This window comes from uncultured Microbacterium sp. (assembly GCF_963521645.1).
Classification (GTDB): domain Bacteria; phylum Actinomycetota; class Actinomycetes; order Actinomycetales; family Microbacteriaceae; genus Microbacterium.
Map to the genome: position 1 here is coordinate 55,432 of NZ_CAUQVQ010000001.1, position 55,597 is coordinate 111,028.

A 55,597-nucleotide genomic window follows, 5' to 3' on the forward strand; every position below is an offset into this window, starting at 1 on the left:
GACGAACGTGAAAGGAGCTTTGAGATCAGGCTGCTCGAAGCAGGCCATCACACGGCGCGAATCCGCCGGCTCGTACTGCGTGTACAGATACGTGAGGTCGTCGGCCGGGTCGTGGAAGCGATGCAACCCCTCGCCTGAGCGGCTGTAGGCACCGATCGCTTCGATGCGCACGGTGTTGGACTCCCTCAGGCCGCGAACGGAGATGCGTGCGCCGTCGTACTCGACCTCGTGCTCCGCGCCGTTCACGACGACGCGGTCGACTCTTTCGCCGATGAAGTCCACCCACGTCGAGGCGGCCGTCGAGTCGAACTCGAGGGTCGTGATCGTCGGGAACCCGGTGCGCGCTCTCTCGGGTGCACCGGTCAGATCCAGTTCGACGCGGATGCTTCGCACCGAGAGTGCCGCGGATCGCGCTGCGGTCTCCTCGCGTGTGAGGTTGGCGGTGTCCATACGTCCATCCTTCCACCTGCGGGTCACCGCACCGTCTCCCGCAGGGTGTCCGTGCTCACGCTCCTCGAGCCGGCCGTTCGGCGGTGTCGCGCCCGGTTCGCCGCTCTCACGCGAGAGAGCCCACCCTCAACGCCCGAGCAGCTTGCGGATCGCGGTCTCAGGCGACACGGTGAGGTCGAGGGTTCGACCGCGTGCGTACTGCCGGAACACTCGCGGATCGATGTAGCTCCCGCGCGCCACCGCGAGAGTGTTGCCGAGTGCCGAGGCTGTGGCCTGGACCGCGAGGCGCTCGGCGCGTCGCCGCTCGTTCTTGGTCTCGAGACGACCGATGCGCGCGAGTGCGTCCGCAGCGAGGATCGTTCCGTGCAGCGTGCGGAAGTCCTTCGCGGTGAACGCGGCACCCGTGACCTTCTTGAGATAGCCGTTCACCTCTCCCGAATTCAGACGGACCCGTCGCCGCCCCTTGCGGTAGGCGAGCAGAGGCGCGCGGGGAGAACCGACGGAGAACTCCGTGAGAGCCTCGGCGAGAGGAGCATCCGTGATCTCGATGGAGGCGAGCTGACGACTCTTCGCCGGAAAGCTCAACGACACCGTGCTGCCGTCGATCCGCACGTCGTGACGACGCAGCGTGCTGAGCCCTCGGCTGCCGTTCTTGACGAGGTAGCGCTCGGAGCCGATGCGCAGGGCGGCATCGTCGAGCAGTCTGAAGGCGACGGCGAGAGCGCGCTCGCGGGTCAGGCCGTCCTGGTTGATCGCGCGAGTGACCTGGGCTCGCGCCGACGGCAGCGCTGCGGCCAGGCGAAGCGCCCTCGCGAACTTCCGCTGATCCCGCCCGGCACGCCACAGCGGGTGGTACAGGTACTGTCGCCGTCCGGCGTCGTCGGTGCCCACCGCCTGGATGTGCGCGAGCGGGTCGGCGGCGATCCACACGTCCTTCCACGCCGGCGGGATGACGAGATCGCGGATCCGCTCCCGGTCCGCCTCGGCCACCGGCTGGTCTGCCGCATCGAGATAGCGGAATCCCGATCCGGATCGGATGCGACGGATCCCCGGTTCCTCCCCGGGGACCACTCGTGTCAGTGCCATCGTCGTCTCTCTCCGGCGCTCCTGCCCACTGGGAAGCGTCCGTGCACGAGCATGCTGCGCTCGGGCGATTCGGAGAAGGGCATGGCGTGCGAGCGAGCTCACCTGCTATGCGGGCTGCGTGCTCAGCCGAGGGCCGGCTTCGGCTCGCCGCCGGTGGACGCGTACTCCGTCCCGTCGGCGCGACGTTCGACCAGCTGGTAGTCGACCAGGTATCGGCGAAGCACGGCGACATCGTCGGAATAGGCGTCGAGCCTGCCGTTGACCTCGACCTCGGTGAGGATCTCGCCGTCGGCGAAGACGCGTCGCGCCACCCACGCGAGCAATTCCCCCCGCTCGTCGGGATTGGCGGGGTACTGCCGGATCCGTGTGCCGTCCAGGAACCGCTCGATTCCCTGCTTCTTGGGCACAGCCGCAGACGCGATGACCGCTCGGAAGACGTCGGGAACGAACGCGTGCGTATCCGCGTCGACGAGACCACTGCGCACGACGGCATCGATCACCCGCCGCCGCCGCGACGGCGACATGTCGCCGGTGGCGGAGTCGAGAGTGCTGCCGAGCATCAGCTCGGCGGCGACTCGCCGCGTCTCCGCATTCGCCAGGATCGCGATCAGCGACCGCCACTCGTTCGAACTCGTCATCCCCGGCAACTCCCTCATCGCGGTCACAGACACCCTCGTCACTGACACTCGCGGCGTCCGTCGAGCCGTTCGACGGCGAACACGCTCCGGACACAAGAAAGCCCGCGGAAATCCGCGGGCTTCTACTTGCTGGGGTACCTGGACTCGAACCAAGAATAACGGAACCAGAAACCGTCGTGTTGCCAATTACACCATACCCCAAGGGCGAAACCGGAGCCTCGCACCGAGAGTCAAGCTTACCGGAGCCTCGGCCGTATCGCCAAAACGCCCCGCGCTCTCCGGGCGCGTCGCCCCGCCGCTCCGCCGGCTCAGTTCGCGAGGAACTCCGACAGTGCGCGAAGTCGACGAAGCGACTCGTCCTTGCCCAGCAGCTCCATGGACTCGAAGAGCGGCGGCGAGATGCGACGGCCCGTGATCGCCACACGCGGCGGCCCGTAGGCGACGCGGGGCTTCAGCTCGAGCTTCTCGACGAGGGCGCCGGCAAGAGCCTCCTGGATGTTCGCCGGCGTGAACTCGGTCACCGGCTCGAGGGCCGCGACGCATGCGTCGAGCACGTCGGCGGCGTTCGCCGGCAGGCCCTTGAGCGCATCGGCGTCGTAGGAGACCTCGTCGGTGAAGAGGAATCCGACCATCCCCGGCACCTCGCCCAGCAGCTGCACGCGCTCGTGCACGAGCGGCGCGACGCGGAAGGCCATCACCAGCTGGTCGTGCGTCGGCTCATCGAACAGGCCCGCGGCGGCGAGGTACGGGATCGTCCGCTCCGCGAAGTCCTTCTCCTCCAGCGCACGGATGTGGTCGCCGTTGATCGACTCGGCCTTCTTCTGGTCGAAACGGGCAGGGTTCGGGTTCACATTCACGATGTCGAACGCCGCGGTGAACTCCTCGAGCGAGAACACGTCGCGATCGGGACCGATCGACCAGCCGAGGAGGGCCAGGTAGTTCAGCAGGCCCTCATGGATGAAACCGCGATCGCGGTGCAGGAACAGATCGGCCTGCGGGTCGCGCTTGGAGAGCTTCTTGTTGCCGGTCTCCCCCAGCACGAGCGGCATGTGCGCGAAGCGCGGCACGAAGGTCGTGACCCCCGCTTCGATCAGCGCCGCGTAGAGAGCGAGCTGACGGGCGGTCGAGGGCATCAGGTCCTCTCCGCGGAGCACGTGCGTGATCCCCATCAGCGCATCGTCGACAGGGTTCACGAAGGTGTACAGCGGGATGCCGTTGGGGCGCACGACGACGAAGTCGGGGAAGGAGCCGGCGGGGAAGGTCACCTCGCCGCGGATGAGATCGACGTAGGTGAGATCCTCGTCGGGCACGCGCAGGCGCAGGGCCGGCCGGCGCCCCTCCGCGCGGAATGCCTCGCGCTGCTCATCCGTGAGGTCTCGATCGAAGTTGTCGTATCCGAGCTGCTTCGCACGCCCCGCGGCCTCGTTGCGCGCATCGATCTCCTCCGCCGTCGAGTAGCTCTCGTACAGAGACCCGGAGGCGATCAGCTTGTCGATCACGCCGCGATAGATGTCGTGACGCTCGGACTGCCGATACGGCGCGTGCGGGCCGCCGACCTCGACACCCTCATCCCAGTCGATCTTGAGCCACGTGAGAGCGTCGACGAGCTGTCGGAAGCTCTCCTCGCTGTCGCGTGCGGCGTCGGTGTCCTCGATGCGGAACACCATCTTCCCGCCCGTGTGACGGGCATAGGCCCAGTTGAACAGCGCGGTGCGGACCATGCCGACGTGCGGCAGTCCGGTCGGCGAGGGGCAGAAGCGGACGCGGACGTCGGCGCCACTGGCGGTCGTGGTGAGGGGGTGCGGAGTAGCCATATCCCTCCGATTCTAGTTGTCGCCGCGCTCGCGCCCCATCGTCGGCGTCGGCGTCGTCATCGGCGTCGCTCCGTGTCGGGATCCCGTCACAGCGGGTCATGGACGCTCACCTCGGGTAACAACCGCCTGCTCCGCACCGGCTGGCTCATATCGTGGCGGCAATCCTCACATCGGCGGGCCCACACCAGCGGAAGGCACGAACATGACATTCACGGATACGACGGTGACAGGACTCGACGATCGGTGGCGGAACGCCGACCGACCCCGGACGAGTGCCGAGTGGCTCGACAGGGCTCAGCAGGTCGCCGACATCCTCGCGGTCGACGCTGTCGAGCGCGACCGCGCGAACGCGACTCCTCATGCCGAGGTGCGACTGCTGAAGGACTCCGGGTTGGTCACCCTGCTCGGCCCGACCGCCCACGGCGGCGCCGGCGAGACCTGGGAGACCGCATACAGGATCATCCGCACCGTCGCGCGCGGCGACGGGTCGATCGGCCAGGTGCTCGGTTACCACTACCTCTGGGCGTGGGCGGCGCGACTCGTCGCGACGGACGAGCAGATCACCGCTGTCGAGGAGCTGTACACGTCGAACAACTTCCTCTTCGGAGGCGCCGTCAACCCGCGCGATTCCGATCTGACGATCAGGGAGGACGGTGACGACCTCGTCTTCTCCGGTCGCAAATCCTTCTCGACGGGAGGTCAGATCTCAGACCTCACGGTGCTCGAGGGAGTCCTCGACGGCACCGACACCCACATCTTCGCGATCGTCCCCACCGCACAGGAGGGCATCGTCTTCGGAGGCGATTGGGACAGCCTCGGCCAGCGGCTCACCGAGTCGGGGTCCGTCGAGATCCGCGATGTGCGGGTGCCCTGGGCATCCGCGGCCGGATTCGTCGAACGGGAGTTCACGCCCCTCGTCTACAACACTCTGAACGTTCCGACGATTCAGCTCGTCTTCGCCAACTTCTATCTCGGCATCGCTCAGGGCGCCCTCGAGACCGCATCCGCGTACACGAGGACGACCACCCGGGCATGGCCGTACGGCGGCGACGACAAGGAGCGTGCGACCGAGGAGTGGTACGTGCTCGATGGCTACGGCGACCTGGCATCCAGGCTGTGGGCGGATGAGGCCCTGCTCGACGCCGTCGGCGCAGAGATCAGCGCAGTGCTGCATGCGCCCCGGGAGGAGCTCACGGCCCGCCGCCGAGGCGAGATCGCCGTGCGGATCGCTGCGGGCAAGCTGCGGATCGTCGACGACGGACTGCAGATCGCGACCAAGGTGTTCGAGCTCACGGGCGCCCGCGCATCGGCGAGCTCCGTGGGCCTCGACATCTTCTGGCGCAATCTCCGGACCCACAGCCTGCACGACCCCATCCCCTACAAGAAGCGCGAAGTGGGTGCGTACGTACTGCTCAACGACGTGCCGGAACCGACCTGGTACACCTGATCGCGCGGCGACGCCGCGGGTGTCGCCTCTGCGCTGCGGTGCAAGAGGCGACACCCGCGCCGACGTCACTTCTTCGCCACTCCGAGCGGTGAGAGCACCACGATCGCACCCACCAGGACAGAGGCGGCGATCCCGAGTCCGGCGTACTCGAAATTCGACAGGATCACGCCGGCGAGCACCGCGCCGGCGGCGGCCGACAGACTCATCAGCGAGTCGCTGCGCCCCTGTCGGCGCGTGCGCAGTTCGGGGGCACTCGACTCGGTCAGCAGCGCCGCCCCTGCGACCGTCGCCGCGCTCCATCCCAGGCCGAGCAGGATGAGCGCCACCATCACGCCCCACTCCCGGTCGTTCGCGAACACGGCGAAGGCGAGCGCGCCGCCCGAGAGCAACTGCCCCAGCAGAACGACGCGCAACCGGCCCCAACGGTCCGCCAGGATCCCGAAGAGCGGGGACAGCGCGTACATGCCTCCGACGTGCAGGGCGATGGTGATTCCCACGAGCGCGGACACGTCGGCCGGCGTGGGGGCCATGCCATGTTCTCCGTGGGCCATGTGAGCGAGGTGCACGGGGGTCATCGCCATCACCGACGCCATCACGACGTGCGATCCGGCGACGGCGAACATGGCGTACCGAGCGACGACCGGACGGTCGACGAACACCTCCCCGGTCGCGGCGGCAGCCGCTCTGGCGAGCTTCTGCGCCGCGAGGAGCGGGTCGGGACGCAGCGCCACCAGGTAGAGCACGAGAGCGGCGGATTGAGCGACGAACGAGAAGACGTAGGACCCCGTCTGCGGCGGCATTCCGAGGTACGCACCGATGATCTCTCCGGGGCCGAGCAGCAGCGGACCCGCGACCCCTCCGATCGTCGTCGCCCACACCACGATCGACAGATCGCGTCCCCGGTGTCTCGGAGCCGCGAGATCGGTGGCGGCGAACCGTGACTGCAGGTTGCCGGCGTTGCCCGCGCCGATCATGAGAATGCCGACCAGGAGCAGCGGGAACACGCGCAGCGATGCCGCGAGGATCACGACGGCGATGCCGGTCAGCGCGAAGAGGTTGCCGAGTGTGAGTGCACGGCGTCGTCCGACTCGCGCGGCCAGGCGCGCGAGCGGGATCGCGCACAGCGCAGCACCCAGCGTGACCGACGCCGTCGCGAGCCCCGAGAGCGCGTCGCTGCCCGACAGATCGGCGGCGAGCAGAGCGCCGAGAGAGACCGTCGCCCCGAATGCGATGCCGCCCAGCACCTGACCGACGGAGAGCACCCACACGGTCCTCCGCTGCACAGACGCCTGCTGCGACGCCGTGAGGGCGTCGACGGTCATGACGCGCGCACGGCGTCGCGCACGGTGTTGCGCAGGATACCCAGTCCGGTGATCTCGACCTCGACGGTGTCGCCGGCGACGAGGGCGCCGACGCCCGCAGGCGTGCCCGTGAGGATGACGTCGCCGGGCAGCAGCGTGAACGCCTCCGAGGCGTGTTCGATGATGGTCTCGACCGAGTGGATCATGTCGGACAGCGGCGCGCTCTGCCGCACCTCACCGTTGACGCGAGTCTCGATGGTGGCGGCCGACGGGTCGAAGTCCGTGCTGATCGTCGGACCGAGGGGGCAGAACGTGTCGAAGCCCTTCGCGCGCGCCCACTGGCCGTCCTTGCGCTGCAGGTCTCGTGCGGTGACGTCGTTGGCGATCGTGTAGCCGAGCACGTGATCGAGGGCATCCTCGGCCTTCACGTTCTTCGCGACCCTGCCGATCACGACGGCGAGTTCGCCCTCGTGCTCGATCTGCTCCGAGATCGCGGGGCGCACGATCGCATCCCCCGGGCCGATCACGGCGGTGTTGGGCTTGAGGAACAGCAGCGGCTCCTCGGGGGCGTCTCCGCCCATCTCGGCGGCATGATCGTGATAGTTCTTGCCGACGCACACGATCTTCGAGCGCGGGATCACCGGCGCGAGGATCACCGCATCCGCGATCGGCACTCGGTCACCCGTGGGCTCGTATCCGGCGAAGAGCGGATCGCCCGAGAGGACGACCAGGTCGGTGTCATCGACGATCCCGAAGAGGATGGCGTCGTCGTGGCTGAATCGTGCGATCTTCATCCCCTCAGCCTAGCCAGCGAGCCGAACGAGAAGACCCCGCCGGGCCGGAGGCGCAGCGGGGTCTCGTCGAGCGTCGCGCTCAGGCGTCCAGACGCAGCAGCCAGCCATGCTTGTCTTCCCGGCGTCCGTACTGGATGTCCGTCAGCTCCTCGCGCAGCGAGAGCGCGAGCTCGCCGAGCGGCTGCGGCTCGTCGAAGCCCTCCCCGACGAGCGCGCCGATCGGGGTCACGACGGCCGCCGTGCCGCAGGCGAACACCTCGACGATGTCTCCCGAAGCCACGCCTTCGCGCCACTCGTCGATCGAGATCGGACGCTTCTCGACCGTGTAGCCGCGGTCCTCCGCCAGCTGCAGGAGCGAGTCGCGCGTGATGCCCTCGAGGATGCTGTCGGACTCAGGGGTGACGATCCGGCCGTCCTTGAAGACGAACACCACGTTCATGCCGCCGAGCTCCTCGACGTCGCGGTTCTCGTTCAGGAACACCACCTGGTCGCAGCCCTTCTCGGCCGCGAGAGCCTGCGGCAGCAGGCTCGACGCATAGTTGCCGCCGGTCTTCGCCTTGCCCGTGCCACCGCGTCCGGCACGCGAATGCTCTTCGGACAGCCAGATGCGCACCGGCTTGACGCCGCCGGAGAAGTACGCACCGGCCGGGCTCGCGATCACGTAATAGGCGACCTTCTGCGCGGCGCGCACACCGAGGAATGCCTCCTTGGCGAACATGAAGGGTCGCAGGTAGAGGCTCTGGTCCTCCCCCGACGGGACCCAGCGGCCGTCGACCGCGATCAGCTCGCGCAGCGACTGGATGAAGTACTCGGTCGGGAGCTCGGGCAGTGCGAGCCGTCGAGCGCTGGCCTGCATGCGCGCGGCGTTGCGATCGGGGCGGAACGTGTGGATCGATCCGTCCGCGTGCCGGTAGGCCTTGATGCCTTCGAAGATCTCCTGGGCGTAGTGCAGCACCGATGCGGCCGGGTCGAGCGGGATCGGCCCGTAGGGCTGCACGCGCGGCCGGTGCCACCCTCCCTTGACCGACCAGCAGATGTCGACCATGTGATCCGTGAAGACCACGCCGAAGCCGGGGTTCGCGTGCACCTCTGCGACGCGCGCCGGCGACGCCGCAGTCAGGTTCTTGGTCACCGCGAACTCCAGCGGAGCCGCGGAGGTCTCTGCATCGATCGTCGTCATGTCGTCATTCCGTTCCTTGTGGGTGGGCGCATCATCGCGCCGTTTCAGCCTACGCCTGCCGCTCAGAGCCGCGCGGCGATCGCGGAGCCGATCTCCGCTGTCGTGCGTGCGCCCGAGCGGGCGGCGATGTCGGCCTCGACGGCGGCGCTCACTCGAGCTGATTCCGTGGGGAGACCGAGATGGTCGAGCAGCAGGGCGATCGACAGGATCGCGGCGGTCGGATCGGCCTTCTGCTGCCCCGCGATGTCCGGCGCCGAGCCGTGGACGGGCTCGAACATCGACGGGAAGGTGCCGTCGGGATTGATGTTGCCCGAGGCCGCGAGTCCGATGCCGCCGGTGACGGCTCCCGCGAGGTCTGTCAGGATGTCGCCGAACAGGTTGTCGGTGACGATCACGTCGAAGCGAGAGGGGTCGGTGACGAGGAAGATCGTCGCCGCATCGACGTGCAGGTAGTCTACCGCCACGTCCGGGTGCTCTGCCGCGACCTCGTTCACGACCCGTTGCCAGATCGCTCCGGCGTACACCAGCACGTTGGTCTTGTGCACGAGGGTGACCTTCTTGTGCCGACGTTCGGCGAGATCGAAGGCGTAGCGCACGACGCGCTCGACGCCGAAGGCCGTGTTCACCGAGGTCTCGTTCGCGACCTCGTGCGGCGTGCCCGTGCGGATCGCACCGCCGTTGCCGACGTACGGACCCTCGGTGCCCTCTCGGACGACGACGAAGTCGATCTCGCCCGGGTTCGCGAGCGGGCCGGCGGCACCGGTGAACAGCTTCGACGGACGAAGGTTCACGTAGTGGTCGAGAGTGAAGCGAAGCCTCAGCAGCAGCCCTCGCTCGATGTTCGCGTCCTTGAGGCGTGGGTCGCCGGGCGTCCCCCCGACCGCACCGAGCAGGATCGCATCGTGTTCGGAGATCGCCTGCAGGTCATCGTCCGTGAGGGTGTCGCCGGTCTCCAGGAACCGCGCGGCGCCGAGCGAGAAGCGCGTCTTGTCGAACGTCACGTCACTGGATGCGGTGACGGCGTCGAGCACCTTCTCGGCCTCGGCGACGACCTCTGGGCCGATTCCGTCACCGGGGATGACGGCCAGCTTCACGACACGCGACATGACACTCCTTGCATCGGGATGGACCGGCCGCCGCTCGGAGGCATGCCGAGCGGGCCGGTCCCCCCAGCGTACTGGTCAGTGCGAGGGGCTCGTACGCAGCGTGACGGCGGCGATCGCCCCGGCGAGGACGACGAGCCCTGCGCCGATGAGCGACGTCACGAGCACGCCGGATCCGAACGCGGCGGATGCCGCGCCCCACAGCGCGTCGCCGAGCTCGGCGGGGAGCTCCTGCGCCGCCGTGTAGGCGCCGGCGAGAGTCTCCTTCGCGGCGTGCGCCGCCTCCGCAGGGATGCCGGCAGGGATCGCCAGCGCCCCGCGGTAGAACGCGGTGATCAGTCCGCCGAGGACGGCGGTGCCGAGCACGGCCCCCAGCTCGTACGCCGTCTCGGACACAGCACTGGCCGCGCCGGCCTTCTCGGCCGGTGCGCTGGAGAGGATCAGCTCGTTCGAGATCGTCTCCGCCGCCCCGATGCCGATTCCCAGCACCACGAAGGCGAGGATGAGGGGCGCGACGCCGTGATCGGCCGTCGTGAAGGCGACGAGGAGATATCCGGTCACGGAGAACGCGAGACCGGCGGGAACGAGCACGTGCGGACGGACCCGTCTCGAGATCGGTACCACCGAGAGCCCGGCGACGATCATCGCGAGCATTCCGGGCACGAGCGCGGCGCCGGCGATCATCGGCGACAGACCCAGGACCAGCTGCAGGTGCTGGGAGACGAAGTAGAGGAACCCCACGAGCGCGACGACGCTGAGCAGGTTGACGAGGATCGCTCCGGAGAACGACCCTCTGCGGAACAGCGCCATGTCGAGCATCGGGATGTCGGAACGCAGCTGACGCCGCACGAAGAGGCAGCCCATCACGATGCCGAGCAGAGCCCAGCCCCCGACGGTCACGCTGGGTCCGTCGACCGCGAGCGACTTGATCGCGTACACGACAGGGATCATCGCGGCCATCGACAGGACGATGCTGACGATGTCGATGCGGCCCGGGTGGGGATCGCGGCTCTCCGGCACGAGCAAGGGTGCCGCGACCAGCAGGGGGATCAGGACGGGCACGGCGATGAGGAACACCGATCCCCAGTCGAAGTGCTCGAGCAGGAAACCGCCCACGATCGGCCCGAGCGCCGAGCCCGCGGAGAACGCGGATGCCCAGACCGCGATGGCGAGACGACGCTGGTCGCGGTTCGTGAAGATCGAGCGCAGCAGTGACAGCGTCGACGGCATCAGCATCGCGCCGAACAGGCCCAGGAGCGCTCTGGCGGCGATCAGCAGTCCGGCGGTGGGCGCGAAAGCAGCGAGAGCCGAGACTGCGGCGAAGCCGGTGGCGCCGATCAGCAGCATCCGGCGCCGTCCGAAGCGGTCCCCCAGCGTGCCCATCGTGACGAGCAGTCCTGCCAGAACCAGCGGGTAGACGTCGATGATCCACAGCTGCTCCGCCCCGGTCGGCGACAGCGCCATCGATATCTCGGGCAGCGCGAAGCTCAGCACCGTGTTGTCGACCGACACCAGGAGCACGGGAAGCATGAGTACGACGAGCGCGGCCCAGCCGCGTGCTCCGACGCGGGGGGAATCCGTCTCCGTCGTCGGGACCGACGCAGTGCGGGTCATGGAACACCTCTCAGGATCTCGACGGCCTGATTACTAAACCGTCCGGATGGTATAGTAACAGAATCGATACGCGTCCGCGCTACTGTGATCGAGACGAACAGAGGACCCCCGATGCCCAGACCTCCCCTCGCGCGCGAACGCGTTCTCGACGCCTTCGAATCGATCGTGATCGACGAGGGGGTGCGCGCGGCCACACTCGACGCGACGGCCAAGGGCGCCGGCGTCTCGAAGGGCGGCCTCCTCTACCATTTCGCCTCGAAGGAGGAGCTCGCGGCAGGCTTGATCGACCGCCTGGACGCGCTCACCACTCTCGATCTCGAGCGGATGACGGGGGCGGAAGAGGGTCCGGTCGCCTACTACGTGCGCACCTCGGTCATGGAGGACGACGCGCTAGACCGTGCGCTCATCGCCGCGACCCGTCTCGCTCAGGGCGGCTCGGCCCCCGCTGCCGACGCACTGCGGCGGAACCGGGACCGATGGGCCGACGCGATCCGCCCCCACGTGCGCGACGCCGCGAGCCTCGATCTCGTGATGCTGCTGAGCGACGGCCTGTATTTCAACAACTCGCTCGATGTGCACGGGCCCGAACGCCTCGTGCCTCGCAGCGACGAACTCGCGGACCTGATCTCGCTCGTGCTGCGGGCGACCGCTCCCTGAGAAGATCCCCACGAACGAGAGCGGGAGGGGCCGCCGTTCGGCCGCCCCTCCCGCTCTCGTCGAGGGGATCTCCCCGCTCAGACCTCGGTGATCTCGATCTGACGGAAGAGGTCGGCGTCGATCGCCGAGCTCACCTCGTCGAGAAGCTCATCCGAGACCGGGGAGTCGAGCGTCACGACGCTGAGCGCCTGATCGCCGGCGCCGAGACGCGAGATCTGCATACCCGCGATGTTCACGCCCGCCTCGCCGAACTTCTGACCGTAGACGGCGACGATTCCGGGGCGGTCGGTGTAGAGCATCACGACGTGGTGCTTCTCGATGGGCAGCTCGAGGGCGTGTCCATTGATGCCGACCAGCTTCTCCGCCTGCTTGGGCCCCGTGAGGGTGCCTGAGACCGAGAGCTGCGAGCCGTCGGAGAGCGCGCCGCTGAGGGTGATCACGTTGCGGTACTCGTCGCTGACGTCGTCCTTGAGCAGACGCACCGCGATGCCGCGCTGCTCGGCGAGCAGCGGTGCGTTCACGTACGACACCGTCTCGCTGACGATGTTCGTGAACACGCCCTTGAGCGCTGCGAGCTTGAGGACACTGACGTCGTAGTCGTTCAGCTCGCCGTGCACCTCGACGTCGAGGCTCGTGAGCGGCGACGTGGCGAGCGCGGCGAAGATCTGGCCGAGCTTCTCGACGAGCGAGATGCCGGGGCGCACGTACGGGTCGATCACACCGCCGGCGACGTTGACGGCGTCCGGCACGAGGTCGCCGCCGAGCGCGAGACGGACGGAGCGAGCGACCGACACACCGGCCTTCTCCTGCGCCTCCTCGGTGCTGGCGCCCAGGTGCGGCGTGACGACGACGTTCGGGAGGTCGAGCAGTCGGCGAGCCGTGCCGCCCTCGGCCGGGGGCTCGGACGTGAACACGTCGAGTCCTGCACCCGCGATCTCACCCGCGACGAGCGCGTCGTGAAGAGCCTCTTCGTCGATGAGCCCGCCACGAGCGACGTTGACGACGAACGCCGTCGGCTTCATGGCCGAGAACTGCTCGGCACCGATCATGCCGGTCGTCTCCGGCGTCTTCGGCATGTGGATCGTGAGGAAGTCCGACTCTGCGACGAGCTCGTCGAGCGACAGGAGCTGCACTCCGAGCTGCTGAGCACGTGCGGAGGTGACGTACGGGTCGTACGCGACGACGCGCATGTCGAACGCCGCGAGACGCGCGGCGACGAGAGCGCCGATGCGACCGAGACCGATGATGCCGACGGTCTTCTCGAACAGCTCGGCACCCGTGAACGAACTGCGCTTCCACTGCCCTGCGGCGAGAGACGCATGCGCGGCAGGGATACGGCGGGCGAGGCTGAGGATGTGTCCGACGGTGAGCTCGGCGGCGGAGACGATGTTCGAGGTCGGTGCGTTGACGACCATGACACCGGCGGTCGTGGCGGCCTTGATGTCGACGTTGTCGAGACCGACGCCGGCTCGCGCGACGACCTTGAGCTTCGGCGCGTGCGCCAGCGCCTCCTCATCGATCCGGGTCGCCGAGCGGATCAGCACGGCATCGGCGTCGGCGAGCGACGAGAAGAGCGCCTCGCGATCGGTGCCGTCGACGGTGCGGACGTCGAAGTCGGGGCCGAGGGCCTCGATCGTGGCGGGAGAGAGAACTTCGGCGAGGAGCACGACGGGCTTCGGCACAGGGATCCTTCGGGGCAGCGCGACAGGGGGCCGATGCGCCGCACACCGTGGGGGCGCGATCACTTCAACTGTACCCGAGCGCTCTCGCTGCTCCGTGCCGTGTGACGCCGCCGGTCACGGCGAGACGGTCACGAGGTCCGACATGTTGAGGATGCTGTAGCCGATCAGGCTGAGCCAGAACACCGCCACGACGCCGAGACCCGCCAGGAGCACGAGCCCGAGTTCGCCCGAGTTGCGGCGTCTGCCGATCGCATAGGCGAACACGAACACGATCGCGGGGAACACGACGCCGAACAGCAGCGTCACCCAGCCGACAGCGGTCAGACCGTTCTGCGCCATCGTGATCAGGTGCGCCACCGCGTTCCAGATCGCATAGGCGTAGAACAGCCCGGCCGTTCCGAGAACCAGCGCGCTGAGCCACCGCGGCGACCCCGCGTTCGCCGTCGACTCCGCGTCGATCCGGCTCATGATCCGATCACCCCCACCGTCACGAACGGCCAAGGCACGAGCAGGACGACTCCGACGAGCAGCAGAGCGATGCGGGTCCATCCCGCCCGCCCTCTGGTCAGCACCCACACGGCGAGGAACCACAGCGCGGGAGCAGCAACGGCGAGGATGAACCACGGCACGTACATCGCGTCTGCGACGATCAGATTCGCGAGAGGCTTGAGCCGGAGCCCGCCGACGACCCATCCGATGCTGTACAGGAGGTACACGCCTCCGACGACTCCCAGCGTGAGGAGCAGTGCGGCGCCGAGCGGTGCGGCCTCTTCCCCGTCCGGCGCGTCGACGCCGTCGCCCGCCTCGACGTGTCCCACTCCCTCGCTCCCCCGGCCGACGGCGTTCCAGCCGTCCGGGAGCGCTGCATCATGGGAGCGGACTCCGGAGCCGGGTGCCTCGTTCGCGGAGCCTTTCGGTGCGCGCAGCGTCGACTCTGCGCCGTCGTCTCCGTCCCATGACAGGGCCTCGTCGGAATCGGAAGTCATGTCTCCAGCGTATGACACCGTGTCCACTATGCTCGGGGCATCTGGGCCAGCAGGCCCCCTCCGGAAGGACAGCCAGTGGCCGAGCAGAACAAGAAGGTCGACCAGAGCACACCGGGCGGAAGCGGGGAACCGGCCGCCGGATGGACGCCCACGCCCGCAGCGAGATCGAAGGCGACGAGCTTCCGGTGGATCGCCGTCGCACTGTGGGTGCTGGCGATCACCGCCGAAGCGGTCTCGATCTTCTGGCTGCTCCGTCAACGCGTGTACGTCGGCGAAGACGGCACGCTCGTACGCGATCCCGACACGGGGCTCCTCGAGGAACAGGGAGTCACGGCTCAGTTCCCGCAGTGGGCGTTCATCACGCTCCTCGTTCTGCTCGTCGTCATCGCGGCGTTCGCCATCACCGGGTCGATCCTGTGGAAGAAGGCGAACCGGCTCGATCCCGCACGCAGGTCGGAGACGCTCCGATTCTTCGTGCAGAACCAGCTCGGCGCGATCATCGCGATCGTCGCGTTCCTCCCCCTCATCATCCTGATCTTCCTGAATAAGGACATGGACAAGGGACAGAAGGCCACCGCCGGGATCGTCGGCATCGTGCTCGCGGTGGTCGCGACCGTGGTCGGCGTCGATTTCAGCCCGCCCTCCGTCGAGCAGTACACGGCAGATCAGTCGGCCGTGATCCAGCTGCTCGGCAAGGACGAGGTCGTGTGGGTCGACGGCGGGGCCGTCTACCATGTGTGCGACGAAGTCTCCGACATCCAGACCGGCAGCGAGAAGCGCACCGGTACGACAGCTGAAGCCGTCGAAGCCGGCAAGATCCGCCTCACCCTGAAGTTCGCCTCCGAGCTGCGCGCCTGCGGCCTCGCCGTGCCCGAGAACGCCGACGACATCGAGGCCGCGCTGCGTGAGATCCAGGGCGGAGCAGTCGACACGCTGCTCCCCGCGCCGGTGTGGGCCGACCCCGCCGACGCGCCGATCGAGGTCGAGGACGCGACCCCGTCCGAGTGACTCCCGCGCGTACGACGACGGGCCCGGTGCGATGTGCACCGGGCCCGTCGTGTCGAGCGTCGTCGGATCAGCGCGCAGCGCTGCCGTCGACGTAGTCCTCGTCCTGCTGCTTCCATGCGAAGAGCGAACGCAGCTCCTTGCCGGTGGCCTCGATGGGGTGAGTCTCCTCCTTGGCACGCAGCGCGAGGAACTCCTCGGCTCCGTTGTCCTGGTCATCGATGAAGCGCTTGGCGAAGTTGCCGTTCTGGATGTCGGCGAGGATCGCCTTCATCGACTCCTTGACCTCGGGGGTCACGACGCGCGGGCCCGAGACGTAGTCGCCGTACTCCGCCGTGTCGGAGACCGACCAGCGCTGCTTGGCGATGCCGCCCTCCCACATGAGGTCGACGATCAGCTTCAGCTCGTGCAGGACCTCGAAGTACGCGATCTGCGGCTGGTACCCCGCCTCGGTCAGGGTCTCGAAGCCGGCCTGCACGAGGTGGCTGACGCCACCGCACAGCACGGCCTGCTCGCCGAAGAGGTCGGTCTCGGTCTCTTCCGTGAAGGTCGTCTTGATGACGCCCGCACGCGTTCCGCCGATGGCCTTCGCGTACGAGAGAGCGGTCGCCCAGGCGTTGCCCGATGCGTCGCGCTCGACGGCGATGATGTCGGGGATGCCGCGACCCGCGACGAACTCACGACGGACGGTGTGACCGGGTGCCTTCGGAGCGACGAGGATCACGTCGACGCCCTCGGGGGCGTCGATGTAGCCGAAGCGGATGTTGAAGCCGTGCGCGAAGGCGAGCGTCTTGCCCTCGGTGAGGTTCGGTGCGATGGACTCGCTGTAGATCGTGCGCTGGTGCTGGTCCGGCGCCAGGATCATGATGAGGTCGGCCCACTGCGTCGCGTCAGCGACGGACTTGACCGCGAATCCGGCCTCCTCCGCCTTCGGCGCCGACTTCGACCCCTCCTTGAGGGCGATCGCGACCTCGACACCCGAGTCGCGAAGGTTCTGCGCGTGCGCGTGACCCTGCGAGCCGTAGCCGACGATGGCGACCTTCTTGCCCTGGATGATCGACAGATCGGCGTCTGCGTCGTAGAAGATCTCGGTGCTCACTGGTTTCTCTCCTTGATTGATGCGTTTCGTCTCGCTTCGCTCGCTCAACGAACGGCGAAGATTTTTCTGGATGATCAGCCGCGCAGGACGCGCTCGGTGATGCTCTTGCCGCCGCGACCGATGGCCAGAAGACCCGACTGGGCGATCTCCTTGATGCCGAACGGCTCGAGTGCGCGCAGCATGGCGTCGACCTTGCCCCGGTCCCCGGTGACCTCGATCACGAGCGCGTCGGACGCGTAGTCGACCACGGAGGCGCGGAACAGGTTGGCGACCTCGATCACGTTCGACCGCGTGGCGTTGTCGGTGCGCACCTTCACGAGCATGTGCTCGCGCTGCACCGACGTCGGGAAGTCGAGCTCGACGATCTTGATGACATTGATCAGCTTGTTCAGCTGCTTGGTCACCTGCTCGAGGGGCAGGTCCTCGAGGTCGACGACCACCGTGATGCGAGAGATGCCCGGCACCTCGGTCACACCCACCGCGAGCGAGTCGATGTTGAAGCCGCGACGGGCGAACAGGCCCGCGACTCGGGTCAGCAGTCCGGGAGTGTTCTCCACCAGGAGGCTCAGCACGTGAGTCGACATGGTCAGTCCTCCTCGTCGAATGCGGGCGCGTGCTCGCGGGCGTACTGGACGTAGCTGTTGCTCACGCCCTGGGGAACCATGGGCCACACCATGGAATCCGCGCTGACGACGAAGTCGATGACGACGGGGCGGTCGTTCGTCTCGAGGGCGAGCGCGATCGCAGCATCCACTTCGTCCTCCGTCTCGACGCGGATGGCGAGGCAGCCGTAGGCCTCCGCCAACTTCACGAAGTCGGGGATGCGCACGGTTCCGTGCCCCGTGTTCAGGTCCGTGTTCGAGTGGCGTCCGTCGTAGAACAGCGTCTGCCACTGACGCACCATGCCCAGTGACGAGTTGTTGATGATCGCGACCTTGATCGGGATGTTGTTGATCGCGCAGGTGGCGAGCTCCTGATTGGTCATCTGGAAGCAGCCGTCGCCGTCGATCGCCCACACCACACGGTGAGGCTCGGCGACCTTCGCTCCCATGGCCGCGGGCACGGAGTATCCCATGGTGCCCGCTCCCCCGGAGTTCAGCCAGGCGTTGGGGCGCTCGTACTTGATGAACTGAGCCGCCCACATCTGGTGCTGGCCGACGCCGGCAGCGTAGATGCCCTCGGGGCCGGTGAGCTCACCGATCCGCTGGATCACATGCTGAGGCGCGAGCAGCCCGTCCGTGGTGGGCGCGAATCCGAGAGGGAACTCGGTACGCAGGCCGTCGAGATACGACCACCACTCCTCGGTGTCGGGAGCGGAAGCGCCGATCGCGCCGCGGAAGGCCGATTCGAGATCGACCAGCACGTCGCGCACATCACCGACGATCGGCACGTCCGCCGTGCGGATCTTGGAGATCTCGGCCGGGTCGATGTCGACGTGCACGACCTTCGCGTTCGGGGCGAACAGCGCGGCCTTGCCTGTCACGCGGTCGTCGAACCTCGCTCCGAGCGAGACGATGAGGTCGGCCTCCTGCAGCGCCAGCACGGCGGGAACCGTGCCGTGCATGCCGGGCATGCCGAGGTGCTGCTGGTGCGAGTCGGGGAAGGCGCCGCGCGCCATCAGTGTCGTCACGACCGGCGCGTTGGTGGTCTCGGCCAGCGCGAGCAGCTCGGCCGAGGCACGACCGCGGATCACTCCGCCGCCGACGTAGAGAACCGGCTTCTTGGCGCTCGCCAGCAGTGCGGCGGCCGCCTGGATCTGCTTTCCGTGCGCCTTCGTGACCGGACGGTACCCCGGCAGATCGATCTTCGCCGGCCAGATGAAGGGAGCCATGGCCTGCTGGGCGTCCTTCGTGATGTCCACGAGCACCGGTCCCGGGCGTCCCGTCGAGGCGATCTCGTACGCCGCGGCGATCGCACCCGGGATCTCGGATGCGTCCTTCACGAGGAAGGAGTGCTTCGTGATGGGCATCGTGATGCCGACGATGTCGGCCTCCTGGAAGGCGTCGGTGCCCATCAGCGTCGAGAACACCTGCCCGGTGATCGCGAGCAGCGGCACCGAATCCATGTACGCGTCGGCGATCGCCGTGACCAGGTTGGTCGCACCGGGACCCGATGTCGCGATGCACACTCCGACCTTGCCCGACGACGACGCGTAGCCTTCGGCGGCGTGTCCGGCGCCCTGCTCGTGACGGACCAGGATGTGTCGGAGCTCCGACGCATCCATGAGCGGGTCGTACACAGGGAGGATCGCTCCGCCCGGGAGTCCGAAGACGTCCTTGACGCCGAGGAGCTCGAGGGTGCGGACGACAGCCTCGGCGCCGGAGATCTCCGGCGCGGCGGACTTGGGTGCGGGTGGCCTCGGCACGGCCGAGGCGGTGTCGGCAGTCATGACACTCCTTCTGATGGTCTGTTGGCGACGTCGGCGGCCCGGGGGCCGGAAGCGACGCGGATCAGCCGGTCGTCGCGCCCTCGGCGGCGGACCGCACGAGACGCGAGTACTTGGCAAGAACGCCACGGGTATAGCGCGGGGGTAGCGGCTCCCAGCCAGAGCGGCGGGAGGCGAGCTCCGTCTCGTCGACGAGTAGGTCGAGAGAGCGAGCTGCGATATCGACCCGTATCAGATCACCATCGCGCACGAAGGCGATGGGACCTGCGTCCACCGCTTCGGGTGCTATGTGGCCGATGCACAGGCCGGTTGTGCCGCCTGAGAATCGTCCGTCAGTCAAGAGTAGTACATCTTTTCCGAGCCCCGCGCCCTTGATGGCCGCGGTGATCGCGAGCATCTCTCGCATGCCCGGCCCACCCTTGGGGCCTTCGTAGCGGATCACGATGACGGTGTTCTTGTCGATCTCGCCGTTCGCGACGGCGTCCATCGCCGCACGCTCGCGCTCGAACACGCGCGCGGTGCCTTCGAACACCGCGGCGTCGAAGCCCGCGGTCTTGACGACGGCTCCCTCCGGGGCGAGCGATCCGTGCAGGATCGTCAGGCCGCCGGTCGCGTGGATCGGGTTGTCGAAGGTGTGGATGACCTCGCCGTCGATCGGCATCGGGTCGAGGTCCGCGAGGTTCTCCGCGAGCGTCTTGCCGGTCACGGTCAGCGCGTCGCCGTGCAGCAGACCCTCGTCGAGCATCGCTTTCATGATGACCGGGATGCCTCCGTGGCGGTCGACGTCGTTCATGACGTACTTCCCGAAGGGCTTCATGTCCGCCACGTGCGGCACCTTGTCGCCGATGCGGTTGAAGTCGTGGAGGCTCAGATCCACCTCGGCTTCGCGAGCGATCGCGAGGAGGTGCAGCACGACGTTGGTCGAGCCGCCGAGCGCCATCGCGAGGGCGATCGCGTTCTCGAACGCCTCCTTGGTGAGGATGTCGCGGGTCGTGATGCCCTGACGGAGCAGATTCACGACGGCCTCGCCCGAGCGGTGGGCGAAGTAGTCGCGACGACGATCGGCCGCGGGCGGAGCCGCGGAGCCGGGCAGGCTGAGACCGAGGGCCTCTGCCACGGACGCCATCGTGTTGGCGGTGTACATGCCACCGCAGGCGCCTTCGCCGGGAGCGATCGCGCATTCGATGCGCTTGAGGTCCTCCTCGCTCATGAGACCCGCGCGGCAGGCGCCGACGGCCTCGAACGAATCGATGATCGTGACGTCCTTCTCGGTGCCGTCCGACAGCTTCACCCATCCGGGTGCGATCGAGCCCGCGTAGAGGAACACGCTCGACAGGTCGAGACGCGCGCTGGCCATCAGCATGCCGGGGATCGACTTGTCGCATCCTGCGAGCAGCACCGAGCCGTCGAGACGCTCGGCCATCATGACCGTCTCGACCGAGTCGGCGATGACCTCTCGCGACACGAGCGAGAAGTGCATGCCCTCATGGCCCATCGAGATGCCGTCGGAGACGGAGATCGTGCCGAACTGCAGCGGGTAGCCTCCACCCGAGTGCACGCCCTCCTTCGCACCCTGGGCGAGCCGGTCGAGGCTCAGGTTGCACGGAGTGATCTCGTTCCAGCTCGACGCGATGCCGATCTGCGGCTTGTCCCAGTCGGCGTCGCCCATGCCGACGGCACGGAGCATGCCTCGGGAGGTCGTCGCCTCGATGCCGTCGGTGACGACGCGGCTGCGGGGTTTGATGTCGATGGGCGCGCTGGTGGAGGGATCATGCGAGGACATGACGGAAGTCTATTCCCGCCGGGAGGTGCGCTCGTCCGCCAGCGCCTCCAGAAGCAGCGCGATCTCTTGTGGATTCTCCACACGAAGCTCGGCTGCGGTCTCCCCCGGTCCCACGCGCACGCCCAGATCGTCGCCCGTCAGCACGCGCATCGCGTCTTCGTCGGTGACGTCATCGCCCGCGAAGAGGATGGCGGTCGCATCGAAGTGCTCGCGCAGAGCAGTCATCGCGGCGTCCTTGCCCTCGCTCCGAGACGAGAACTCCAGCACGCGGTGCCCCGAACGCCGCCGCCAGTGCGGGAACCGCGCCGCGACGAGCGCGTCGATCTCGCCGAACACCGCGGTCTCCACCTCCGGGGTGGCCGTGCGGGTGTGCACTCCCATCCCGAACGTCTTGGGCTCGAGTTCGGCGCCCTCGTAGCGATCGATGATCGGGCGCGCGGCCTCCCACAGCTCTTCGCGGGATCCTTCCGCGGTCCCCGCCTCGTCCGTCACGGCGTCGCCGACCCCGGGGTACCAGTACTGGGCGCCGTGCGAGCCGGCCAGAGCGATCAGCGAGTCGTCGGTGTGCTCGGTGATGACCCTCAGATCGTGCATGCTGCGGCCGGACACGTACGCCATGACCGTGTCCGGGATCGACGCCAGGCGCGCGACCTGCACGGCGACCTCGGGAAGCGCACGCGCGGCCATCGGGTCGGGCACGAGAGGCGACGCCGTGCCGTCGAAGTCCAGCGCGATGACGAGTCTTGGGGTGGCGGCGATGCGGCTCAGCGCCGGGTCTGCGGATCCGGGGGTCCAGCTGCGGGTCACGAAGGTCTCCAATCGAGGCGGCGTCCTCCCAGTATGACCCGGCCGATCAGCGTCCGCGGACCTCCGCGAGCGCACGCAGGAACGACGACGACCACGCGTTCACGTCGTTCTCGAGCACGCGGCGCCGCAGCGAACGCATGCGCTTGCCCTGCTCGGCGGGCGTCATCGTCACAGCCGTCATGATCGCGTCCTTCAACCCGGCGATGTCGTGCGGGTTGACCCGCACCGCCTGCCGCAGCTCGTCCGCGGCACCCGTGAACTCGCTCAGCACGAGGACACCGCGATTGTCTGCGCGGGTCGCGACATACTCCTTCGCGACGAGGTTCATGCCATCGCGGAGCGCCGTCACGAGCATCACATCGGCCGCGAGGTAGAGCGCGACCATCTCCTCGCGCGGATACCCCTGATGCAGATAGCGGATCGCCGTGTGACCCATGGTGTCGTGATCGCCGTTGATGCGTCCGACCGCGAGCTCGATCTCGTCGCGCAGGTGCACGTACGCATCGACCCGCTCTCGACTCGGGCTCGCCACCTGCACGAACGTGACGTCGTCGACGCTCAGGAGACCGTCTTCGAGGAGCTCGCCATACGCCTTGATCCGGTGACGGATCCCCTTCGTGTAGTCGAGCCGGTCGACTCCGAGGAGGATCTTCTTGGGATTGCCGAGGCTCTCCCTGATCTCGGCGGCACGTGCCCGCACGTCGGGCCGAGCCGCGAGCTCGAGGTACGGCGTGGTGTCGATCGAGATCGGGAACGCTCTCGCGACCGCGGTGCGCGAGCCTCCGTCGGCCGTCGGGATCGTGACAGCCGATCCTCTGACCTCGTGCCGCAGTCGCCGGCGGACGGCGGTCAGGAAGTAGGTGGCGTCCTGCGCACGCTGGAATCCGATCACATCGGCCCCGAGGAGCCCCGTGAGCACCTGATCGCGCCAGGGCAGCTGGGCGTAGAGCCCGTGGGCCGGGAACGGGATGTGGTGGAAGTAGCCGATCGTGACGTCCGGGCGGAGCTCGCGGATCATCTGCGGCACCAGCTGCAGCTGGTAATCGTGCACCCAGACCGTGCCGTCCTGTGCAGCCACGTCGGCAGCGGCCTGCGCGAACCTGCGGTTGACCCGGACATACGCGTCCCACCACTCACGGTGATACTGCGGCGGCGCGATGACGTCGTGGTACAGCGGCCAGATCGTGTCGTTCGCGAAACCCTCGTAGTAGTCGGCGACCTCATCGGTGCTGAGGGGCACCGGCACCAGGTCGATCCCGTTGATCTCGAACGGCTCCAGCTCGACGTCCGGCTGGCCCGGCCATCCGACCCATGCGCCGTGGGCGCTGCGCATCATCGGCTCGAGGGCCGCCACGAGACCGCCCGGAGATGTCCGCCACTCGTCCTCGCCGTCGGGACCCACCACCCGGTCGACCGGGAGGCGGTTGGCGACGACGACGAAATCTGCGGCTGGCATGGAGCTCCTTGGCACTGCGAAGGCGATGGACCTCAGACTGCTGGGGTCTGTTCCGAGAGTACGCGAGACGCGGTCGCACTCAATCGCCAGTTGACAAGGCCCGCCGCGAAGGCTATCCCTGCGGCGATGATCGGAAGAAGCAGCGCGGCGCCGGTGCCCGCGTTCTCCGCGAGCTCTCCCGCCACCGCAGCGCCGAGCGACTGTCCGACCACGATGCCCGAACCGAGCATCGTCATGACCGTCGCAGAGCGTCCGAGCGGGCTTCGGGCCGCGCCGAAGCTGTATTGAGTCACGAGCGTCGGTCCGATGCCGACCCCCATGATCGCCAGCGCGAGCATCATCATCGCTGGCGTGTCGACGAACAGCAGGAGCGTGCTCCCGGCGAGCAGGATGCCGGCGAAGACCAGCCACCGCGCTCGGAGCGTGAACGCCGCCGGAAGCCAGGCGACTCCGAGAGCCAGGATCGCGGATCCCACGCCCATGACGCCGTAGAGCAGACCGGCCTGCTCAGGAGCGCCGCGGTCGGCCATGAACGAGGTGAGCGAGGTGAGCATGGTGCCGAAGAACATGCCGACGCCGAGGATCCCGAGGACGATGACGAGCAGTCGCGGTCGGAAAAGCTCGGACGCCGCCGACGGCGCGCGCCCGTCACTGTCCCGGTGCACCGACACGGCCCGTGCGCTGGGGTGCAGCGCGAACGCACCGACGAACACGACGGTGAGCACGGCCGCACCGACGAGCGGTGCCCACGGCGAAAATGCCGAGGCGAGGATGCCGACGATGAACGGCCCGAAGACGAACACGGTCTCGTCCGCCGCCGACTCGTAGGCCATGGTCCCGGAGGTCGTCCGCGCCCGAACCGCCTCGGGCATCCGGTCGGCGATCAGTGTGACGAGTCGGGATCGCGACAGGGGCGCCACCTGCGGAGCCGTGGCGCCGATGCCGATCGCGGCGATCAGCACCAGCGCATCGGCCGCATCGGCGTACACGACGACGGTGAAGAGCAGCAGCATCGCTCCGTTCGCGATCGCCAGTATCAGGAGCACGGTGCGCTGACCGAAACGATCGGCCGCCGCCCCCAGCAGCGGGCCGAAACAGGCTGTGCCCAGCCCGACCGCCGCCGACGTGAGGCCGCCGAGTGAGAGCGAGCCGCGCGCCGAGACGACGACGGTCAGCACACCCACCACCATCATGGCGAAGGGCAGTCTCGCGATGAACGCGATCACGAAATACGGGAGCCCCGCCGTGCGGAGCAGGCTCGGAGTGGGCGACGTCTGCGACGAGGTCGCGGTGGGCGCCGAAGAAGATACGTGTGTCATGGCTCTCGCGCGCCCGAGGACGCGGGGTCGGGTGCCGCCGCTGTCCGCCGGAGGACCGGCGGCCGGTAGATACACGGGGTGCGGACGCGGCCGAACCGCGACTCCCCCACCCTATCGCAGGCTCCTGCGAATGGGCCGGGCATCGGATCGGTGCGTGCCAGACTCCTCCGTTGCTGTCAAGGCACGGCACGGCCGCCGCCGGTGAGGGTAGCGTGAGGGCATGAACTACCTCTCGGGTACCGGACTCATCGGCGCGATCATGACCGGGGCCACCCTGCTCCGCGGCTCCCGTGACACCAAGATCACGTGGCGCTCGGCGCTCGCGTGGGTGAGCTGGGCCATCAGCCTCGCACTCGCGATCGGCGCGGTGATCGACACGCGTCGTGCCAGGAAGGGACTCCCGGTGTCACCTGATTCGCCCGTGTACGCGAAGCAGCAGAAGGAGTTCCACAAGAAGGCGAAGAAGAACCCGCGGGACGTCGACCTCTCGAAGCGCTGATGCGGACGCGGCTCACCGTGTGAGGATCAGCGCCTCGCCCTGACCTCCACCTCCGCAGAGCCCCACGGCTGCAGTGCCTGATCCTCGACGCGCCAGTTCGTGTGCCATGTGCACCACCAGGCGCGTCCCCGATGCTCCGATCGGGTGACCTATCGCGATCCCGCCGCCGTGGATGTTGACGATATCGCCGGATAGGCCGAGTTCGACCTGCGACCGCGCCACGACCGCTCCGAATGCCTCGTTGATCTCGACCAGATCGAGGTCGGCCGGCAGGATGCCCTGCTTGGCACACGCGCGCTCGATGGCGCGGGCCGGCTGAGCCTGCAGCGAGTTGTCGGGTCCGGCCGTCTGACCGCTCGCCCCTACGGTGACCAGGACGCTCCACCCGGCGGACGCCGCCCTGCCGCGCGTCGTCACGACGACGGCCGACGCTCCGTCGGAGATCTGCGACGAGTTGCCCGCGGTGATCGATCCGCCTTCCGCGAAGGCGGCACGCAGGCCGCTCAGCGACTCGATCGTGGTGTCGGGACGGATGCCTTCGTCCGCCGACACGACGAGGGGTTCTCCGCGACGCTGCGCGACGGACACGGGAACGATCTCGTCGTCGAACACGCCTCGCGCCTGCGCATCGGCGGCGCGCTGGTGGGACAGCGCCGCGACCTCGTCCTGCGCGGCACGGGTCACCGCGTAACGGGCGTTGTGGCGCTCCGTCGACGCCCCCATGCTCTCGCGGTCGTAGGCGTCGGTCAGCCCGTCGTAGGCCATGTGATCGAGCACCTCGACGCTGCCGTAGGTCCACCCCTCGCGCGACCCCATGAGGAGATGCGGTGCGCGGGTCATCGACTCCATCCCGCCCGCCACCACGACCTCCGCGTCGCCCGTGCGGATCATGCGGGCCGCGTCGATCACGGCGGTGAGGCCCGAGAGGCACACCTTGTTGATCGAGTGCGCCGGCACACTCCATCCGATGCCCGCCCCGATGGCGGCCTGGCGCGCCGCATTCTGACCGGATCCGGCCGCGAGCACCTGACCCATGATGACGGCGTCGACCTCGGTCGCGTCAACGTGCCCCTGCTCGAGCGCCCCGCGGATCGCGAAGGATCCCAGTTGCGGTGCGGTGAAGCCGGACAGCTGCCCCTTGAGTCGGCCCTGTGGGGTGCGCGCTGCCGCGACGATGACGATGTCGTCGGCATCCGAAAGCGTGGTGTCGGTCATCAGGGGATCCTTCCGTCGTTCATTCATCAGTGCTCGGGACGGTCAAGACCGTCCCCGTCGCGGCTACCACTTCTTCCACCGAGACCCCGGGAGCGGTCTCGACGAGCACCAGCCCCGCATCCGTGACGTCGATCACCGCGAGGTCGGTGATGATGCGATCGACGACCCTCCGGCCGGTGAGCGGAAGCGAGCATTCATCCACGATCTTCGCGGAGCCGTCCTTCGCGACGTGTTCCATCAGGACGATGACGCGTCGTGCTCCGTGCACGAGGTCCATGGCCCCTCCCGGCCCCTTGACCATCTTGCCCGGGATCATCCAGTTGGCGAGGTCGCCCTGCGCCGACACCTGCATCGCTCCCAGGATCGCGGCATCGATCTTCCCCGCGCGGATCATGCCGAAGCTCAGCGCCGAATCGAAGAACGCCGCACCCGGCAGCACCGTGACTGTCTCCTTGCCGGCGTTGATGAGGTCGGGGTCCACATCCGACTCCCGGGGGTAAGGACCCACGCCCAGGATCCCGTTCTCGGACTGCAGCACCACGGTCACCGACGCGGGCACATGATTCGGCACGAGCGTCGGCAGCCCGATCCCGAGATTCACATACGAGCCGTCCTGCAGTTCTGCGGCTGCTCGGGCCGCCATCTCGTCGCGTGTGAGCGCCATCTCAGGCCCCTTCCACGGCGACCGTGCGCCGCTCGATGCGTTTGGTGATGTCGGAGCCGACCTCGATGATGCGGTGCACGTACACACCCGGCAGGTGGATGCGGTCGGGATCGAGCTCGCCCGGGTCGACGAGATGTTCCACCTGCGCGATGCACACGCGGCCCGCCATGGCTGCCAGCGGGTTGAAGTTGCGCGCCGCCTTGTTGAAGATCAGGTTGCCGTGTCGGTCGCCCGCGAGGGCATGGACCAGGGCGAAGTCGGTGGTGATCGCCTCCTCGAGCACGAACTCGTGCGGAGTCCCGTCGATGTCGAACGAGCGCACTTCCTTCTCGGGCGACGCGAGCGCGATCGTGCCGTCCGAGTGGTAGCGGCGCGGAAGCCCGCCCTCTGCGACCTGCGTGCCCACACCGGTCTGTGTGAAGAACGCGGCGATGCCCGATCCCCCTGCCCGGAGCTTTTCGGCCAGGGTTCCTTGAGGGGTGAGTTCGAGTTCGAGCTCACCCGACAGGAACCGACGCTCGAACTCCTTGTTCTCCCCCACGTACGACGACGTCATCTTGCGGATCCGTCCCGCACCGAGGAGGACTCCCAGACCCCAGTCGTCGACGCCGCAGTTGTTGCTCACGACGCTGAGGTCGGTCGTCCCTTGTGCCAGGATCGCCTCGATCAGCGCTATCGGGTTGCCGGAGAGTCCGAATCCCCCCACCGCGAGCGATGCTCCGTCTTGGATGTCCGCCACGGCTTCCGCGGCGGATGCTCTCTGCTTGTCGATCACGCATGCTCCTTCGAAAACGTGCCTGGGTACAGGATCGCCCCTGCGGAGCGCCCGGCGCGAGCCCACTCTTGCGATGTGGACCGATCCGGCATTAGCGTCCACATCATGGAACATGAGTCGCGAGCGGTCCCCGGAGCTCAGGCGATCGCCCGCGCAGCGGCGCTGCTGCGTCTCGTCACCGCGAGCGGTGCCGGCGGAGCCGCTCTGCACGAGCTCGCCCGGTCGTCCGGTCTCACCCGGTCCACGACCCACCGCCTCCTGTCAGCTCTGCGAGCGGAGGGGCTCGTCGATCGCGATGAGGCGTCGACGAAGTGGATGCCCGGCCCCGAGCTCTATCTGATGGGCAGCGTCGCAGCAGCGCGGTACGACGTCACGGGGCTCGCGCGCGACATCGTCCGATCGCTCGCGGTCAAGACCGAGGAGAGCGCGTTCCTCTCGGTGCGTCGCGCAGACGAGACCGTGTGCCTCGTGCGAGAAGAAGGGGCTTTTCCGATTCGGTCGTTCGTACTCAGCGAGGGGATCCGCTTCCCCCTCGGAGTCGCGAGCGCCGGGCTCGCCATCCTCGCCTTCCTCCCTGACCACGATGTGGACGCCTACTTCGATCGCCACCCGCGGCTGGAGCAGGAGTGGGGGGCGCCGCACGGAGCCGCCCCGTTGCGCGCTCGCCTCGCCGAGACGAAGGAACGGGGCTACGCCGTCAATCCGGGTCTGATCGTCGAGGGCAGCTGGGGGCTCGGCGCCGCCGTCTTCGACCGCTCGGGTCGTCCGGAATGGGCGTTGAGCCTGACGGGCGTGGGGTTCCGATTCGGGCCCGACCGGCTCCCCGAACTCGGCCGCACGCTTCTCGCGCACGCGCACCAATTGTCTGCACGGATCGCCGGCGTGCGCCGATAATCACTCGGCGCGCATCGCTGCAGAACGGTACATACCAAAAGGTATATACTTGATGGTATGAACCGTATCGATGTGATTCCCTCCCTCGTGCTCTCGGGGTACGCGCTGGGTCGGATCGCCGCGCAGGACGCCGGCAACGACGCCCCCGCCGCACAGTGGCGAGTTCTCAGCCTGCTCGAGCTCGCCGGCCCTCAGCGGGTCGGAGAACTCGCGACCGCAGCCCGCACCACTCAGCCCGGGATGACCAGGCTGATCGGCACTCTGGAGCGCGAGGGCTTGGTGCGGCGATCCCCGGTGCCCGAGGACTCCCGCGCCATCGCAGTCCACATCACAGCCGCCGGTTCCGACGCTCTGAACGCTTGGCGTGCGGAGTTCCGCGACACTCTCGCTCCGCGCTTCGCCGGTCTCGACGACGACGACTGGAGCGTCCTCACCCGCGCCGCCGAGATCCTGGCGGCGCACACCACCAACGACTCGACAGGAGTGAACCGGTGACGAGCACCACTACATCCATCTGGAAGCAACCCGCTCAGGTCTGGGCGGTCGCATTCGCATGCGTCGTCGCGTTCATGGGAATCGGATTGGTCGACCCCATCCTCCCCGCGATCGCGGAGTCCCTGCAGGCCAGCCCCGTCGAGACCGAGCTGCTGTTCACGAGCTACCTCGCCGTGACGGGTCTCGCGATGCTGGTGACGAGCTGGATCTCGAGTCGCATCGGCGCGAAGAAGACCCTTCTGATCGGGCTCGCGCTGATCGTCGTGTTCGCCTTCCTCTGCGCCGTGAGCGGCAGCGTCGATGCGGTCATCGGATTCCGCGCGGGCTGGGGTCTCGGCAACGCGCTCTTCATCTCGACGGCACTGGCCACCATCGTCGGCGCCGCGTCGGGCGGCAGCGCAGCGGCGATCGTCCTCTACGAGGCTGCGCTCGGACTCGGCATCGCCATCGGCCCCCTGCTCGGGGGGATCCTGGGCGAGCAGAGCTGGCGCGCGCCGTTCTTCGGCGTGGTCGCGCTCATGGCGATCGCCTTCCTCGCGGTTCTGGTGCTGCTCCGCGGCCCGGAGGGGAAGCGCACTCCGATCCCGTTCTCCGCTCCGTTCGTGGCACTCCGGCGACCTGCACTGGCGGTTCTCGCCGTCGCGGCGTTCTTCTACAACATCGGCTTCTTCATCCTCCTGGCCTTCTCGCCGTTCCCGCTGGGCTTCGGTGCCATGGGGATCGGATTCACCTTCTTCGGGTGGGGCGTCGCACTCGCGATCACGAGCGTGTGGGCCGCTCCCCTGCTGATGCGCCGGATGTCGCGCACCCGCGTCATCCTGACGGTCCTCCCCCTCCTCGCGATCGATCTCATCGTCGCCGGCGTCCTCGTCGAATCCGCGGCCGCCCTGGTGACCTGCATCGTCGTCGGCGGTCTCCTGCTCGGGATCATGAACACCGTGCTCACCGAGGCAGTCATGGAGGCGACCGATCTCCCGCGTTCCGTGGCCTCCTCCGCCTACTCCTCCGTGCGCTTCCTCGGCGGGGCCGTGGCGCCCCCGCTGGCCGCGGCCCTCTGGCACGCATTCAGCGCGACAGTGCCGTATCTCGTCGCCGCAGGTGCGATCCTCATCGCAGCCGCCGTGATCTTCCTCGGCCGATCGACGCTGGCGCACATCGACGATGAGCCCGCAGATGCCACCGTCGAGGATGCTGAGGCCATCCTGCTCGGCGATGCCGCGTGAGGGAGGGGTACGCCGGGGATGCCCCGGGGCGCTGGGCTTCGCTACGGTGATGCGATGACCTCGCTCCCCGAACGCAGCCTTCTCGTGAAGCAGCACCTCGACGAGGCCGGCATCCGTGCCGACATCGTCGTCCTCCCCGAATCGGCGCGAACCGCGGCCGACGCCGCGGCAGCGATCGGCTGCGAGATCTCGGCGATCGCCAACAGCCTGGTCTTCCTCGCCGACGGGAATCCGGTGCTGGTGATGACGAGCGGCGGACACCGCGCCGATCTGGGGACTCTGGCCCGCAGCATCGGGGCGGACGAGGTGAGCATGGCGCCCGCGGCGGTCGTCCGTGAGTGGACGGGACAGGCGATCGGCGGGGTCGCGCCCGTGGGGCACCCCGCACCCCTGCCGACCTACATCGACGAGACCCTGCGATCGCACGATCGGATCTGGGCGGCCGCCGGACATCCGCACACCGTCATGCCCCTGACCTTCGATTCGCTTCAGGCGCTGACCCGCGGCATCGTCATCCCCGTCGCCTGACCGGAGACTCCCCCCATCGGAGAGACGAGGTCACCGGGGAGATGACGAAGGCCCGAGCCTACGCACCTCGGACGTCGCATACGCCATGACGTGAGCCGCGTCGAACGCGTCCTGACCGCATCCCGACTGCCGCACGGGCGGCATCGTCGCCGACCCCAGCCTGAGAAGCAGAAAAGCCCCGATGACTGGCGAGAGTCATCAGGGCTTATCCGTGCACCCCCTGGGACTTGAACCCAGAACCCACTGATTAAGAGTCAGTTGCTCTGCCGATTGAGCTAGAGGTGCGTGGCCCGGGAAACCCCCGGCCGAGGAATAACATTACCAGCCGATCATGCCGAGGCGAAATCGGGGCGGGCGATACGTGCGCGCCGCGCGTGTCGCCCCATGTCGCGCACACCGAGGCACCGGATTCCGGACGGTTATCCTGAAGTGGTGACCGCTTCCCCGCACTCCGCCGATTTCAGCCGCGACCTCGAGCTGGCGCTCAGGCTCGCAGACGCCGCCGACGAGCAGTCGCTGCCGCGCTTCGACAGCGCAGATCTCCAGATCTCCACGAAGGCGGACCGATCGCACGTCACGGACGCCGATCTGGCGACCGAGCGCGCGATCCGGGCGATCCTCACCGACGAGCGTCCGCGCGACGGCATCCTGGGTGAAGAGTTCGGCACCGAAGGCACCGCCGAGCGACAGTGGATCATCGATCCGATCGATGGGACCGCGAACTTCCTTCGCGGCGTGCCGCTGTGGGGCACGATGATCGCGCTCGCGATCGACGGTGTACCGCAGGTGGGCGTGGTCAGCATGCCGGCGCTCGGACGGCGATGGTGGGCGTCGTCGGGAGCGGGCGCTTGGACCGCGACCGACGCTGGACCACGTCGCGTGCAGACGTCTGCCGTCTCATCGTTGGACGACGCGAGCGTCAGCTTCCAGAGCATCACGCAGTGGGCCGAGGCCGGACGACTCCCCCAGCTCCTGACCTTGGCCGATCGAGTGTGGCGAGATCGTGCATACGGCGACATCTACGCGTACATGCTGCTCGCCGAAGGGCGGCTCGACATGGTCGCCGAGTTCGGAGTCAAGGAGTATGACATCGCAGCCGCCGTCCCGATCGTGCGCGAGGCAGGGGGACGCATGACCGGCTTCGACGGCGCAGAGACGATCTCCGACCTGTCGGCACTGGCGAGCAACGGCACTCTGCACGACGCGTTCCTCGAGCTGCTGCACGACTGATCACCAGGACGAAGGCATCGATGACTCCCCGCATCGCCTCAGCCCTCAGTGGCATCCTGCTCGGAGTTGTCGCACTCACCGGCTGCTCCGTCGCCGCACCTGAGCCCGACTCCGCGTCTCCGGCTCCACGACCCTCTGCGACGACATCCGCAGAACCCGTCACCTCACCGTCTCCGTCACCCTCTGCGAGTCCGGCACTGCCCACCTGCGACGCGATGATCTCCGAGGGCACTGTCGAGGCGTTCACAGACCTGGGGTGGACGTTCGAGGAGAAGGAGTTCGTCATCGGCGACGTGACGATGTCCGAGGGGCTGCTGTGCTTCTGGGCCGACTACTCCGTCGCGTCCGACCACGGGCAGCTGTACGGATGGTCGGAGATCACCCCGGAGGATGCCACCCGTGCGCAGTCATCCCTCCTGTCACAGGGCTGGACCCGCGAGGATGGCCCCGAGGGCATCTACATCACGGAGGATCCGCAGTTCTCCATGGGCACCGACGAGGCCGGGTACGGCATGACGTATCTGTTCGGCGACGGCTGGGTCAAGGTCGCCGACACCAGAGAGGGTCTCATCCTGATCGACTGGGCCGGCTGAGCGCCCGTCGCCGCCTTCGAGACGAGCGGCGGTAGGGTCGCAGTCATGACAGGAGAGCCCTCGCTGCTGCAGGTCGCGTCCGAGCTGTACTCCGGGCCGCTCGACGAGTTCATCCCGGAAAGGAAGAAGCGCGCCCGTGAGATCGGGGCGACGAATCCGTCCTTGGCCTCCGACATCAACGCTCTGCGCAAGCCATCGCTCGCCGCCTGGGTCGTCAACGTGTTCGCGAGCGAACGAGCCGAGCAGCTCGCCGAAGCGCTCGAACTGGCCCGACAGCTGCGCGAAGCGCAGGACGATCTCGACGCCGCAACCCTCAGCCAGCTCGGCCGCGAACGCCGCGCCCTCACCGCGCGTCTCGCATCGATGGCTGCCGAGCTCGCAACGAGTCGAGGCGAGCGAGTCACTGCAGCCACGCGAGAGTCGGTGAACCAGACTCTTGCCGCCGCATTCTTCGATGCCACGGCGGCGGCCGCCGTCTCGTCAGGGCGGCTCGTCCGTGCCCTGGAGCCTCAAGGCACGTTCTCCGATGCCATGGCAGAGACCCTCGTCGGCGGGGGCACGCCCGCCGCGCCCGCGACGGAGAGCCGTTCGAACGACGAGGTCGCAGCCCGTCGACGACGTCGCGACGCCGAACGCGAGTTGCGCGACGCCCGGCGGACGCGAGACCAGGCAGCCGAAGATGCGGCGCACGCCGAGCGCGAGCTCCGCGAGACGGCACGCGCCTCGGAGACCCTCGCAGCACGCGCAGCGGCACTCGAGAAGGAGCTCGAGGCGGTGAGGCGCGACATTGACCGCACTCGACGAGAACACGAGCGCACCACGGTAGCGCAGCATGACGCCGCAGCCCGGCTCACCGACGCCGATGAGGCACTGAAGCAGGCAGAAGACGCGCTCGAGCGTCTGCGCTGACCTCCCAGGCCCAGCGGAGGACGGTGCGGCTGCCCGCCCACATCTAACCCGTCGGCAGCTGTCATCGCAAGGCTCTGGTTCTTGCGAAACCACCCGAGCTACCGTCCCAATGGCCACGAAGACTGGCTACGGGCCGACGTCGTCCCCAGCGATGTCGGCAGGTGCCCCGCACGGTCCCCAGCCTGCGGGGCACCATCTCTTTCACACTCCACCGACTGTGAAGCGAGCAGCTCATGAATCGATCAGAACCACTCGTCCAATCCGTGTCAGGCAAGATCCATGTCGCCACGTGCGACCGCGTGGTCCAAGATGGAAGCTTCCGTGACCGCAGGTCACCTTCACCGACGGAATCATGCGAACCATCGCGCCGTCAGAACTCCTCGAGCTTGTGGCAGAACGCCCGTAGGCGCGACCGCAGGACGTCCGGGAACGAGTCACCCCAACACGAACAAGGCCCGCCCCCTGGTGATCCCAGGGGGCGGGCCTTGTTGCTCGTGACAGCGACCTGGTGGAGCTGGGGGGAATCGAACCCCCGTCCAACGCTGAGTCTCCACGCCTTCTCCGGGCGCAGTCTGTGCAGACGTTCTGCTCGGCTCCGACCTTTGTCACAGACACCTAAGTCGACGAGCCCAGCCTGGGAAGAGTCCCACGTGACGTCCAGACGCCATCACGCAGCAAGATTCCTAAATGACGCCAGGATCCGTACCGGAATCACATACGGCCTGACGGACTATCGGGCTCGCTTATGCAGCGAGGGCGAAGTCGTTGCGCTTGGTTTCGGCAACTATTTTTTTGCAGAGAGCGTTTACGAGATAACTCTGCATCCTCGGCCCGCTTCTCGTGGATTCACAGGCGCTGTCGAAACCGATCAGCCCCGTGGTCCTTCTCTCGAAGGAGCCGCTGTCACACTATGGATTTTTCACACCGGGAACCAGAAGTACCCGAGCATCACAGACTACAACGTTCGCGGCGCCTGCGCCATTCCACGGGCGGCCGGGCCCTCGCGTAGAGTCGCTCCATGAGCGAAGTCACCGTCACCGTCCGCGGCGAGCACGAGGCGCGCGTCGCCCCCGAACGCGTGATCATCCGGGTCAGTGTGCGCGCAGATGGCGCCGAGCGCGCGGCCGTGGTCGATCAGGTCATGCAGCTCGCCCAGCCCGTGCGCGACAGCATCGCCGCACGTCGGGATGACGGCTCCGTCGTCGAGTGGACGAGTAGACAACTCTCGGTTCGCGCCGAGCGCCCGTGGAACAACGAGGGCGTGCGCCTGGAGCCGGTGTACTACGCCAGCATCGATCTCACCGCGACCTTCACCGAGGCCTCCGAGCTCTCACTGTGGGTGAGCGACATCTCGACCTGGGAGGGAGTGGAGGTGGGTTGGGTCGACTGGCATCTCACCACCGAGACGCGTCTGCGCATCGAACGTGCCGTCGCGGCCGAGGCGGTCGCCGTGGCCGTCACCCGTGCGCAGGCGTACGCCACCGCTCTCGGACTCGGCAACGTCGAACCCGTCGAGATCGCCGATTCCGGGCTCATCAGCCCCGGTGGCGCTCAGCCTTTCACCGGCGCGGCCAAGATGCGCGGGGCGATGACGCAGCAGGCAGACGCGGGAGCGCCGTCGATGGAGTACGAACCCGACGAGATCGTCGTCTCAGCCACAGTGGAGGCGCGTTTCCGCGCTCGCTGAGGCTGAGGTTCACGCCTCGACGGCGAAGGGTGCCAGGTCGGCGGCGAGCCGTTCAGACACGCGCGCATGCACGACGGTGCCGTCTTCGCTGTGATCGACGGACAGCAGCATCCCGGTCTCATGGATCGCCGCAACCAGATCGCCGCGATCGTAGGGGACGACCGCGTGCACCTCGACCGCCGGCTGAGGAAGAGCCTCCTCGATCGCCGCCCGGAGCTGCTCGATGCCCTCGCCCGATCTCGACGAGACGAAGTGGGCCTTGGGCTCGAGGCCTTGCAGCACCAGTCGCTCGTCGTCGGCGATCAGATCGGCCTTGTTGAACACCACCAGCTCTGGCATGTCGCGGACGCCGACGTCGCCCAGCACGTCTCTGACGGTCTGCAGCTGGCCGGCCGGGTCGGGGTGTGATCCGTCGACGACGTGCACCACGACGTCCGCGTCGCCGACCTCCTCCAGAGTCGAGCGGAAGGCTTCGACGAGCTGGTGGGGCAGATTGCGGACGAAGCCGACCGTGTCGGTGAGCGTGTAGACGCGACCATCTGCGGTCTCCGTCCGGCGCACCGTCGCGTCGAGCGTCGCGAACAGCGCGTTCTCCACCAGCACGCCCGCGCTTGTGAGCGCGTTCAGCAGGCTGGACTTGCCGGCGTTCGTGTACCCCGCGATCGCGACGGAGGGAATCGTGTTGCGTCGGCGCTCGGCGCGCTTGGCCTCTCGCGCCGGACCGAAGTCGCGGATCTGACGGCGCAGCAGGGCCATCTTGGTGCGGATGCGACGGCGGTCGAGTTCGATCTTGGTCTCACCCGGGCCACGCGAGCCCATACCCGCCCCGCCCGCACCGACCTGACCACCGGCCTGGCGGCTCATCGAATCGCCCCAACCGCGCAGACGCGGAAGAAGGTATTCGAGCTGTGCGAGTTCGACCTGGGCCTTGCCCTCACGGCTCTTGGCATGCTGGCTGAAGATGTCGAGGATCACCGTCGTGCGGTCGATGACCTTCACCTTGACGACGTCCTCGAGCGCACGACGCTGGCTGGGGGCGAGCTCGGTGTCCGCGATGACCGTATCCGCTCCCGTCGCGGCGACGATGTCCTTGAGCTCCTGCGCCTTGCCGCGTCCGATGTAGGTTGCGGCGTCGGGGTGCGGCCTCCGCTGCAGCACTCCGTCGAGCACGACAGCCCCTGCGGTCTCTGCCAGTGCGGCGAGCTCGCGCAGGGAGTTCTCGGCGTCGTCCTGGGCACCCTGCGGGTAGACCCCGACGAGCACGACATTCTCGAGACGCAGCTGGCGATACTCGACCTCGGTGACGTCCTCGAGTTCGGTCGACAGACCGCCGACACGTCGCAGAGCGTGTCGGTCCTCGAGATCCCACTGGTCACCGTCTGACGAGGCATGCGACGCGGTGGACGAATCCTGAAGCGCTTGGGCTGCTCCGAACACACGGGGTTCCGTGCGCTTCTCGGCGTTGGCGAGCACGCGCTCGACTGCGCCGTCGTCAGTGGTGGGTGTGGTGCTGTCCGTCATCCGGTCCTTGTCTCTGGGTTTTGTTGCGAGCCTTAACCTTAGCCCGCACTGTCCGCTACGCTCACGGTATGGGGTCCGATCACTACTTCACTGCGGCCCCGGCAAGCCCCGAGAACCTGCGCTCACTCCGTGTGAGTCTCGCAGGCCGTGAGCTGGACGTCACGACTGCTGGCGGCGTCTTCAGCCCGGATCGGCTGGATGCCGGTACTGCCGTCCTACTCGCCAACATGCCGCCTGTCCCGCCGGGAGGCAATCTTCTCGACCTCGGCAGCGGATGGGGTCCCATCACGCTGACCATGGCACTCGCCGCTCCGCACGCCACGGTGTGGGCGGTCGACGTCAACGAGCGGGCCCTCGACCTGGTCCGCAGGAATGCGAAGGCGTTGGGCCTCACCAATGTCAACGCCTCACTGCCCGGCGATGTTCCCGAGAGTGTGTCTTTCCGCACCATCCGCTCCAACCCGCCGATCCGTGTCGGCAAGAGCGAGCTGCACGGTCTCCTCGAGAAATGGGTGCCTCGGCTCGACGAGCGCAGCGACGCGTGGCTCGTGGTGCAGCGGAATCTCGGAGCGGACTCACTGCAGCGGTGGCTCGCAGCGACGTTCCAGCCGGGCTTCAGCGTGCACCGCACCGCGACGGCGAAGGGCTACCGGGTGTTGAAGGTTCGCAAGCACGGGTCACCGCCCACGGAGCCGATCGCGCTGGCCGGACTGGATTCCTGATCCAGGTCGCTCCCCCGGGCCGGTCGAAGCGAACGGCCTGATCGCGCGAATCCCGACGCCTCGTCAGAGCAGATCGACCTCGCCGCTGAACACCAGCTGCGCAGGACCCGAGAGGGCGACATGCTCGCCGTCTTCGGCGGGGAACATGCGGACGCCGAGCGTGCCACCGGGAACCTCGACCCGCCAGTGGTTCGGCGCCTGCTCCCCCGCCCAGTGCCGTACGGCGAGTGCGGTCGCAGCGACGCCGGTGCCGCAGCTGAGAGTCTCGCCCACTCCTCGTTCCGATACCCGCATCCTCACGTGACCGACCCCATCGCGCACGAGGGGCTCGCCGGGCACGACGAACTCGACGTTCGCGCCGTCAGGCAGCCGCGGATCGAGTTCGGGCGCGCGGTGCAGTTCGAGGGATGCCAGTTCGGCATCGGACGCGAGAGCCACGACCACGTGGGGATTGCCGACGTCGATTCCGAGGCCAGGTCGGGTGACCGCCAAGCCCTCCGCCGTCACGAGAGGGTCTTGGCCGGAGAGCTTCCACGCCCCGAGATCGACCTGATACCCGGTCTCGCTGCGCGTGACGTCGCGGACTCCTGCCCGCGTGCCGATCGGCAGGGTCGATCCGGGCTCGATCGTCGCGAGCCCGGAGCGGACGAGATAGTGCGCGAACACACGGATGCCGTTGCCGCACATCTCGGCGATCGAACCGTCGGCGTTTCGATAGTCCATGAACCACTCCGCATCCGGCTCCTCGTCGAGCGCGGCCCGGCCCTCGGTGATCGCAGCGGACCGGACCACCCTGAGGATGCCGTCGGCACCGATCCCGAAGTGGCGGTCGCACAGCACGGCGACCTGCTCAGCCGTCAGATCGAGGGTGCCGTCGGGGTCCGCGATGATGACGAAGTCGTTGCCCGTGCCGTGACCCTTGGTGAATGCGACCATGCGAACAGTCTAGGGATTCGCATCGATCGGCGATGACGAGCGGTGTGGCGGTGGTCGCACCGTGAGCTGCCCGGCGTCAGCCCGCGGCCGCCTGCTGACTGTGCGCGGCCGGCTTGACCACCCGATAGCGTCCGCACATGAAGTTGCGGTTGCGAGCGACCTCGATGAGCTCGAGGTCTAGGGCGCGCGGGAGGAGCGGTGCCCCCTCTCCGAGTGTCACGGGCGCGAACTGCACCCACACCTCGTCGAGCAGACCGGCATCGGCGAACTGCCCGGCGAGATCGCCCCCGCCGACGACCCAGAGGTTCTTGTCTCCTGCGGCCTCGAGCATCTCATCGTGCAGCGCTGCTACGGAGCCCTGCACACGGCGGACATCACCGTCGGTCGGCAGTTCGATCTCGCGGTGTGTGAAGACCCAGGTGGGCTGCGCGTACCCCCATCGACCGCCCTCGTGTCGCATCACCCATTCGAAGGTCGATGCTCCCATCGCCAGCGCCCCGACCTCCTTCTCGAAGGCGGGATAGGCCATCGGCCCGTCTTGGTCGATCTCCTGCGTCAGCAACCAGTCCAGCGAGTGCTCCATCGTCGCGATGAAGCCGTCGAGGCTGGATGCGGTGTAGTAGTGAGTCGCCATGCTCCGAGCGTCTCATCGACCACCGACATCTCACGACGGCACGATCCGCTCGGCCGCCGTCAGGATTCGAGTACGTCTCGCGCTCGTGCGGGAGCATCGTGCCACACGAGTTCGGCATAGCGCTTGAACCACGAGACCTGCCGCCGTGCGTAGCGACGGGTGAGCGCCTGCGTCTCCGCGATGGCTTCCTCGCGCGTGAGCCGCCCTTCGAGCTGCCCCAGCGCCTGTGCATAGCCGATGGCACGCCGGGCTGTCACGCCGCGCTCGAGTCCGCGCGCACGGAGGGCGTCGACCTCCGCGATGAGCCCCGTCTCCCACATGCGCTCGACCCTGGTGTCGAGGCGCTCGACGAGCGCTGCGCGATCGAGTCGGACGCCGATGATCCGAGTGTCCGAGCACCACAGCTCGGGACGATCGGGCAATGCCGCTCCGTGCGTCGATCCGCCCTGCTCGAGGACCTCAAGAGCGCGGATGATCCGCCGCCCGTTGCGCGGGTCCACCCGCGAGGCCGTCTGGGGATCCTGCGCCTGCAAGCGCCGCAACAGCGCACCGACACCCTCCGACTCGAGCTCATGCTCGAGTCGCGAGCGGATCGCGGCGTCGCGGGGAGGAAAGGAGAAGTCGTAGACGACGCTGGAGACGTAGAGACCCGAACCTCCCACGAGGATCGCATCCCCGCCCCGCGCGTGGATGGCGTCGATCGCCTCTCTCGCGAGCGGCTGATACCAGGCCACTGCGGCCTCTTCGTCGACGTCCCGGACATCGAACAGGTGGTGAGGAATACCGCGTCGCTCGGACTCCGGGACCTTCGCCGTACCGATGTCCATGCCCCGGTAGAGCTGCATGGCATCGGCGTTGACGATCTCAGCCGGGTTGCCGCGCTCGCGCAGCATCTCTGCCAGATCGAGGGCGAGATCGCTCTTACCCGTCCCGGTGGCTCCGACCACCGCCCACAGCCGCCGCGACGGTGGGTGTGTCACACGCCCACGCGAAGCGTCGGAAGCCCAAGCGAGACAGCTCGCGGCGCGCCGTCTGCATCGTTCGTCGCCGGCACGGCGCACGACTCGGCCTGGCTGCGATCCCATGCGTCTCCGCCGCGCGTGCGACGGATGCGCAGCGGGGCGCCCGTCGGGTCGTCGGCGAGAAGGTGGAAAGGAGCCGCGTGCGAGATGGTCACGACGACGGCGTCGCCGGGCCGCGGCAACGCCGATCCCGGGGTGACCTCGAAGTGCACCAACCGATTGTCCTGCGCCCGACCCGTCAGCCTGTGGGTCTCGGCGTCCTTCTTGCCTTCACCGGTCGAGACGAGGACTTCGACTTCGCGACCGATCTGCTTGTGGTTCTCCTCGAGCGAGATGCGCTCCTGCAGCGCGAGCAGGCGGTTGTAGCGTTCCTGGACGACTGCCTTGGGAACCTGTTCCTCCATGGTCGCCGCCGGTGTTCCCTCGCGAATGGAGTACTGGAACGTGAAGGCGCTGGCGAACCTGGCCTTCTCGACGACCCTCATCGTGTCCTCGAAATCCTCGTCGGTCTCTCCGGGGAATCCGACGATGATGTCCGTCGTGATCGCCGCGTGCGGGATCCTCTCCCGGACACGATCGAGGATGCCGAGGAACCTCTCGCTCCGATAGGAGCGGCGCATCGCCTTGAGGATGCGATCGCTCCCCGATTGCAACGGCATGTGCAGCTGCGGCATGACATTCGGGGTCTCGGCCATGGCGTCGATGACGTCGTCCGTGAAAGCGGCCGGGTGCGGGCTCGTGAACCTGACGCGTTCGAGCCCCTCGATCTCCCCCACTGCGCGGAGCAGCTTGCCGAACGCCTGCCGATCGCCGAACTCGACGCCGTAGGAGTTGACGTTCTGACCCAGCAGCGTCACCTCGATGGCACCGTCGTCGACGAGCAGCCGGATCTCGTTCAGAATGTCGCCCGGGCGGCGGTCCTTCTCCTTGCCGCGAAGACTCGGCACGATGCAGAACGTGCACGTGTTGTTGCAGCCCACCGAGATGGAGACCCATCCGCTGTGCGCCGAATCGCGTTTCGTCGGGAGCGTGGAGGGGAACACCTCGAGCGATTCGAAGATCTCGAGCTCCGCCTCGCCGTTGTGACGCGCGCGCTCGAGCAGACCGGGAAGGGAACCCATGTTGTGGGTGCCGAACACGACGTCGACCCACGGGGCCTTGTCGAGCACCGCCTGCTTGTCCATCTGCGCGAGGCAGCCGCCCACCGCGATCTGCATGCCGTCCTTGCGACGCTTCACCGATGCCAGCTGCCCGAGCGTGCCGTAGAGCTTGCCTGCCGCATTGTCACGTACAGCGCAGGTATTGATGATCACGACGTCGGCCTCGTCGCCGTCGGTCGCGCGGACGTAGCCGGCACTCTCGAGCGACCCCGACAGCCGCTCTGAATCGTGGACGTTCATCTGGCAGCCGAACGTGCGCACCTCATAGGAGCGCTGACGTCCACCTGGCTCGATTGCTGCTGGCGACGATGCGATGATCGTCGGTTCACTGCGCGGGATAGTCATGATGATCCCATTGTACGAGCGAGCACGGTCGCGACCACCGCGTGCCGAGGGTGTCAATCCGAATCGACGAACCGCACTCCCGATGCCGCGCCACCGTGAGAGACCTCGCTCAGCGCGGTCTTCGCGGCCGACATCGCGATCGCCCCGTTGTACCCGCGCCGCGCGAGTTGCCCCACGAGGCGTCGAAGGGCTGTGTCGTGGTCGAGCCGTGCGAGCGACTTCGCCTTGCCGCGCGCGAAGTCCAGAGCACGCGAAGCGTCGTCGTCGGGGAGCTCCGAGAGGGCGGCGTCGATCACGTCACGGGCCACGCCTCGCTGCGCCAGAGCACGCGACAGAGCGACTCTCCCTTGCCCTTTGCGTTCGACACCTGCAGAGATCAGCTGTTCGGCGAGCACGCGGTCGTCGAGGTACCCACGTCGACGGAAATCCTCGAGTACATCTTCGATCTGTTCGGAGGCGAGACGGTGACCGTCTCGCTCGAACCCTCGGAGAACGAGGCGGGCTTCGGAGATCGACAGCGACCGGGTACGCAGCTTCCGAACGAGGATCTCTTCTGCGGAGCCCCGGAGCTCTGCCGCATCCGGCATATGCGCGGCATCGACGACGAGCTCATCGACCGGCGCTATCGCGCGCAGTCGGGGCGCTGTTCGTCCTCCGCCGCGAGCAGGGTGCCGATCACTCGGCGATCCGTCGGCCCGGTCGAGGTGACGACGATCACGCTGAGCACCGTCTTCACCGCTGGCGTCTTCGTCGCCCGATCCGGAACCCCACCGTGTGAGGTCGGCACCGCTCGCAGACGTGCCCTTCATCGGAGCCACGGTGGGCGTCGATCGTCGAGACGACGATCCGCTCGCAGGTGACACGGTGGCTCCGAAGAGCGGGATGACGGGAGCGAGCCGCTCGGACTCGCCCCCGTCTTCACGATCGGCCATGATCAGGCCGGGCGACGCTCTGCGAGCTCGTCCGCAGGCGCCTCGACGGCACCGCCGATCCCGAGCTTCTGCTTAATCTGCGTCTCGATCGCCAACGCGACGTCAGGGTTCTTGAGCAGGAACGACCGAGCGTTCTCCTTGCCCTGACCCAGCTGGTCACCGTCGTAGGTGTACCAGGAGCCCGACTTCTTCACGATGCCGTGCTCGACGCCGAAATCGATCAGACTGCCCTCGCGAGAGATGCCGACACCATAGAGGATGTCGAACTCGGCCTGCTTAAACGGCGGCGCCATCTTGTTCTTGACGACCTTGACCCTGGTGCGGTTACCCACTGCATCCGTACCGTCCTTCAGAGTCTCGATGCGACGGATGTCCATGCGGACCGAGGCGTAGAACTTCAGTGCCTTGCCGCCCGCGGTGGTCTCCGGAGATCCGAAGAACACGCCGATCTTCTCTCGCAGCTGGTTGATGAAGATCATCGTGGTGTTGGTCTGGTTGAGCCCACCGGTGAGCTTCCTGAGCGCCTGTGACATCAGTCGGGCCTGCAGACCCACGTGGGAATCTCCCATCTCGCCCTCGATCTCGGCCCGCGGCACGAGAGCCGCGACCGAGTCGATCACGATGAGATCGATCGCGCCGGAGCGCACGAGCATGTCCGCGATCTCGAGCGCCTGCTCACCCGTGTCGGGCTGTGAGACGAGAAGAGCGTCGATGTCGACGCCGAGCTTCGCAGCGTAATCGGGGTCGAGCGCGTGCTCGGCATCGATGAAGGCGGCGATGCCGCCGGCACGCTGAGCATTCGCGATCGCGTGCAGCGTGAGCGTGGTCTTACCGGAAGATTCAGGGCCGTAGATCTCGACGATTCGGCCGCGCGGAAGGCCTCCGACGCCCAGTGCGACGTCGAGCGCGATGGAGCCGGTCGGGATGACGGCGACGGGTGCACGCTCGTCGCTGCCCAGTCGCATGACCGAGCCCTTTCCGAACTGACGATCGATCTGGGCGAGTGCGGTCTCGAGGGACTTCTCGCGGTCAGCGGGTGATGGCATGACGTGCTCCTTATGCTCGCGTGGGGCCGCCTGTAGGCTGTCGCGGTCCTCCCGGTTGGGCGGAACTCTCCGACAAGGCGTATAGCTCTTCGGCTTGTCTTCACCGTACGAGGAGCCTCCGACATTGCATCGCAGACCCCCACGGAACGGGGATGACTAAACCTCTGAACCACTTGTGCAGAAGACTACGCCCGCTTCGAACAGATATTCGACGACACGCCGACACTCTGCACCGGATCGTGCGACGAGTCAGCGGCGTCGCGGCTCGAGACGCCCGGCACCATGCCGTCGCTCGAGGGGCACTTCTGCCTCGACGCACAGCGCGAGCCAGATGTCACGCGGCTGGACACCGGCGTCGAGCGCCTCTTCGGCGGTGCGCCCGCCGAGTGGGGTCAGCACGAGATCGCTGACGAGCGAGGAACCGCGCGAACCGAACTCCGCATCGACCGCGCGAAGGAACTCACTTCGACGCATCGGAACGAACGGCCGTTCTCAATGCAGCGAGAGCTCGGGCTCGACTGATGCGACGAGATCGTCGGGAACGACGTCGGGGAACACCTGGATCCCCTCGAGGACCGAGATGCGGTCGCCGACCTCACGCATGATCGTGGAGATGGGGACGTCGAGAGCGTCGGCCACCGAGGCGAGGATCTCGCTCGAGGCCTCCTTCTGTCCGCGCTCGACCTCGCTGAGGTATCCGAGCGCGACCGAGGCCTTGCTGGCGACCTGGCGGAGAGTGCGTCCCTTCTGCAGGCGGAAGTCTCTCAACACGTCGCCGATTTCCTGTCGTACGAGAATCATCGGAACCTCCTCCCAGATCGCTCTCTCGGGGTCTCCCCCGGTCGAATCGCCAGTCTAGTCGTACTGACCTTCACAGAACCTACCTTTTCACGCTGTGCTTTCGGTGTGAGCACGAAGAGATAAACCACGCGATGGCGACGCCTATTCCCGTGCGGAGCGGTCGAGCAGAGCCAGCACCGCATCCGTCGCCTGAGCCCTGATCTCGTCGCGACTCCCCCGGAAGACGAAAGATCGGGACCGAGTCGACGTCGGTGTCGCCACGGCGACGTGCACCGTGCCGACGGGCTGTCCATCCGGAGAATCCGGTCCTGCGATCCCCGTGGTGGCTATTCCGACGTCCGCTGGTCGGCCCGCGACACTGACGGCCGCGCGCACGCCCTCCGCCATCTGACGTGCGACCTCCGGCTGCACGGGTCCGCCGGCATCCAGCAAGACCTCGTCGACACCGAGCAGAGTGTGCTTGACCGGAGTCGCGTACGCCACCACTGCGCCGCGAAGCACCGCAGAAGCGCCCGGGACGGCCACGAGCGCCGCCGAGACCGAGCCTCCCGTGAGCGACTCGGCCACGCCCAGCGTCCACCCGCGTTCCGCGAGCGCCGCCAGGCATTCGGAAGCGACCGTCACCGGTGGCGCGCTCCTCGTACCTGCGCGATGATGTAGTCGATGCCGCTCGCCACCGTGAGGATGAGCGCGAGCACCATCAGAATCGCCGTGATCACGACCCACGGCCCGAGGCCGATGACCACATGCAGCGGGAGCACGGCCCAGGACAGGGCGACGGCCTGGACCGCCGTCTTGATCTTGCCCATCCATGCTGCGGCGACGACGTGCTCTTTCGCCACCACCAGGCGGTGGACGGTGATCCCCCACTCCCGCACGAGGATGATGACCACGATCCACCAGTTCAGTTCCCCGAGCACCGCGAGTCCGATGAACCCTGCGCCGGTCAGCAGCTTGTCGGCGATCGGATCCCAGAGCTTGCCGAAATCGCTGACGATCTCATAGCGGCGCGCGAGATAGCCGTCGACCCAATCGGTGGAGATCGAGACGATGAACAGGATCGCAGCGATCCAGCGCACGACGATATCGGTGAGACCGTATGTGCCGCCGAGGAGGAGCAGCACGAAGAACACCACGGCGAGTGGGATCCGCGCCACCGTGATCGCGTTGGGCAACTGCCGCGGAATCGACATCAGTCGCGCCCCGTCAATCCCCAGGCGTCGTCGTCGCTCTCGCCCTCCACCACCGGCAGGCCGTCGAACTGGGATTCCACGGGGTCGTGCGCGGGCGCACTCGGGGCCGGCGCTGCCTGGCCGGAGGACGGCGCGGGCGCTGCAGGTGCGTCGTCACCGCGAAGCTTGGCCATGACTTGCGGGAGCTGCTCGACGGTCGCGAGCACGTCGCGCGCCTTCGACCCCTCGGAGGGTCCCACGATCTCGCGCGATTCGAGGAGATCCATCAGACGCCCCGCCTTCGCGAAGCCGACGCGCAGCTTCCGCTGCAGCATCGACGTGGATCCGAACTGCGACGAGATGATGAGCTCGGCCGCTGCCAGGAGAAGCTCCAGGTCGTCGCCGATGTCCTCGTCGACCTCCTTCTTCTTGGTCGGCTCGAGCGCCTCCGCCACATCCGGGCGGTAGTCGGGCCGCGCCTGGCGGGTCACATGCTTGACGACGGCGTCGATCTCCTTCTCATCGACCCACGCGCCCTGCAGTCGGAACGGCTTCGAAGAGCCCATGGGAGAGAAGAGCGCATCTCCCTGACCGATCAGCTTGTCCGCACCGGGGCTGTCGAGGATCACTCGGCTGTCGGTGACGCTGGTCACCGCGAAGGCCAGACGCGAAGGGACGTTGGCCTTGATGAGCCCGGTGACCACGTCGACGCTGGGTCGCTGTGTGGCCAGCACCAGGTGGATGCCCGAGGCGCGAGCGAGCTGCGTGATGCGCACGATCGAGTCCTCGACGTCGCGTGGGGCGACCATCATGAGGTCCGCGAGCTCATCGACGACGACGAGCAGATAGGGATACGGCTTCAGCACGCGTTCGCTGCCGACGGGCACCTCGACCTCCCCCGCGCGCACGGCGCGGTTGAAGTCATCGATGTGACGGAACCCGAACGACGCGAGGTCGTCGTATCGCATGTCCATCTCCTTCACGACCCACTGGAGAGCCTCGGCGGCCTTCTTGGGGTTCGTGATGATGGGGGTGATCAGGTGCGGGACCCCGGCGTAGCTGGTGAGCTCGACGCGCTTCGGGTCGATCAGCACCATGCGGACGTCGGACGGGCGCGCACGCATCAGAAGACTCGTGATCATCGAGTTCACGAAACTCGACTTTCCCGAGCCGGTGGATCCCGCGACCAGGAGGTGCGGCATCTTGGCGAGGTTCGCGGTGACGAAGTTCCCGCCCACGTCCTTGCCGACACCGATCGTCAGCGGATGGGTGTTCTTCAGCGCGGCCTGGGAACGGAGCACGTCGCCGAGCGCGACCGTCTCGCGATCGGTGTTGGGTATCTCGATGCCGATCGCGCTCTTTCCCGGAATCGGCGACAGGATGCGCACGTCGTTCGACGCGACGGCATAGGCGAAGTTGTTGCTCAGCTGGAGGATCTTCTCGACCTTGACTCCGTGACCGACCTCGACCTCGTACTGCGTGACCGTCGGCCCGCGGGAGAAGCCCGTGACCTTGGCGTCGACGTTGAACTGCGACAGGACACTCGTGATCTGCTCGACGATCCGGTCGTTGGCCTCCGAGCGCGCCACGGACGGCGGCCCCTCGGCCAGCACGCCCGGGGAGGGCAGGATGTAGGGCGTGACGGGCGCCTGCGGCCCCCTCTCCCCCGGACCGTCGGTGCCGAAGCCGTCGAGGCCGGGCAGTTCGGGCATCTCGCCCGTGTCCGACTCGTCATCCAACAGCGCCGTGGTCTGCTGCTCCGCGAGAGCGTCGGTCACGGAGCGGACGTCTGACAGCACCTCGGTCGCGGCGTCGGAAGCCACGGCGGGATTGACGAGGGTCACAGCCTGGTCGTACGCAGGCGTCGCACCCGTCGTGTTGAGAAGCGCGGTGATGTCGTCGGAGCCGAGAGTCCCCTCGTCGGGGTCCTCCTCACGCCCCGTCTTGTTGCGTCGCCACCACGGCAGCACATCGGGATCGTCGACCTTGTCGGCCTCGTCGATCGATGCGCTCTCTTTCGCGGGCTTCTCGATGCGTTCCGCGTCGAACATCCAGGCATACAGATCACCGAGTCGCTGCCCGATGCGGTTGGGCGGCGTCTTCGTGAGGATGAGAAGGCTCAGGATCGCCAGCAGCGACAGAACGATGTAGGCGGGGATCGTCGTGAGGTAGCTCAACGGTTGCCCGATGATCCAGCCGGACAGCCCACCGGCCGCGCTCAGGGCCACCATTCCCTGCTGCGGCTGCGGGAGCCCTCCCGCGATGTGGCAGAAGCCGGCGAGGGTGACCATCAGCAGTCCGAACCCGATGCCGATCCGCCCGTTGTCGTGGACCGAGGAGGGGTGTCGGAACAGCCACCCGGCGAGGAACAGCAGCAGCACCGGGAAGATGAAGGCCATACGACCGATCAGGAGGCCCACGGAGTAGGCGCTGATGTTGGTCGCGACCTCGTTGCCGATGAAGAACCACTCGTTGACGGCACCGGCGACAGCCAGGAGGACCAACAGCAGAGGGAAGCCGTCACGTCGGTCGTCCCGGTCGAGGGTCTCGGGCCCGAAAGCGCGGAACATCCCGCCCACGGCGTGCGCGATGCCGGTCCAGGCGCGGACGATCATCGGCGGCCTGTCGACCTCGTCGATGTACTTCTTCGGGGCAGCCTGAGCCTTGGGTGCGGTCTGGCGCTTCGGCCGTGGCGCGGCGCTGTCGGATGCGCGCGCTGATTTCGTGGTGCTCCTGGCCATACTCTCACGTTACGTCCAGCTGCCGACAAAAGCCCGCAATGACGCGGTCTTCCCGCCTGCTTGCCCGCACACGCCCGACCATCGATCAGGCCAGCCGATGCACCATCGTGTCCCGACCGGAGTCTGCCGCCACGACGACGAACCCCTCCGAGCGGTAGAGGCCGCGAGCGAAATTGTCCTGCTCGACGCTGAGGCTGATCCGCGGATGTCCCTGCTCACCGGCGTGCACGAGGAGATGTCGCAGCAGAGTACGACCGACACCGTGCGCGCGCCAGATGGGTCGGACGCCGATGATGAGCTCGGGCACGGCGGTTCCGACGAACCCGAAGCCGGGGTCATCCTGCGGCAGCATCCGATACCACGCCGCTCCGATCGACTGCCCGTCCGAATCGACCGCCACGAATCCCGCATCCGCCGGACGCATCCACCCCGAGAGGTACCTGCGGTGCTCGACCGATGTCAGGATCTCATGCCGCGCACGCGCACCCCCGGTGCGCCAGTTCGCGGCCTCGACCACCATCTCGCCGAGGAAGGTGCCGTCCGACTGACCGGCCGGCCTGATCGAGAACGCATCCGTCATCCCCTGAGGGTAGAGGGCACGCGTTTCGCACGCATGACGGCGGGCTGTGAGATCAGCAGCCCACCGATGCCTCAGGCCTCGATGACGAGCGGCACGATCATCGGGCGACGCCGCAGCTTCTGGTTGACCCAGCGGCCGATCGTCCTGCGGATCACCTGCGACAACGCGTGCGTGTCGCGCACACCGTTGCCCGATGCCTCTTTGAGGGCCGCGACGATCTTCGGGGTGACGTCGTCGAAGACGGAGTCGTCCTCCGCGATTCCGCGTGCGTGGATCTCGGGGCCGGAGATGATCCGTCCGGTCTGCGCGTCGACCACGACGATCACCGAGACGAATCCCTCCTCCGCCAGGATCCGCCGGTCCTTGAGGTCGGCGTCGGTGATCGCTCCGACCGTGGAGCCGTCGACGTACACGAAGCCGAGGTCGAGCTGTCCGACCACGCGGGCGTCGCCGTCCTTGAGATCGATCACCGTGCCGTTCGAGGCGATGATGGTCCGGTCGGCGTCGATGCCGGTGTCCTGAGCCAGCTTGGCGTTCGCGATCAGATGACGGTACTCGCCGTGCACCGGCAGCACGTTCTTCGGCCGCAGAATGTTGTAGCAGTAGATCAGCTCACCGGCGGCGGCGTGCCCGGAGACGTGCACCTTCGCGTTCGCCTTGTGCACGACGTTCGCGCCGAGCTTGGTGAGGCCGTCGATGACCCGGTAGACGGCGTTCTCGTTGCCGGGGATGAGGCTCGAGGCGAGGATCACCGTGTCGCCGGGACCGGGCTCGATCGCGTGGTCGAGATTGGCCATGCGGCTCAGCACCGCCATCGGCTCTCCCTGCGAGCCGGTCGACATGTAGACGATCTTGTCGTCGGGCAGATCGCGGGCCTTTTTGTAGTCGATGAGAAGACCGGCGGGGACCTTGAGATAGCCCAGGTCCTCCGCGATCGTCATGTTGCGCAGCATGCTGCGACCGAGCAGCGCGACACGTCGTCCGTGCGCGTGCGCGGCATCGAGGACCTGCTGCACTCGGTGAACGTGACTGGAGAAGCTCGCGACGATGACGCGGCGAGGGGCCTTGCCGATCACCTGATCCAGGACGGGTCCGATCGATCGCTCGGTCGGCGTGAAGCCCGGGACATCGGCGTTCGTGGAGTCGACGAGGAACAGGTCGACGCCCTCCTCGCCGAGGCGCGCGAAGGCGCGGAGATCCGTGATGCGTCCATCGAGCGGCAGCTGGTCCATCTTGAAGTCGCCCGTCGCCAGCACGAGGCCCGCGGAGGTGCGGATCGCGACGGCGAGAGCATCCGGGATCGAGTGGTTGACCGCGACGAACTCGAGGTCGAACGGTCCGACCTGTTCGCGCTGTCCTTCCTTCACGGTGAGCGTGAAGGGCCGGATGCGGTGCTCCTTGAGCTTCGCCTCGACGAGGGCGAGCGTGAGGCCGGACCCGATCACAGGGATGTCGCTCTTCAGGCGCAGCAGGTACGGGACAGCGCCGATGTGATCCTCGTGACCGTGAGTGAGGACGACTCCGACGATGTCGTCGAGTCGCCCCTTGATCGGCTCGAAGTCGGGGAGGATCAGGTCGACACCCGGCTGGTGCTCCTCGGGGAAGAGCACGCCGCAGTCGACGATGAGGATCTTCCCGTCGAACTCGAAGATCGTCATGTTGCGCCCGATCTCGCCGAGGCCGCCGAGCGGGGTCACCCGCAGCGTTCCGTCTTCGAGGGCTGCGGGTTCTGCGAGCGGGATGGACATGGTGTCTCCTCAGTCGGACACTCCACGCGTCCGGTCGTTCGATTGTGACGCGGCGCACCGCGCGCGGTGTCAGCGAGTCGTGCCGTGCACCTTCGGCAGTGCGCCGCCCGCGGCCGCGTTGCGGTCGGGGCGGAAGTTCGAGAAATCGGCGCCGGCGAGATCCTTCACGAGGTCGAGCTCGTCCTCGATGAGGGCGGCCTCCCACTCCTCCGGACCGACGAGTGGCAGACGCACGCGCGGGCTCGAGATGCGGCCGAGCCCGTGCAGGATGTACTTGGCCGCCACCGTTCCGGGAACATGGGTCATGACCGCACGCACGAGCGGCTCCAGGCGTCGATGCTCGGCCGTGGCCGTCGCGAGGTCGCCGCGATTCACCGCATCGATGATGGTGCGGTACGGCGTGGCGGTGATGTTCGCGGTGACGCCGATCAGGCCGGTGGCGCCGATCGCGAGATGCGGGAGCGCATTGGCGTCGTCGCCGGAGAAGTACATCAGATCGGTCTGATTGAGCACGCGGCTCACCTCGGAGAAGTCGCCCTTGGCGTCTTTCACCGCGAGGATGTTGGGGTGCTTGGCCAAGCGCAGGATGGTTTCGTACTTGATGGGCACGCCGGTGCGGCCGGGGATGTCGTACAGGATCACGGGCAGGTCGGTGGCATCCGCGACGAGACGGAAGTGGGTCAGGATGCCCGCCTGGGTCGGCTTGTTGTAGTACGGCGTGACGATCATGATGCCGTCGGCGCCGGCCTTCTCGCTGGCCTTGTACAGCTCGATGGCGTGAGCGGTCTCGTTGGATCCGCCTCCGGTGATGATCTTCGCGCGGCCGGCCGACACGGACTTGCCGATCTCGACGAGCTTGAGCTTCTCGGGGTCCGTCAGGGTGGAGGTCTCGCCGGTCGTTCCCGTCACGACGATTCCGTCAGCACCGGCGGTGATGACATCGTCGATGTGCTTCTCGACGGCGGGCCAATCGACTTCACCGTCGGCCGTCATCGGAGTGACGAGCGCGACGAGGACCTGTCCGAAAGGGTTGCCCGAGTGCGTCATGCCCTCCAGCGTATCGGTTCGGCTGCCGCTCACGCAGACGAGGCGAGGCGGATGACGCCGCCACGAGCGTTCGTCGGTCGCATGCAGCGCCCCAGGAGCGACGGCTCGCCCTCGTCGGCCTCTCTCGAGAGATCCGCATAGGCTCTCCTCCATGGCATGGGTGACACGCGAGTCGTCGACGGTGTACGCGAACCGGTGGATCGAGGTGCGAGAGGACGCGGTCACCGGACCCGCGGGCGAGGGGATCTACGGCGTCGTGACCATGCAGCATCCGGCGGTCTTCGTGGTGGCGCTCGATCACGAGGATCGCGTCTGCCTCGTCACACTGGAGCGCTACACCACGGGCCTCTCGATCGAGGTGCCGGCAGGCGGAAGCGACGGTGAGGATCCGCTCGTGGCCGCGCGACGCGAGCTGCTGGAGGAGACCGGGTTCGTCGCCGAGGACTGGACGCTCCTGGGAACCATGAACGCCCTGAACGGCATCGCCCGTGCTCCTGAGCACGTGTTCCTCGCTCGCTCGCTGACTCCCGGTGATGACTCCGCTCACTCCCGCGCCGAGGAGGGGATCGACGCCGTCACCTGGGTGGCGCTGTCCGATGTGCTGGAGATGATCGCCGACGGCCGCATCACGGATGGTGAGACCGTGGCGGCGATCACCTATGCCGGAATCCATCTGGGCCGATTCCGCTGACTCGAGAGGGCGCGCTCCCGTCGGAGTCCGTCCGGGATCGACTCAGACGCGACCGCGACGAGCGACCCGAGAGGTCAGCGCGCTCGGCAGAACGCTCGCGATCGCCACGATCGCCTTGTAGCGCAGTGACGGGATCGAGACCGCTCGCCCCCGCGCCGCATCCCGGAGCCCCTCTCGCACGACATCGCTCGCGTCGAGCCACATGAAGTTCGGGACGCCCTCGTCCCCCTGCGCGAGACCCATCCGCTCGTGGAAGGTGGTGTGCGTGAAGCCGGGACAGACAGCGGTCACAGTGACTCGGTCGGGGGCGTACTCGGCGTTCGCCCAGCGGCTGAACCCGATGAGCCAGCTCTTGCAGGCCGAGTAGGTGGAACGGGAGATGAACCCCGCGACCGAGGCGACGTTGATGATGCGTCCGCCGCGACCTCGCATGGATCCGAGCGCGGCGTGCATGAGACGCATCGACGCCTCGACGTGGACACGGAGGTGCCGCACCTCGTCGTCGATGTCGTTGTCGGCGAACTGCAGCGGCAGGCCGAAGCCGGCGTTGTTGATCAGCAGGTCGATGGGGTCGGAAGCGTCACGAACGCGCTCGGCGACGCGCTCCACATCCGGCGTGAGGGAGAGGTCCGCGACGAGGATCTCGACCGCGACGCCGTGCTCGCGGCGGAGGTCCGCGGCGACGCTCTCGAGAGCGTCCGCCGAGCGGGCGACGAGCACGAGGTCGGCGCGGCGTCGTGCGAGCTGGTGGGCGAACTCCACGCCGAGGCCGGCACTGGCTCCGGTGATGAGAGCGGTGGGCATCAGCGCTCGTAACCCAGGAAACGGTAGCGGACACCCGAACGCGATGTCTGCCATGCCCCCTCGTCGACCATCCGCCATCCCGCGGTGGACGGGGCGTGCGCGTCTCCGTCGACGTCGAGATCCAGCTCCGTGACCTCGAGACGGTCGGCGTCGGCGATCACGAGCCTGAAGATCTCCGCCCCTCCGATGATCCACACCTTGTCTCTGCCGCGCACCGCCTCGACGACGGAAGCGGCCCGCTGGGCCCCGTCGGCGCGCCAGTCCTGCTGGCGGGTGATCACGATGTTGTCCCGCCCGGGAAGCGGACGGAAGCGCTCGGGCAGGGAATCCCAGGTCTTCCTTCCCATGATCACGGGGGATCCCGAAGTGACGTCCTTGAAGTGCGCGAGATCCTCGGGCACATGCCAGGGCATGCCTCCTTCGGCTCCGATCACCCCGTCATGTGCTTCGGCCCAGATCAGGCCCACCCAGGTCATACCGCGACCGCCGCCCGGATCGGAGCGTGGTGCTGGTAGTTCTCGACGACGAAGTCGTCGTACGTGTACTCGAACACCGAATCAGGGGTCCTCGCGAACCGGAGCGTCGGGTACGGGTATGCCTCGCGCGTCAACTGCTCGCGCACCTGGTCGACGTGGTTGTCGTAGATGTGGCAGTCACCGCCGGTCCAGACGAAGTCGCCGGGCTCGAGCCCCACCTGCTGCGCGACCATCAGCGTCAGCAGTGCGTAGGAGGCGATGTTGAAAGGAACGCCGAGGAACAGATCCGCGCTGCGCTGATAGAGCTGGCACGAGAGCTTCCCGTCGGCGACGTAGAACTGGAACAGTGCATGACACGGAGCGAGCGCCATGTCGGGGATGTCGGCGGGATTCCATGCCGACACGATCAGACGGCGCGAATCCGGAGAGGTGCGGATCTGCTCGATCACGTCACTCAGCTGGTCGATGCTCGTACCGTCAGGGGTCGGCCACGACCGCCACTGCACGCCGTAGACGGGGCCGAGGTCACCCGAGGCATCGGCCCACTCGTCCCAGATGGTGACGCCGTTGTCCTGCAGCCACTTGACGTTGGAGTCGCCCCGGAGGAACCAGAGCAGCTCGTATGCGATCGACTTGAAGTGCACCCGCTTCGTGGTGACGAGGGGGAAGCCCTTCGACAGGTCGAAGCGGATCTGGCGCCCGAAGACGCTCGTAGTCCCCGTGCCGGTGCGATCCGACTTGTGAGTGCCGGTCTCCAGCACATCGCGGAGCAGGTCTTCATACGGCGTCGGGACGGCTGCGCTCATGCCTGCCAGACTACCCGTCTCTGAGCCCTGCGAGCCGGATCGTCACTGTTCGACACATCGGCCCCTGTGCACTCGAGAGGACCGTATCCTCGATGCATGTCGCCCGCAATCGCCCTCGCCGTGGTCGTCGCGCTCCTCGTGATCGCCGCCGCCATCGGCATCGTGCTGCGGCTTCTCGACGGGAGGCGGCGAGCGGGGGGCCACCTCCGCTTCGATCCGGCCGACGCGGACTCCGATCGACTCGGCTCACGCGCCACGCTCGTGCAGTTCAGCACGCAGATGTGCGCGCGATGCCCCCAGGTGCGAAGGATGCTGTCGACCTTCGTCGCCGACGCCGACGGCCTGGATCACCTCGAGGTCGACCTCACGCATCGGCCCGACCTCTCGACGCGGTACAGGGTCGTGCAGACGCCGACGACTTTCGTCGTGGACGGCTCCGGCGCGGTACGCGCACGGTTCCACGGCGTCCCGCATCGCCACGCACTCACCGAAGCACTCGCCGCCGTCTGAGGCGGGAACGACTGGAGCAGAGATGACCACTCCTGCAGGTATCGATCCCCGTGGACCGCGCTTCGCCGCGACGATCACGACAGTGCTGCTGCTCGTCGCGACCTTCCTCGGCCTCGTCGGCGTCTCGACCGCGCGGACGGACAGCGGCATCGCGGCCATCGGCGCCGCCACGCTCGTCCAGCGGGCACTCGACCCCGGGTTCGTGCTCGCCGTCGCGATCGCCGCACTGTTCCTGTGGAGCGTGGTCTCTCCGACGACGGCGCCGTGGGGCGTCGTGTTCCGTCGGTTCGTTCGGCCCCGACTCGCGCCGCCCACTGAGCTCGAAGACCCTCGTCCTCCGCGCTTCGCGCAGGGCGTCGGTCTCTTCGTCGTCACGATCGGCATCGTGCTGCATCTGATCGGCGTGCCGTGGGCGCTCCCCATCGCGACTGCTGCGGCGTTCGTCGCCGCATTCCTCAACGCCGCATTCTCGTTCTGCCTCGGGTGCCAGATGTACCTCCTGCTGCAGCGCGCGGGCATCGTCGGACGCACCGCCTCCGCAGCCTGAGCGCGGTTCCGCCGGCCCCGCACGGTCGATAGGCTGA

Annotated in this window: 56 protein-coding genes, 2 tRNA genes and 1 other RNA gene (1 of these 59 cut by a window edge); 16 read left to right on the forward strand and 43 right to left on the reverse strand. The window is 67.7% G+C overall.

The window, feature by feature from the left end:
* The 5 genes from pepN to gltX form a co-directional block, all read right to left on the reverse strand.
* On the reverse strand, positions 1-450 hold the beginning of the coding sequence (gene pepN / locus RWO82_RS00290; RefSeq protein WP_314422049.1) for an aminopeptidase N. The gene continues 2,028 nt to the left of window position 1, outside the view; only the first 450 of its 2,478 coding nucleotides appear in the window; its start codon is at positions 448-450; the stop codon falls past the left edge of the window.
* A 126-nt stretch (positions 451-576) separates the two neighbouring features.
* Positions 577-1,536: a DNA topoisomerase IB gene (locus tag RWO82_RS00295; RefSeq protein WP_314422050.1), complete on the reverse strand. Its 960-nt coding sequence runs from the start codon at positions 1,534-1,536 to the stop codon at positions 577-579.
* A 122-nt stretch (positions 1,537-1,658) separates the two neighbouring features.
* The gene (locus tag RWO82_RS00300) at positions 1,659-2,174 is read right to left on the reverse strand and encodes a DUF2087 domain-containing protein (RefSeq protein WP_314422051.1); all 516 of its coding nucleotides are present in this window, start codon (positions 2,172-2,174) and stop codon (positions 1,659-1,661) included.
* Positions 2,175-2,303: 129 nt separating this feature from the next.
* A tRNA-Gln gene (locus tag RWO82_RS00305) sits at positions 2,304-2,375 on the reverse strand.
* Between the two features lie 107 nt (positions 2,376-2,482).
* Complete coding sequence (gltX, locus tag RWO82_RS00310; RefSeq protein ID WP_314422052.1) at positions 2,483-3,988, reverse strand: glutamate--tRNA ligase; 1,506 nt, start codon at positions 3,986-3,988, stop codon at positions 2,483-2,485.
* A gap of 202 nt (positions 3,989-4,190) precedes the next feature.
* On the opposite strand from gltX, the gene RWO82_RS00315 reads away from it, so the two are divergent.
* Positions 4,191-5,435: an acyl-CoA dehydrogenase family protein gene (locus tag RWO82_RS00315; protein ID WP_314422053.1), complete on the forward strand. Its 1,245-nt coding sequence runs from the start codon at positions 4,191-4,193 to the stop codon at positions 5,433-5,435.
* Between the two features lie 65 nt (positions 5,436-5,500).
* On the opposite strand, the gene RWO82_RS00320 is transcribed toward RWO82_RS00315, so the two are convergent.
* The 5 genes from RWO82_RS00320 to RWO82_RS00340 all read right to left on the reverse strand — a co-directional run bounded on the left by RWO82_RS00320 (position 5,501) and on the right by RWO82_RS00340 (position 11,427).
* Entirely contained in the window at positions 5,501-6,757 is a 1,257-nt protein-coding gene (locus RWO82_RS00320; RefSeq protein ID WP_314422054.1) for an MFS transporter, read from the reverse strand.
* On the reverse strand, positions 6,754-7,530 hold the full coding sequence (locus RWO82_RS00325) for a fumarylacetoacetate hydrolase family protein (RefSeq protein WP_314422055.1): 777 nt from the start codon (positions 7,528-7,530) through the stop codon (positions 6,754-6,756). Before RWO82_RS00325 ends, RWO82_RS00320 begins: the two co-directional genes overlap by 4 nt.
* A 79-nt stretch (positions 7,531-7,609) precedes the next feature.
* Complete coding sequence (locus RWO82_RS00330) at positions 7,610-8,710, reverse strand: branched-chain amino acid aminotransferase (protein WP_314422057.1); 1,101 nt, start codon at positions 8,708-8,710, stop codon at positions 7,610-7,612.
* 62 nt (positions 8,711-8,772) lie between these two features.
* A complete protein-coding gene (locus RWO82_RS00335; RefSeq protein WP_314422059.1) occupies positions 8,773-9,816 on the reverse strand; it encodes a 3-isopropylmalate dehydrogenase in 1,044 nt (347 codons plus the stop codon).
* Between the two features lie 75 nt (positions 9,817-9,891).
* On the reverse strand, positions 9,892-11,427 hold the full coding sequence (locus tag RWO82_RS00340; RefSeq protein WP_314422061.1) for an MFS transporter: 1,536 nt from the start codon (positions 11,425-11,427) through the stop codon (positions 9,892-9,894).
* 111 nt (positions 11,428-11,538) lie between these two features.
* Between RWO82_RS00340 and RWO82_RS00345 the strand changes: the two genes are divergently transcribed.
* The gene (locus RWO82_RS00345) at positions 11,539-12,084 is read left to right on the forward strand and encodes a helix-turn-helix domain-containing protein (RefSeq protein WP_314422062.1); all 546 of its coding nucleotides are present in this window, start codon (positions 11,539-11,541) and stop codon (positions 12,082-12,084) included.
* Between the two features lie 77 nt (positions 12,085-12,161).
* Here the strand turns inward: RWO82_RS00345 and serA are convergent, their stop codons facing one another.
* The 3 genes from serA to RWO82_RS00360 form a co-directional block, all read right to left on the reverse strand.
* Entirely contained in the window at positions 12,162-13,766 is a 1,605-nt protein-coding gene (gene serA / locus RWO82_RS00350; RefSeq protein ID WP_314422063.1) for a phosphoglycerate dehydrogenase, read from the reverse strand.
* A 114-nt stretch (positions 13,767-13,880) separates the two neighbouring features.
* Positions 13,881-14,234: a hypothetical protein gene (locus RWO82_RS00355; RefSeq protein WP_314422064.1), complete on the reverse strand. Its 354-nt coding sequence runs from the start codon at positions 14,232-14,234 to the stop codon at positions 13,881-13,883.
* Entirely contained in the window at positions 14,231-14,752 is a 522-nt protein-coding gene (locus RWO82_RS00360) for a hypothetical protein (protein ID WP_314422065.1), read from the reverse strand. The genes RWO82_RS00355 and RWO82_RS00360 overlap by 4 nt, the downstream gene beginning before the upstream one ends.
* A 75-nt stretch (positions 14,753-14,827) precedes the next feature.
* Here RWO82_RS00360 and RWO82_RS00365 point away from each other — a divergent pair, with 75 nt between their 5' ends.
* The gene (locus RWO82_RS00365; RefSeq protein WP_314422066.1) at positions 14,828-15,760 is read left to right on the forward strand and encodes a hypothetical protein; all 933 of its coding nucleotides are present in this window, start codon (positions 14,828-14,830) and stop codon (positions 15,758-15,760) included.
* A gap of 67 nt (positions 15,761-15,827) precedes the next feature.
* On the opposite strand, the gene ilvC is transcribed toward RWO82_RS00365, so the two are convergent.
* From ilvC to RWO82_RS00400, 7 genes are all read right to left on the reverse strand, one after another.
* A complete protein-coding gene (ilvC, locus tag RWO82_RS00370; RefSeq protein ID WP_314422242.1) occupies positions 15,828-16,877 on the reverse strand; it encodes a ketol-acid reductoisomerase in 1,050 nt (349 codons plus the stop codon).
* A gap of 53 nt (positions 16,878-16,930) precedes the next feature.
* Entirely contained in the window at positions 16,931-17,440 is a 510-nt protein-coding gene (gene ilvN, locus RWO82_RS00375) for an acetolactate synthase small subunit (protein WP_056278631.1), read from the reverse strand.
* A gap of 2 nt (positions 17,441-17,442) precedes the next feature.
* Complete coding sequence (locus tag RWO82_RS00380; protein ID WP_314422068.1) at positions 17,443-19,245, reverse strand: acetolactate synthase large subunit; 1,803 nt, start codon at positions 19,243-19,245, stop codon at positions 17,443-17,445.
* Between the two features lie 61 nt (positions 19,246-19,306).
* Positions 19,307-21,025 (reverse strand): dihydroxy-acid dehydratase, encoded by a 1,719-nt coding sequence (gene ilvD, locus RWO82_RS00385; RefSeq protein WP_314422069.1) that lies wholly within the window; start codon positions 21,023-21,025, stop codon positions 19,307-19,309.
* Between the two features lie 9 nt (positions 21,026-21,034).
* Complete coding sequence (gene otsB / locus RWO82_RS00390; RefSeq protein ID WP_314422071.1) at positions 21,035-21,832, reverse strand: trehalose-phosphatase; 798 nt, start codon at positions 21,830-21,832, stop codon at positions 21,035-21,037.
* Positions 21,833-21,878: 46 nt separating this feature from the next.
* Entirely contained in the window at positions 21,879-23,288 is a 1,410-nt protein-coding gene (locus RWO82_RS00395) for a trehalose-6-phosphate synthase (RefSeq protein WP_314422073.1), read from the reverse strand.
* Between the two features lie 32 nt (positions 23,289-23,320).
* On the reverse strand, positions 23,321-24,607 hold the full coding sequence (locus RWO82_RS00400; protein WP_314422074.1) for an MFS transporter: 1,287 nt from the start codon (positions 24,605-24,607) through the stop codon (positions 23,321-23,323).
* A 220-nt stretch (positions 24,608-24,827) separates the two neighbouring features.
* On the opposite strand from RWO82_RS00400, the gene RWO82_RS00405 reads away from it, so the two are divergent.
* A complete protein-coding gene (locus RWO82_RS00405; RefSeq protein ID WP_314422075.1) occupies positions 24,828-25,106 on the forward strand; it encodes a hypothetical protein in 279 nt (92 codons plus the stop codon).
* A gap of 12 nt (positions 25,107-25,118) precedes the next feature.
* Here RWO82_RS00405 and RWO82_RS00410 read toward each other — a convergent pair whose 3' ends face one another.
* From RWO82_RS00410 to RWO82_RS00420, 3 genes are read right to left on the reverse strand one after another with little or no spacing between them, the layout of a single operon-like run.
* Positions 25,119-26,321: an acetyl-CoA C-acetyltransferase gene (locus RWO82_RS00410; RefSeq protein ID WP_314422076.1), complete on the reverse strand. Its 1,203-nt coding sequence runs from the start codon at positions 26,319-26,321 to the stop codon at positions 25,119-25,121.
* A 19-nt stretch (positions 26,322-26,340) separates the two neighbouring features.
* Positions 26,341-26,985, reverse strand: a complete 645-nt coding sequence (locus RWO82_RS00415; protein WP_314422078.1) for a CoA transferase subunit B — start codon at positions 26,983-26,985, stop codon at positions 26,341-26,343.
* A 1-nt stretch (position 26,986) separates the two neighbouring features.
* Positions 26,987-27,760 carry a CoA transferase subunit A gene (locus tag RWO82_RS00420; RefSeq protein WP_314422079.1) on the reverse strand — a complete coding sequence of 258 codons (774 nt, stop codon included), beginning with the start codon at positions 27,758-27,760 and terminating at the stop codon, positions 26,987-26,989.
* Positions 27,761-27,865: 105 nt separating this feature from the next.
* Between RWO82_RS00420 and RWO82_RS00425 the strand changes: the two genes are divergently transcribed.
* The 4 genes from RWO82_RS00425 to RWO82_RS00440 are packed head-to-tail and all read left to right on the forward strand — an operon-like array spanning position 27,866 to position 30,900.
* Positions 27,866-28,654, forward strand: a complete 789-nt coding sequence (locus tag RWO82_RS00425) for an IclR family transcriptional regulator (RefSeq protein WP_314422080.1) — start codon at positions 27,866-27,868, stop codon at positions 28,652-28,654.
* A 57-nt stretch (positions 28,655-28,711) separates the two neighbouring features.
* Positions 28,712-29,149 carry a MarR family transcriptional regulator gene (locus RWO82_RS00430; RefSeq protein ID WP_314422081.1) on the forward strand — a complete coding sequence of 146 codons (438 nt, stop codon included), beginning with the start codon at positions 28,712-28,714 and terminating at the stop codon, positions 29,147-29,149.
* On the forward strand, positions 29,146-30,372 hold the full coding sequence (locus RWO82_RS00435) for an MFS transporter (protein WP_314422083.1): 1,227 nt from the start codon (positions 29,146-29,148) through the stop codon (positions 30,370-30,372). Before RWO82_RS00430 ends, RWO82_RS00435 begins: the two co-directional genes overlap by 4 nt.
* A 54-nt stretch (positions 30,373-30,426) precedes the next feature.
* Complete coding sequence (locus RWO82_RS00440) at positions 30,427-30,900, forward strand: YbaK/EbsC family protein (RefSeq protein WP_314422085.1); 474 nt, start codon at positions 30,427-30,429, stop codon at positions 30,898-30,900.
* Positions 30,901-31,112: 212 nt separating this feature from the next.
* On the opposite strand, the gene RWO82_RS00445 is transcribed toward RWO82_RS00440, so the two are convergent.
* Positions 31,113-31,185, reverse strand: a tRNA-Lys gene (locus tag RWO82_RS00445).
* Between the two features lie 147 nt (positions 31,186-31,332).
* Here RWO82_RS00445 and RWO82_RS00450 point away from each other — a divergent pair.
* Genes RWO82_RS00450 through RWO82_RS00460 form a run of 3 tightly spaced genes read left to right on the forward strand, consistent with a single transcriptional unit; the run spans position 31,333 to position 33,632 of the window.
* The gene (locus RWO82_RS00450) at positions 31,333-32,130 is read left to right on the forward strand and encodes an inositol monophosphatase family protein (RefSeq protein WP_314422086.1); all 798 of its coding nucleotides are present in this window, start codon (positions 31,333-31,335) and stop codon (positions 32,128-32,130) included.
* Between the two features lie 20 nt (positions 32,131-32,150).
* The gene (locus tag RWO82_RS00455; protein WP_314422087.1) at positions 32,151-32,723 is read left to right on the forward strand and encodes a hypothetical protein; all 573 of its coding nucleotides are present in this window, start codon (positions 32,151-32,153) and stop codon (positions 32,721-32,723) included.
* A 45-nt stretch (positions 32,724-32,768) separates the two neighbouring features.
* Positions 32,769-33,632, forward strand: coding sequence for a transposase (locus RWO82_RS00460; RefSeq protein ID WP_314422088.1), 864 nt, complete (start codon positions 32,769-32,771; stop codon positions 33,630-33,632).
* A gap of 506 nt (positions 33,633-34,138) precedes the next feature.
* On the opposite strand, the gene ssrA is transcribed toward RWO82_RS00460, so the two are convergent.
* Positions 34,139-34,508, reverse strand: a transfer-messenger RNA (tmRNA) gene (gene ssrA, locus RWO82_RS00465).
* Positions 34,509-34,650: 142 nt separating this feature from the next.
* Between ssrA and RWO82_RS00470 the strand changes: the two genes are divergently transcribed.
* On the forward strand, positions 34,651-35,319 hold the full coding sequence (locus RWO82_RS00470; RefSeq protein ID WP_314422089.1) for an SIMPL domain-containing protein: 669 nt from the start codon (positions 34,651-34,653) through the stop codon (positions 35,317-35,319).
* Between the two features lie 9 nt (positions 35,320-35,328).
* Here RWO82_RS00470 and hflX read toward each other — a convergent pair whose 3' ends face one another.
* Positions 35,329-36,840, reverse strand: a complete 1,512-nt coding sequence (gene hflX / locus RWO82_RS00475) for a GTPase HflX (protein ID WP_314422090.1) — start codon at positions 36,838-36,840, stop codon at positions 35,329-35,331.
* A 68-nt stretch (positions 36,841-36,908) separates the two neighbouring features.
* Between hflX and RWO82_RS00480 the strand changes: the two genes are divergently transcribed.
* Positions 36,909-37,562: a methyltransferase gene (locus tag RWO82_RS00480; RefSeq protein ID WP_314422092.1), complete on the forward strand. Its 654-nt coding sequence runs from the start codon at positions 36,909-36,911 to the stop codon at positions 37,560-37,562.
* A gap of 63 nt (positions 37,563-37,625) precedes the next feature.
* Here RWO82_RS00480 and dapF read toward each other — a convergent pair whose 3' ends face one another.
* The 14 genes from dapF to dapA form a co-directional block, all read right to left on the reverse strand.
* Positions 37,626-38,498 carry a diaminopimelate epimerase gene (gene dapF / locus RWO82_RS00485; protein ID WP_314422093.1) on the reverse strand — a complete coding sequence of 291 codons (873 nt, stop codon included), beginning with the start codon at positions 38,496-38,498 and terminating at the stop codon, positions 37,626-37,628.
* Between the two features lie 76 nt (positions 38,499-38,574).
* Entirely contained in the window at positions 38,575-39,132 is a 558-nt protein-coding gene (locus RWO82_RS00490) for a dihydrofolate reductase family protein (protein WP_314422094.1), read from the reverse strand.
* 59 nt (positions 39,133-39,191) lie between these two features.
* The gene (gene miaA / locus RWO82_RS00495) at positions 39,192-40,112 is read right to left on the reverse strand and encodes a tRNA (adenosine(37)-N6)-dimethylallyltransferase MiaA (protein WP_314422096.1); all 921 of its coding nucleotides are present in this window, start codon (positions 40,110-40,112) and stop codon (positions 39,192-39,194) included.
* A complete protein-coding gene (gene miaB, locus RWO82_RS00500; RefSeq protein ID WP_314422098.1) occupies positions 40,109-41,659 on the reverse strand; it encodes a tRNA (N6-isopentenyl adenosine(37)-C2)-methylthiotransferase MiaB in 1,551 nt (516 codons plus the stop codon). The genes miaA and miaB overlap by 4 nt, the downstream gene beginning before the upstream one ends.
* Positions 41,660-41,712: 53 nt before the next feature.
* Positions 41,713-42,591, reverse strand: coding sequence for a regulatory protein RecX (locus RWO82_RS00505; RefSeq protein ID WP_314422099.1), 879 nt, complete (start codon positions 42,589-42,591; stop codon positions 41,713-41,715).
* Between the two features lie 2 nt (positions 42,592-42,593).
* Positions 42,594-43,637 carry a recombinase RecA gene (recA, locus tag RWO82_RS00510; protein ID WP_314422100.1) on the reverse strand — a complete coding sequence of 348 codons (1,044 nt, stop codon included), beginning with the start codon at positions 43,635-43,637 and terminating at the stop codon, positions 42,594-42,596.
* A gap of 249 nt (positions 43,638-43,886) precedes the next feature.
* Positions 43,887-44,111, reverse strand: a complete 225-nt coding sequence (locus RWO82_RS00515) for a DUF3046 domain-containing protein (RefSeq protein ID WP_314422101.1) — start codon at positions 44,109-44,111, stop codon at positions 43,887-43,889.
* A gap of 18 nt (positions 44,112-44,129) precedes the next feature.
* Positions 44,130-44,438 (reverse strand): helix-turn-helix domain-containing protein, encoded by a 309-nt coding sequence (locus tag RWO82_RS00520; RefSeq protein WP_067114945.1) that lies wholly within the window; start codon positions 44,436-44,438, stop codon positions 44,130-44,132.
* 141 nt (positions 44,439-44,579) lie between these two features.
* Positions 44,580-45,062, reverse strand: coding sequence for a CinA family protein (locus RWO82_RS00525; RefSeq protein WP_314422103.1), 483 nt, complete (start codon positions 45,060-45,062; stop codon positions 44,580-44,582).
* On the reverse strand, positions 45,059-45,631 hold the full coding sequence (gene pgsA, locus RWO82_RS00530; protein WP_314422104.1) for a CDP-diacylglycerol--glycerol-3-phosphate 3-phosphatidyltransferase: 573 nt from the start codon (positions 45,629-45,631) through the stop codon (positions 45,059-45,061). Before pgsA ends, RWO82_RS00525 begins: the two co-directional genes overlap by 4 nt.
* Entirely contained in the window at positions 45,631-48,351 is a 2,721-nt protein-coding gene (locus RWO82_RS00535) for a DNA translocase FtsK (RefSeq protein WP_314422105.1), read from the reverse strand. The genes pgsA and RWO82_RS00535 overlap by 1 nt, the downstream gene beginning before the upstream one ends.
* An 85-nt stretch (positions 48,352-48,436) precedes the next feature.
* The gene (locus RWO82_RS00540; protein ID WP_314422106.1) at positions 48,437-48,931 is read right to left on the reverse strand and encodes a GNAT family N-acetyltransferase; all 495 of its coding nucleotides are present in this window, start codon (positions 48,929-48,931) and stop codon (positions 48,437-48,439) included.
* 71 nt (positions 48,932-49,002) lie between these two features.
* A complete protein-coding gene (locus tag RWO82_RS00545; RefSeq protein ID WP_314422107.1) occupies positions 49,003-50,679 on the reverse strand; it encodes a ribonuclease J in 1,677 nt (558 codons plus the stop codon).
* A gap of 69 nt (positions 50,680-50,748) precedes the next feature.
* Positions 50,749-51,726, reverse strand: a complete 978-nt coding sequence (dapA, locus tag RWO82_RS00550) for a 4-hydroxy-tetrahydrodipicolinate synthase (protein WP_314422244.1) — start codon at positions 51,724-51,726, stop codon at positions 50,749-50,751.
* 151 nt (positions 51,727-51,877) lie between these two features.
* Between dapA and RWO82_RS00555 the strand changes: the two genes are divergently transcribed.
* Positions 51,878-52,417 (forward strand): NUDIX hydrolase, encoded by a 540-nt coding sequence (locus tag RWO82_RS00555; protein WP_314422109.1) that lies wholly within the window; start codon positions 51,878-51,880, stop codon positions 52,415-52,417.
* A 42-nt stretch (positions 52,418-52,459) separates the two neighbouring features.
* Here RWO82_RS00555 and RWO82_RS00560 read toward each other — a convergent pair whose 3' ends face one another.
* The 3 genes from RWO82_RS00560 to RWO82_RS00570 are packed head-to-tail and all read right to left on the reverse strand — an operon-like array spanning position 52,460 to position 54,503.
* On the reverse strand, positions 52,460-53,221 hold the full coding sequence (locus RWO82_RS00560; RefSeq protein WP_314422110.1) for an SDR family oxidoreductase: 762 nt from the start codon (positions 53,219-53,221) through the stop codon (positions 52,460-52,462).
* Positions 53,221-53,697 carry a dihydrofolate reductase gene (locus RWO82_RS00565; protein WP_314422111.1) on the reverse strand — a complete coding sequence of 159 codons (477 nt, stop codon included), beginning with the start codon at positions 53,695-53,697 and terminating at the stop codon, positions 53,221-53,223. Before RWO82_RS00565 ends, RWO82_RS00560 begins: the two co-directional genes overlap by 1 nt.
* The gene (locus tag RWO82_RS00570; RefSeq protein WP_314422112.1) at positions 53,694-54,503 is read right to left on the reverse strand and encodes a thymidylate synthase; all 810 of its coding nucleotides are present in this window, start codon (positions 54,501-54,503) and stop codon (positions 53,694-53,696) included. The genes RWO82_RS00565 and RWO82_RS00570 overlap by 4 nt, the downstream gene beginning before the upstream one ends.
* Before the next feature lie 96 nt (positions 54,504-54,599).
* On the opposite strand from RWO82_RS00570, the gene RWO82_RS00575 reads away from it, so the two are divergent.
* Together RWO82_RS00575 and RWO82_RS00580 are read left to right on the forward strand one after the other, a co-directional pair.
* Positions 54,600-55,013: a thioredoxin family protein gene (locus RWO82_RS00575; RefSeq protein WP_314422113.1), complete on the forward strand. Its 414-nt coding sequence runs from the start codon at positions 54,600-54,602 to the stop codon at positions 55,011-55,013.
* 22 nt (positions 55,014-55,035) lie between these two features.
* Positions 55,036-55,560 carry a DUF4395 domain-containing protein gene (locus RWO82_RS00580; RefSeq protein WP_314422114.1) on the forward strand — a complete coding sequence of 175 codons (525 nt, stop codon included), beginning with the start codon at positions 55,036-55,038 and terminating at the stop codon, positions 55,558-55,560.
* Positions 55,561-55,597 lie beyond the last annotated feature (37 nt).

Bases quoted from the DNA above. Each gene is read 5' to 3' on its own strand.
- RWO82_RS00295 (WP_314422050.1), bottom strand. From the start codon at position 1,536: ATGGCACTGACACGAGTGGTCCCCGGGGAGGAACCGGGGATCCGTCGC.
- RWO82_RS00300 (WP_314422051.1), bottom strand. From the start codon at position 2,174: ATGACGAGTTCGAACGAGTGGCGGTCGCTGATCGCGATCCTGGCGAAT.
- gltX (WP_314422052.1), bottom strand. From the start codon at position 3,988: ATGGCTACTCCGCACCCCCTCACCACGACCGCCAGTGGCGCCGACGTC.
- RWO82_RS00315 (WP_314422053.1), top strand. From the start codon at position 4,191: ATGACATTCACGGATACGACGGTGACAGGACTCGACGATCGGTGGCGG.
- RWO82_RS00320 (WP_314422054.1), bottom strand. From the start codon at position 6,757: ATGACCGTCGACGCCCTCACGGCGTCGCAGCAGGCGTCTGTGCAGCGG.
- RWO82_RS00325 (WP_314422055.1), bottom strand. From the start codon at position 7,530: ATGAAGATCGCACGATTCAGCCACGACGACGCCATCCTCTTCGGGATC.
- RWO82_RS00330 (WP_314422057.1), bottom strand. From the start codon at position 8,710: ATGACGACGATCGATGCAGAGACCTCCGCGGCTCCGCTGGAGTTCGCG.
- RWO82_RS00335 (WP_314422059.1), bottom strand. From the start codon at position 9,816: ATGTCGCGTGTCGTGAAGCTGGCCGTCATCCCCGGTGACGGAATCGGC.
- RWO82_RS00340 (WP_314422061.1), bottom strand. From the start codon at position 11,427: ATGACCCGCACTGCGTCGGTCCCGACGACGGAGACGGATTCCCCCCGC.
- RWO82_RS00345 (WP_314422062.1), top strand. From the start codon at position 11,539: ATGCCCAGACCTCCCCTCGCGCGCGAACGCGTTCTCGACGCCTTCGAA.
- RWO82_RS00355 (WP_314422064.1), bottom strand. From the start codon at position 14,234: ATGAGCCGGATCGACGCGGAGTCGACGGCGAACGCGGGGTCGCCGCGG.
- RWO82_RS00360 (WP_314422065.1), bottom strand. From the start codon at position 14,752: ATGACTTCCGATTCCGACGAGGCCCTGTCATGGGACGGAGACGACGGC.
- ilvN (WP_056278631.1), bottom strand. From the start codon at position 17,440: ATGTCGACTCACGTGCTGAGCCTCCTGGTGGAGAACACTCCCGGACTG.
- RWO82_RS00380 (WP_314422068.1), bottom strand. From the start codon at position 19,245: ATGACTGCCGACACCGCCTCGGCCGTGCCGAGGCCACCCGCACCCAAG.
- ilvD (WP_314422069.1), bottom strand. From the start codon at position 21,025: ATGTCCTCGCATGATCCCTCCACCAGCGCGCCCATCGACATCAAACCC.
- RWO82_RS00395 (WP_314422073.1), bottom strand. From the start codon at position 23,288: ATGCCAGCCGCAGATTTCGTCGTCGTCGCCAACCGCCTCCCGGTCGAC.
- RWO82_RS00400 (WP_314422074.1), bottom strand. From the start codon at position 24,607: ATGACACACGTATCTTCTTCGGCGCCCACCGCGACCTCGTCGCAGACG.
- RWO82_RS00405 (WP_314422075.1), top strand. From the start codon at position 24,828: ATGAACTACCTCTCGGGTACCGGACTCATCGGCGCGATCATGACCGGG.
- RWO82_RS00410 (WP_314422076.1), bottom strand. From the start codon at position 26,321: ATGACCGACACCACGCTTTCGGATGCCGACGACATCGTCATCGTCGCG.
- RWO82_RS00415 (WP_314422078.1), bottom strand. From the start codon at position 26,985: ATGGCGCTCACACGCGACGAGATGGCGGCCCGAGCAGCCGCAGAACTG.
- RWO82_RS00425 (WP_314422080.1), top strand. From the start codon at position 27,866: ATGGAACATGAGTCGCGAGCGGTCCCCGGAGCTCAGGCGATCGCCCGC.
- RWO82_RS00430 (WP_314422081.1), top strand. From the start codon at position 28,712: ATGAACCGTATCGATGTGATTCCCTCCCTCGTGCTCTCGGGGTACGCG.
- RWO82_RS00440 (WP_314422085.1), top strand. From the start codon at position 30,427: ATGACCTCGCTCCCCGAACGCAGCCTTCTCGTGAAGCAGCACCTCGAC.
- RWO82_RS00455 (WP_314422087.1), top strand. From the start codon at position 32,151: ATGACTCCCCGCATCGCCTCAGCCCTCAGTGGCATCCTGCTCGGAGTT.
- RWO82_RS00460 (WP_314422088.1), top strand. From the start codon at position 32,769: ATGACAGGAGAGCCCTCGCTGCTGCAGGTCGCGTCCGAGCTGTACTCC.
- RWO82_RS00470 (WP_314422089.1), top strand. From the start codon at position 34,651: ATGAGCGAAGTCACCGTCACCGTCCGCGGCGAGCACGAGGCGCGCGTC.
- hflX (WP_314422090.1), bottom strand. From the start codon at position 36,840: ATGACGGACAGCACCACACCCACCACTGACGACGGCGCAGTCGAGCGC.
- RWO82_RS00480 (WP_314422092.1), top strand. From the start codon at position 36,909: ATGGGGTCCGATCACTACTTCACTGCGGCCCCGGCAAGCCCCGAGAAC.
- dapF (WP_314422093.1), bottom strand. From the start codon at position 38,498: ATGGTCGCATTCACCAAGGGTCACGGCACGGGCAACGACTTCGTCATC.
- RWO82_RS00490 (WP_314422094.1), bottom strand. From the start codon at position 39,132: ATGGCGACTCACTACTACACCGCATCCAGCCTCGACGGCTTCATCGCG.
- miaB (WP_314422098.1), bottom strand. From the start codon at position 41,659: ATGACTATCCCGCGCAGTGAACCGACGATCATCGCATCGTCGCCAGCA.
- RWO82_RS00505 (WP_314422099.1), bottom strand. From the start codon at position 42,591: ATGGCCGATCGTGAAGACGGGGGCGAGTCCGAGCGGCTCGCTCCCGTC.
- recA (WP_314422100.1), bottom strand. From the start codon at position 43,637: ATGCCATCACCCGCTGACCGCGAGAAGTCCCTCGAGACCGCACTCGCC.
- RWO82_RS00515 (WP_314422101.1), bottom strand. From the start codon at position 44,111: ATGCGTCGAAGTGAGTTCCTTCGCGCGGTCGATGCGGAGTTCGGTTCG.
- RWO82_RS00520 (WP_067114945.1), bottom strand. From the start codon at position 44,438: ATGATTCTCGTACGACAGGAAATCGGCGACGTGTTGAGAGACTTCCGC.
- pgsA (WP_314422104.1), bottom strand. From the start codon at position 45,631: ATGTCGATTCCGCGGCAGTTGCCCAACGCGATCACGGTGGCGCGGATC.
- RWO82_RS00535 (WP_314422105.1), bottom strand. From the start codon at position 48,351: ATGGCCAGGAGCACCACGAAATCAGCGCGCGCATCCGACAGCGCCGCG.
- RWO82_RS00540 (WP_314422106.1), bottom strand. From the start codon at position 48,931: ATGACGGATGCGTTCTCGATCAGGCCGGCCGGTCAGTCGGACGGCACC.
- RWO82_RS00545 (WP_314422107.1), bottom strand. From the start codon at position 50,679: ATGTCCATCCCGCTCGCAGAACCCGCAGCCCTCGAAGACGGAACGCTG.
- dapA (WP_314422244.1), bottom strand. From the start codon at position 51,726: ATGACGCACTCGGGCAACCCTTTCGGACAGGTCCTCGTCGCGCTCGTC.
- RWO82_RS00555 (WP_314422109.1), top strand. From the start codon at position 51,878: ATGGCATGGGTGACACGCGAGTCGTCGACGGTGTACGCGAACCGGTGG.
- RWO82_RS00560 (WP_314422110.1), bottom strand. From the start codon at position 53,221: ATGCCCACCGCTCTCATCACCGGAGCCAGTGCCGGCCTCGGCGTGGAG.
- RWO82_RS00565 (WP_314422111.1), bottom strand. From the start codon at position 53,697: ATGACCTGGGTGGGCCTGATCTGGGCCGAAGCACATGACGGGGTGATC.
- RWO82_RS00570 (WP_314422112.1), bottom strand. From the start codon at position 54,503: ATGAGCGCAGCCGTCCCGACGCCGTATGAAGACCTGCTCCGCGATGTG.
- RWO82_RS00575 (WP_314422113.1), top strand. From the start codon at position 54,600: ATGTCGCCCGCAATCGCCCTCGCCGTGGTCGTCGCGCTCCTCGTGATC.
- RWO82_RS00580 (WP_314422114.1), top strand. From the start codon at position 55,036: ATGACCACTCCTGCAGGTATCGATCCCCGTGGACCGCGCTTCGCCGCG.